The following is a 48,565-nucleotide window of genomic DNA, read 5'->3' as shown; positions in this document are numbered from 1 at the left end:
AGACATACAATGCATCAGAATCAACACAAAGGTTGGTCAACAAAGTATCTAAACTTGGTTCATCACGCTATTGAGTTCTCAAACAACCTACGCACACAACAAACACACCACACAGTGGCAGTCACGTTGCGACGGATTACGAGTGTAAAGCAACCGTGAAGATAAAGCAAATTCCCGGTAAACAACCCGCTGCACTCGCACACAAACGAACTGTTTTTACAGCTTCAAAATGATTGGCCAGACACTTATGACTTCCAGCGTTCCGAGAGTCTGTAACTCGCGGCGCCGTGTCGCGCTGACTTGGATTAATGTACACACACCCCACACCAAACACAAACCCGCAGGCCACAAGGCATTTCCGCAGAGTGTTCTAGGCATCAGATCCTAGACCCAGATTCTCCTGGATTGATTCATGGGCCGTATCGAAACGCCCGATCCCCCATCGCAGCGCAGCGAATACGAGCACTGTCACCACACCCACTGCTCCAAGGATTGCACCAACAGGCCCCAATAGGTCGATTCCAGCCTCATCAATTTCTTGAACCGAGACGATGATCACCGCCATCGCGGCAGACATCAGCATGATGGCCAGCAGGCTGGCCACCCACCTCATCCATCCGCTGAAGCGGTTGCTCACCCAAAAGCTCACGATTACCACCGAGCCAAAGGCCATTGCCACTGTCGCTGCAACGAGCAGGGTCATCAGCAGACCCTTCCCGCTTACGTGCAGTTCTAGATCGCCGCCCCCCGGGAACAGTGCACTAAATAGCGCGAACTCCGCCGTTCCGATCAGCACCAGCAGCCCCACTCCCGGCATCCACAAAGCAAGCCGCCCCATAGCCGTTGCGTACCAGCTGCGGCGATCGCCGGAGAGCACCAGCCAATTGCGCAAGCTCGAGTTCAGCGTCTCACCGAGGTAGTAGGCAGCCACCAGCAGAATCATCGCGGCCGGGTACAGCCACATCGCCCCACTAGCCGTTAGCCCTGAGGCGAACCAACCGATCACACCGACGACTATCGCGATGAGTCCAGCCAGGTGCATCCAAGCCATGAAGCCGTCGATCCGCCAGGCTGCAAGGTAGTTGAGCGCCGTGGGGTTGTTGCCCTTCTTTTCTTGTTGACGCCACCTCGTCTCCGTATTTAACAATCCAACCAACGCGGCCTTATCCGCTTTGCCAAGCTCGTCTTTTTCAGAATCGCTAGAGTTCCTGTTGGCGGCCTTGATGACCTCGCTATTATCCCCGACACGTGCCAGAGCCCTGATGATGCTGGCCACATGCACGAGGAAGACGAATCCTAAGACAACCCAGAATGCCGGGATGTGCCAACTGAGAATTAGCGCAAGGACGTAGCCCAAAAGCATCGCTCCACAGACGACTGCTGATGCAATTGGCATGACTATCAGGAGGTTTCGGCGCATATCCGCCACGCTCATCCCCAGCGCTCGAAGCTGAGCTTTGTCCCACACTGTGGTGATCGGCTGCAGCCCCAGCGAGAGGCCAAACAGTAGGTATATCCCCAGCTTGAACCCGTTGATTTCCTCCCCACCCACGGCAAAGAAGAGGATCATCAGAACGAACACGGTGCTAAAACCAAGGTTCCCAGCTTTAGGAAGCAGCTGGCGCATGGCCAATTTCCAGTGCGTTCCCCAAGGCAGAGGTCGATAGGTGGTCACCAAGGCTAGAACTCCCTTCCGGTCAGCGCTAGCACCGCCTTCTCCAGGTCCGCGCTGGTTACGCGCACTCCGCTGCCTTCAATACGGGTGGCGAGATCCTGCACGCTATCGGTCCCCAGCCCGTGAGTATCAAGGACTACCCGGCGTAGGCCGGAGGACGTGGCGTCATTAAGAACAGAACCCACAGCCCCAACCTCCCCGAGCGCGGCGTCGACTCCCGCGGCGGAACCAGAGAGGATCGCGATGCGTTCGGTAATCGCGTCGAGGGTGCCGACTCCCGTAATGCGGCCCTTGTCGAGGAGGACGACGGAGTCGAGGATGCGGGCGGCGTCTTCGACGTGGTGGGTCGAGATGATGAATGTGCGCGGGTTGCGTTCCACGTCCTGCAAGAGATGCTTGTAGAACAGCTCGCGATTCTGCACGTCAAGGCCCAGGTAGGGCTCGTCGAGGAGGGTGACGGGACACTGGGCAGCCAGACCAATAACAATCGAGACCAGGGACTTTTGCCCGCGCGAGAGCTTAGACAGCGGTTTGCGCGTATCGACCTCGAAGTCTTCGCAGAGTTGGCCCGCATAGCGCTGATCCCAAGTCTCCCAGCGGGCGGCGACCACACTGAGTAACTGCTTGACCTTAATATCCGCGGGCCAAGGCACATCAGGGCCAGACAGTATCAAGCTGTTCAGCACTTCCGTGTTGTCGTACACCGGCTGACCGCCAATAAGGACTTCGCCCTGGGCGCGCAGTTGTCCGGAAATTGTGCGCAACAGAGTCGTCTTACCTGCACCGTTGCGGCCGATCAGGCCATAGACGCGGCCACCTGGCAGGTGCGCCGTCGCGCTATCAAGGGCGTGAGTGGCGCCGAGCTTGCGCCTGACGTCGCGCAGTTCAATGTCGGGAGCGGCGCCTGAGGCTACGACGGAAGATTGTGTGACGTTCATTCGTAGAGTCCTCGACTTTCTGCGACTTTGTCCATGAGGGTTTTCAGCTGTTTGCGATTCATGCCCAACTTGGCGGCCTCGTCGACGAGGGGAACCAAATAACTGGCCGCGAAGGCCTCCTTACGCAAGGCCAGGATTCGCTCGCGGGCGCCGTGTTCAACGAACATTCCCACGCCACGTCTCTTGGCCAACACGCCCTGATCGACAAGTAGCGCCAACCCTTTTCTGGCGGTTGCGGGGTTGATGCTGTGAAATTCTGCGAGTTCGTTAGTCGATGGCGCGCGTTCGCCCTCAGTAAGCGATCCATCCACGATCGCGTCCGCGATGAGGTCTGCGACCTGCTGAAAAAGCGGAGTCGACGATTCATTCATGGGGCACCTCCTTCCGCGGGCTGCTTAACAAGTTCCCAGTGCGCTCTGTACCTCAGTGCACTCTCAACACACCTAGTTAGTTGGTTAGTTACTTGTGCAACTAACCATACAACAAAGTTTTCGGGCATGCTAGAGGGAAAGAACCCAAAAGAACTAGTTACGAACGAAACGAAAAGAGCAATGAACAATGTTGGAACGCACACAGGTCTATGTCGACACGTCTTACCTGCTAGCAAGCTTTTATAACTCCTGGGACACCGGGGCTCGCGCCCAGTTAGAGATAGACCTTCCGGAGGTCGTGGCAGTCCTCGGCCAGATGATCCAGGACCAGCTGAAACAGCCCGTTCACCGGCAATTTTGGTACGACGGCATCCCCGATTCCGGCCCCCACCGCTACCAGCGCTCCCTGCGCAGCGAGCCGGGCGTGCAGCTACGCGCCGGTCAACTGATCGAATGGGGCGACCGCCGCACCCAAAAGGCAGTGGATACGCGCCTCGTCGCCGACATCGTTATCGCCGCGATGAAGCGCCAGGTATCCGACATCGTGCTCGTTTCTGGTGACGCCGACATGCTGCCCGGTGTTGAAGAGGCCGTCGCGGCAGGCATCCGCGTGCATCTATACGGTTTCGGCTGGGATTCCATGTCCTCCGCCCTGCGCTTCGCCTGCGATACGACCACGATCTTGGATCCGCGCGAAGACTTCCGCGACACCATGCGCTTGCAAGTGCTGGAAGGCCCCCTGCCGACTGGCGAACAACCCGAACAGCCCGAGGACAAGCCGCTGGGCGATGCGGAAGAGCCCGCGGACTCGAGCCCGTGCGTACTCACCGCCGCCGACGCTCCCGGGGATGGGCCTGCCGATGAAAGCGCTGCCGGGGGCTCTACCCCCGGAGACACCGCCGCCGGGAAAAGCGCTGGCGAGGAGAGTGTCGCCGCCGGCAATGCGGACGCACCCAAACCTGCGGATGCGCCCAAGCCCAAAGCTCCAACCACTCCTCAGATTCCGGAGCCTGTGCGCAGCGGCCCTGCCGCCACCTCCCGGGGCGCCACCCATCCGAGCGTGAACCAAGAAGTCACCCCAACTCCGGCAACCCAACCCGCCACGGAAACTGCAGCTGAGGCGGTCGAGGCAGCCGAAACTGCACAGAATGCAGACAGCGCACAACCCACACCGGCGGAGACCAGCACGTCGGCTGCGGCGGCCGGGCCGGGCACGACGGCGTCACCAAATAAGACAGCAGAAGAACAAGAAACAGAAGCACCCAAGCCGAAGCCGCGCCCGAACCCCGGCATGATGGCGCGCCACCGCAAGCTGCGCAGCCGCTACGTGCCGCTGCCGAACGAGGTGTGGGCGACCGCGGGCGAGCAGAGCCCGTCTGACATTGGCCAGCAGTACGCGGTGTGGTGGTACGACAATGTGGCGAACGAGGAACAGCGCGACAACGCCCACCTGCTGTCGGGCGGCGGGCTGCCTCCGGAGATCGACCGGCCGCTGCTGCAGTTTGCTTGCGAGACTCTGCACGAGTACACGCTCTCCGAAACGCAGCGCGTAGGCCTGCGCGACGGATTCCACTCCGGGATTAGGGCAATCATGCTGCGCTGACTGAGCGGGGCGTGACGGACGCGACCCGCACACGGCTTCGGACGACAGGGGTTGTCCGGGGCGTGTGCAAGAATGAAGCAATGAGCTCAAGTTCCGCCACGCAGGCTGATCGGACGGTCCCCTTCACCAAGGACGCGCTGTCCATCCGCCAGACTTTCGTGCGCCTCGTAGTAACCGCTGCGCTTGCATTCGCCGGAACCACCCTGGGGTGGTACCTGATGGCGCACACGAACTTCCCTGCTTTTACCAATAGCTTCGTGCTGCGCGGACTGACCACAGCGGCAATAGTCATCCTGGTCGTAGTCACCGGACTGGCTTGCTACTGGTGGGTCTACCCGGCGAGCCGGATGCTCAGCGGGCAGGCCACCGGTGCGCAGGGCAAGAGCTTAGGGGCGCGAAGATCGCAGCGACCAGCTCTGCGCGGGTGGGTCTCCATCCTACTGCAGTTGATCATGCACCTAGCGCCGGCCGTGCTGGTGCTGGCAGCGCTGGGCATTCCGCTGGCGGCGACCCAGCTTTACCTCGGCGGAATCAGCGTAGACCAGGCGTTTCGCACGCAATTCCTCACCCGCATGACCGACCACCTGGGGTGGGAGGACATGGCCTACATCGATCAGCCGTCCTTCTACCCCGGCCTGTGGTTCTTCAGCGGCGGACTGTTCGCCCGCACCTTTGGCCTGGACGGCTGGGTGGCGATGCAGCCCTGGGCGCTCATCACGATGGCCATGGCCGCCAGCATGCTGGTGCCGGTATGGCAGCGCATCTCCGGATCCCTGCCGATCGCCAGCGCACTGGCACTAGTGACCGTGACGGTTACCCTGACGGCCGGCGGCGACGAACCCTACGCGGCAATCGTGGCCATGGGCATGGCGCCAGCGTTCGTCCTCGCCCGGCGCGCGCTCCACGGAGGGCGCGCCGCGCTCGTCGGATCCATCATCTACCTGGGGCTTTCGGCAAACCTCTATACGCTGTACACCGCCGTATCCGCCCTGACCGTAGTGGTACTAGCGGTGGCTGGCGCGATTATGGAGCGCGGCATCAAGCCGCTGATCCGGCTGGTGGCAATCGGCGCAGGCTCCATCGCCATTGCCCTGCTGGGCTGGGCGCCGTACCTGTGGAGCCTAGTCACCCAGCCCCATGGCTCCACCAGCACCGCACAGCACTACCTGCCGGAAGTTGCCACACAGGTGCCCACCCCGTTCTTCGAGTCCGCGGCGATAGGCGTCCTCTCCATCATTGCGCTGATCTGGATGGTATTCCGGCGCAAAGACGGCGACGTCCGCGCTCTGACGCTCGGCCTACTTGTCTGCTACGCATGGGTGATCCTGTCGCTACTGATGACGGTCTTCGGCACCACGCTGCTGGGCTTCCGCATGGCTGTGCCAATCAGCATTATCCTCGCCGTTTCGGGCGTGCTAGCCATCGCCGATTGGCGACTGGTGTATGTTCCGCAGTTCACGGCGGCAGCGGGCCGCAAGCCTGTGAATGGCGTACTAATCAGTCGCGTGATGGCTATCGTGATGGCCGTATGTGGCATTCACTATGCGACGCAGATCCCCCACGAGCACGAAAACCACATCGACACGGCCTACACCGACACTGACGGCGAAGGAAAACGCGCGGACAAGCTTCCGGGCGATTCCGCCGTGTACTATTCACAGGTAGACGAGGTCCTCTCCGAGGAGCTCGGTGGCCGGTCCGGAAAGGTGCTGCTCACGGACGAGAAGAGCTTCTTGGCCTACTACCCGTACCACGCCTACCAGGCCTTTACCTCGCACTATGCCAACCCGTTGGGTGACTTCGCTCGCCGCAACGAGGAGATCGAGGGCTGGAGCAAGATCGCGGAACCCAAGGACCTGCTGGCTGCGATGGACAACGCAGAAAAGGAATATGGGTGGAAGGCACCCGACGCGCTACTCATGCGCGGGCAGTTGGATTCAACCGATAGCAGCAGCGACGGCGCCGACGACGCTGACAGCACATTTACCTACTTGGTAGCAGATGACATCTACCCCAGCCAGCCGAATGTACGGTTCCGCGCGATCCACTTCGATGCCTCTGCGTTCTCCGAAGGCTGGGATCTGCACCAGGTCGGGCCGTTTGTCATCGCGGTGCGCCAGCGCTGAGTCACCCAGCGCTGAGCAATCCAACGCTAGGTAGCGGAGCTGCGCACACCAGCAGGTCCCTGGCGCCGCGCACACTGTAGGTGGCGTCACAAAAGACTCTCTAAGTAACAGGAATTAACAGAAATCCCGGCGAATAGGCTAATTGAGTTCTGTGTTAGCCCGACCGTGGCCTACAATTACCTGTTGTGTCTAAAGTTCAGCAGCCAACAGGGAAACTAAAGTTAGCGTCCATCATCTCCGGCCTCATCGGCATGGTGATGTTCCTTTCTTTGCCTTTCCTGCCTGTAAACCAGGTACAGTCCTCTTTCAACTGGCCTCAGGACGATGACCTCACATCCGTCCAGGCGCCCCTGATCTCCTACGTCCCCCAAGACGTAGACATCACGGTTCCCATCCAGGAAGTTCGCAACCTGGAAAGCGGTGCGACAAACATTCTGTCCACCCTCCCGCCAGAATCCACAGAGGCCACCCTGCGCGGCATGTTCGTCCGCTCCACCGACGACAGCCTCGACGTGGTCGTGCGCAACGTCGTCCCGCTGTCCATTAATAAGGACGCTCTGCGGAAGCTGCCGGACGACGCGCAGCTGCGCATCACCTCCGACTACGAATCCACCCGCGCCTGGGTTCCGGACGCAGACAAGCACCTGGACTACGCGTTGGATTCCACCATCGATGCCGACGTTCGCCCCGCTCTCACCGGCATCTACACGGATATCAAGAACACGGAGAAGAACTCCAACAGCACGATCGACGCGGGCTTCCAGGCACACGTCACCGTCGATTCGCGCTTCACCTCTTCCCCGTCGGCCATCAAGTACCTGGCCATCTTCGTGGGCATCATCGCCACCGCGATTGCCCTGTACTGTCTGTACCGCATCGATATCCTCGACAAGCGAACTACGTCCCGCCGCCTGTTCCACCGCGACTGGTGGAAGCCCCGACCTCTCGACGGCGTAGTCGGCTTCATCCTGCTGGCCTGGTACTTTGTCGGTGCCAACACCTCGGATGACGGCTACTTGCTGACCATGGCCAAGGTCTCCCACGAGTCCGGCTACATGGCCAACTACTACCGCTGGTTCGGCGTACCGGAATCCCCCTTCGGATCGCCGTTCTACGACCTGCTGGCACTGATGACGCAGGTCACCTCCGCATCCATCTGGATGCGCCTGCCCTCTCTGATCGCGGGCATTGTCACGTGGCTGTTCCTTTCCCGTGAGGTCATGCCACGCCTCGGCGCCAAGATCAACCAGCGCCAAGTCGCCCACTGGACCATGGCGGCAACGTTCCTGCTGTTCTGGATGACCTTCAACAACGGCACGCGCCCGGAGCCGATCATCGCCGTGCTCTCCCTGCTGGCTTGGGTCTCCTTCGAACGCGCCATCGCCACCCACCGCCTGCTGCCCGCCGCGGTCGGCACGATCATCGCCACCCTGGCGCTGGGAGCGGGCCCGACTGGCCTGATGGCCGTCTCCGCCCTGCTGGCCTCCCTGGGCGCGCTGATCCGCATTCTCACCCGCCGCCTGCCTCTGTTGGGCGCGCCGAAGGGTGCCCCGAAGAAGACGGTCATTGCGGCCATCCTGGCGCAGATCGCGCCGTTCCTGGCCGCCGGCACCGCGATCCTCACGGCTGTGTTCGCAGACCAGACGCTGCGCACCGTCGCCGAGGCCATCAAGCTGCGTGGAGAAATCGGCCCGTCTATGCAGTGGTTCGAGGAGTTCCGTCGCTACGAAGCCCTCATGGAGCAGACCGTCGACGGCAGCTTCCCGCGCCGCTTCACCATGGTCATGCTGTTCTTCTGCATTGGCATCGTCGTGGCTGCCATGCTGCGCAACGGGCGCATCACCGGTACTGCTAAGGCTCCGTCCACTCGCCTGTTGCTGATCATTCTGGGCACGCTGTTCTTCATGACGTTCACGCCCACCAAGTGGACCCACCACTTCGGCGTGTTCGCGGGTATCGGTGCTGCGCTGACGGCCCTAGCATCCGTTGCCGCCTCGCGCTTCGCACTGCAGACCAGGCGCAACCAACTGCTGTTCCTGGGCTCTACCCTGATGCTGTTCGCCTTCACCCTCGCCGGCCCGAACGGTTGGTGGTACCTGTCCTCCTACGGTGTGCCGTGGTGGGATAAGCCGGTGCAGCTCTCTGGTATCACCGCTAGCACCGTGATGCTTGCTGTATCTGTCGTGGTTCTTTTCTGGGGTGTGATCGTCGGCTTTCTTGCGGACGCCAAACGCGCCCGTGCCACCACCGAATCGGAAGTGGCAGATCTTGAGCGGGCCGAGACTAAGAAGCTCCATCAGTTCCGCGGCCTGACGGCCGCGCCAATCGCCGTGCTGACGGCCTTCACGGTCGTGTTCACCCTGGCCTCCCTGACGAAGGGCATGGTCAGCCAGTGGCCCGCCTACTCCGTGGGCAAGGGCAACGTGATGGCTCTCACGGGCCAGACCTGTAACCAGGCTGCGGATGTTCTGGTGGAGACCAACACCAACGACTCCTTCCTCCAGCCTGCCGACGGCAGCTCCCTGAAGGAATCCCTGACCAGCGGCGGGGGGCGCGGCTTCGAGCCGAACAACATCCCCGCCAAGATCGACTCCAAGTCCACCGGCAACTCCCAGGCCACGGTGGGCTCTTCCGACCAGTTCCGTAGCGAGGATTCCGGCTCCGACGACACGAACGCTTCCTCTGACCAGGGAGACACGCAGAATGCGGCGTCACAGGATAGGACAACGAACAAGTCCGAGGGAGAGACGAGCAGCAATGACGGCAACGACGGCGGCGACGCATCCGGCACCACCGGCGGCCTGAAGGCCACCAAGGGCGTGAACGGATCCTATGCCGTGCTGCCGTTCGGAATCGACGCGAACAAGGTGCCAGTGGTCGGCTCGTACACCGAGGGCCTGCAGACACCCGCGAACACCACGACCAGCTGGTACAGCCTGCCGGAGGACCGCGAGGGTCTGCCGCTGCTAGTGTTCAGCGTGGCCGGGCAGGTCGGACACTTCGACATGGACGGCGTCTTCAAGTACGGCCAGGAGATCAAGGTTCAGTTCGGCAAGTCCGGTGGTTCCAAGAAGGCTGAGGACTTTGAGGTGCTCGGCGAGCAGATTCCGCTGGATCCGGGCTACGCGCCCGAGTGGCGTAACCTGCGCATCCCGATGGACGAAGTTCCGGAGGACGCGGACTCGGTACGCATTGTGGCGAACGATCCGAACCTGACGCCCACACAGTGGATTGCCATTACACCGCCGCGCGTGCCAGAGATGGAGTCACTGAACGACTACGTGGGCTCCGAAGCGCCGACGCTGCTGGACTGGACCATCGCTTTCCAGTTCCCGTGCCAGAAGCCGTACGACCACTGGGCGGGCGTGGCCGAGGCAGCAGAGTTCCGCATTTCGCCGGACCACGACGTCCGCAGCAACCACACGCCGGTGATGGACTACTCCGGTGGTGGCTCCTACGGGCTGGTGCAGATGACCTCGCAGGCCGAGGAGATACCGACCTACCTGCAGGACGACTGGCAGCGAGACTGGGGTGTGCTGGATAAGCTGACCCCGTTCCCGAATGCGAACGGCGATAAGCCGAAGCCGGTGAAGCTGGATACGGAGACGGATAAGCGCTCTGGGCTCTGGTACAACGGGCCGATGAAGTTCTCGGACTAGGTTCGGGGCGGCTGGCCCCTGGACAAGGCTGAGCGGGGTGGTGAAAATCCACTCCGCCTTTTTCATGCCTTGGTCCCCCTTCATGCTCTGGCACTTATGCATGCCCCCCTAGGAACCCTGCGCTAGAGGGACGATGTCCCAAATCTTCCACCTTCGAGGAGTAGCTCCTTTGCAGCAAAAAACTGCGAAGCCCTGACCTGCGGAAATAGATAGCTATAAAAACAGAGTGGAAGATTTGGGACATTCCCCAGCTCTAGCTCGCCAAGACAGGGATGGATGACCGTGGAGCATGCACGACCGAGACAGGGATGCAAAAGCAGGGTAGGAACGCAAGTGCGGGATAGGGATGCAAAAAGCGCCGCCCGGTTAGGGCGACGCTTCATTGCTTGTAGCTGTTTGCTCGCTAGCTCGCTAACGCGCAGATTGAATGCGCTCAGTTAGCTGCAAGGCTGCGGTGCCAGCAGCGGCACCATGTGCTTAGTTAGTAGCGGGAGCCGGGGCTGCCGGCGGAACCGGAGCGGCCGGAGCCTGGTCAGCGGCCGGCGCGGCGGCAGCGTCCGCCGGAGCGGTGCCATCCGGGTTCGCGGACTTGGCGGCATCCGCCAGCTCAGCAAAGGCATTAGCGTCAGGCTGGACCTCGCCGTTCTCCAGCTTAGCGTTCCAGTTGGAGATGCCACCGAACTGCTGCAGCAGGCTCAGGATCTGGCCGATGTTCACCGTGCCGCCCTGGGCGCCAGCGCCCGGCGTGTAGCCCTGAACCAGCCTCAGGATGGCCTCGACCGGCAGCTTGTTTCCACCGGAGTTGAACTCCTTCAGCGCTCCGGACAGTGCGGTGTAGGCGGTCAGAACCTCCTGGGCCGCCTTCACGGAACCAGTTGCCTGGGCGCCCTGATCCGGTCCGCCAGCAGATCCTGCGACCTGTGCCGGATCCATGCCCTGCAGCTGCTTCTGCCCCTGGGTTAGCAGAACCTCCGGGGATACACGGCCGCCGATAACGCCCAGCAACTGCATCATAAAGTCAGAGGCCAACGGGACGTTCACGCCGGTGGCGTGCTCAATCTTGTTGGCGATCTCAGCTTCGCCTTCAACGGCGGGACGCATCGGGTCCATCGCCTCGGAAGCCTGGCCTGCGGCGGTATCCGCAGGCATGCCGGATGCCAGGGCGTTCAGGGCAGCGTCGTCACCGTAGTACTTGTTCAGGTCCACCTGGGTCTGCACACCATTAACGCGGCCGGAGCCGGAGTACTGCCAGAAGGTGACGTGGTCCCAACCGCCCGGGATCTTATCCGGCAAAGTGTCGCGGTAGTAGGCCAGCCACAGCGGGTACTCGGAGAACTCAGTGGTATTGGCCATCCGCTGGATCCAGAAGCTGTAGTAGGTGTAGATGATCGGATCGCGGCCAGTCTGGACCTTAATCTCGTCGATCCACTCGCGGACCCAATTCTGCAGCTGGGTCGGGTTCAGGCCCTCGTGCTCCTCCAGGTCCAGAACCGGGGGCAGCGAGGGCTGCACGCCGGTGGCCAGAACGCTGGCGTAATGGCGAGCCTCGGCGCGCGGGTTGCCGCTGCCCGGGCGGGCGTAGTGGTAGCTACCCGGAACCAGGCCGGCTTGCTGAGCCTTTGCGGAGTCCGTGGTGAACGCCGGGTTGGTGTAGGACGTGCCCTCGGTCGCCTTGACGAAGACGAAGGACTGGCCGGACTGCTTCACGGCAGTCCAGTCGATTGCTGCACCACCGGGGTGCTGGTGGGAGGCAACGTCGATGCCATTCAGCGCCCACGAGGGGACGGGAATGACATCGGTGGCGACGAGCGCTGCAACCGTCAAAGCGGAGCCAGCGAGTGCCGTTGCGGTGAGGCGTTTCGGTACGGACGTGCGCGTGGAGCGGCGCCATAGCAGTGAAATCATGAATCACACCATACCCAAAAACCACTGATTTCACATTATTCACATCAACCCCATGGGGAACATCTTTCACCCCATGAAACCATCGACCGAGAAATCCCTGCTCAAGCCCTCATGTGATTTTCGTCACACTCGCTGATATATCGTCACAGCTGGGCAAACACCGCGCTTTTTCCACCGCAGAAACTCCACACTCGTCCACACAATCGCCCAGACTGCGAGCGCCGCCAGCGCCACCCAGACGAAGCCCATCCACAGCAGCTGAAACACTGGCGACACATCTAGCCAGCGAATATTCCACGCAAAGTGCGTCAAGAAGCCCAGGCCACCCCACAACACGACGGCCCCCAGGCGCCAGGCGACACCGCGCGGCTGCCCCGCTTTCGCTCCCACGAACATCGCCAGGCCGATCCCATAGCCGACCAGCGCGCTGAACATCATGTGCTTCGCAGGTCCGGCGATCACTCGCACGAGGTACGTCGACAAGGCTCCTTGCATGTCAGACACCGGATCCATCACCGCCAGCATCATCGCGTACATCATGTTCTCGAAGACCTCGAAACCCAGCCCCACCAGCAATCCGGCGATAATGCCGTGCCACGGGCGGTTCCACCAAACGCGCCCCATCCACAGCAGGAGCCAGATGCCCAGACCCTTAGCGATCTCCTCCGGGTAGGCGCCTCCAAAGCTGGCCGTCAGCCCGTGCCAACCCAGCTTGTCTACGGTGCTCACCACCGGCGGCTGAATCACCACCGCCGCCAGCACCACGGAGGCCGCCCCACCCCACAGCACCGCCAGCGCGGCCAGCCGCTTAGGTGTGCCCCTATATATCGGCAGCGCCCACACGCACAGCAACGCCCCCGCCAGGTGCAACGCACCGATCAGCAGCACCAGCGTCAGCGTTGGGCTAACCGTTGAAGGATTATTGCCAATTAGCAGAAACCCGGACATCACGAGGCTCGGAACCACCAGCAGCCAGTACGCCGCCAGCCAGCCGTCGCGGAAAAGTCCCAGTTTCGGCCGTTGCTGGGGCGGATGCTTCAAGTGAAACTCGAGTGGCACCTCGAACACGCGGTAGTTGCGCACCTTAAACATCGGATTCACCTGCGCTTTCTGCGTTGTCCTCCAAGCTGACGCCGCGCACGAACTCGTCGATCTCTTCTAACTGCCTTCTGATTGACGCCGACTTCACCGGCATCTGCACCACCACTATCGGGGCCGTGCCATCGGGTTCGAGACTGTGCTCCAGTTCGCTATTGGGCTCCCCGCCGGTGCCATCGTTCGCAGCGGCGCCGGCTTCCCCGCTGCCGTCCGATGAACCCGCATCCGGGGCCCGCACAAACGCGACTGCCATGAATCGTTTCTCCCCCAGCTTGTAGGTATCCGTCACGCGCAATTGCTTGACCTGCGACTTTTTTAGCAGCTCTCGGTTTTCCTCCGAGATCTTGCCCAGCACGTCGATCGACTGCAGGTTCACACCGTCCTGGAAAACTATCGCACGCACGGCGCGGTTCACGGCCTGCGAGATGGGTTCCTCGCCGCCTTTCACGTCCACGCCCGATAGGCCGGTCACTCCGTAGCTTTCTCCATCGCAATCCAATTCCATCACTCCGGGGCGACCCAGGCCGGGTGAATCGTGGCATTCCTCCAGGGAGGCAAACCGCAGCGGCCACTCGGAATAGGTGAGAACCGAGTCCGCCATCCCTTCCGCGACGGTCAGGGATTGGGGCTCGTCTTCCAGGGTGGCGTTCACAATAAAAACGCCCCCAACCAGCAACAACAGTGTCCCTAAAAGATAGGCAGAGTAGGCACCGCTCCGCTGCGGACTGGTCGGCGCGGGGCGATATGTGGTCGGTGGGGCGGGCTTGGCAGGCTTTGCGGGTGGCGCGGGGCGGGCTGGCACAGGCGGGACCGGGGCCATCGGTCGCTGTGCTGGGCGGACTGGCGGACCCTGTGATGGGCGAGCCGGCCGCCCATGTTGCGGCCCCTGTGGCGCGGGATGATGGAACATACGCCATAGCCTAACCACTGTGCCGGACACCCTGTCTGCGGCGGTGTCTAAGGTGGTGGGCATGGTAGAAAACAACGCTGCAAAAACAAAGGCTGTAGATATCCCGGACGACATCTCCGAGGCCGCGCCGCAGAATCAAGCTGGCGAGGCCACCCAGCCCTCGCCTGCACAGGACCTGTACCGGCACGTCAACGGCACCTGGCTGGCGACCCACACGATCCCCAGCGATCGCCCCGTCGACGGCACCTTTCACCAGCTGCGTGACCTCGCCGAGCAGGAGGTCCGCGAGATTGTAGAGGCCGCCGCCACCGACGAGCCGAACGGCCGCGTGGGCGCCCTGTACTCCTCTTTTATGGACGTGCAGGGCATCGCCGCCGCGGGTCTGGCCGGCCTGCGGGAGCCCTTGGGGCTTGTTAGTGACGCCACCTCGATCAGCGACCTGGCCAAGGTACTCGGCAGGCTCGATATGGAGGGCACCGGTGGTGTTGCGGGGTATTGGATCGAGAAGGATTCCAGCCAGGACATTCAGCGTGCCTACCTGGTGCAGACCGGGCTCGGTCTGCCGGACGAGGCGTACTACCGGGAGGAGCAGCACGCGCCGACCCGCGAGGCCTACCGCGAGTTCGTAAAGGACATGCTGGGGCTGGTCAGCGAGCTGGAGCTGCCCGGGAAGTATGCGGATGCGGGCGCTACTGCCGCGGCGGATGCGATCTGCGCTTTCGAGACCGAGCTGGCGCGCGGGCACTGGGACAACGTGGCCAGCCGCGATGCGGAGAAGACATATAACCCGACGAAGGTGGAGGATCTGCCGACGGGCTTCCCCTTCCGCGAGTGGCTGGCGGCCACGGGCGTGGATACCCAGAGCGCGGGCGGGGGCACGATCGTGGTGTGCCAGCCCAGCTACCTGGAGCACGTCGCGGCCATGGCCACCGGAGAGGGCGATAGCCCGCAGGTCAGTGGCCTGGACGAGTGGAAGCTCTGGGCCTACTGGCGGGTGATCTTGAGCAGCGCGGCATACCTGCCGACGGAGGTGAACCTGCGGAACTGGGAGTTCTACGGGCGCACCCTGTCCGGCGCTACGGAGCAGCGGGCGCGGTGGAAGCGCGGCGTCGCTCTGGTCGAAGGTGCTGTGGGCGAGGAAGTCGGCAAGAATTTCGTCGCCGAGCACTTCCCGCCGGAGCACAAGCAGAAGATGCTGGAGCTGGTGGATTACCTGATCGCCGCCTACCGCGAGCGCATTAGCGAGCTAGCCTGGATGACCCCCGCTACGCGCGAGAAGGCGCTGGCGAAGCTGGAGAAGTTCGAGGCGAAGATCGGCTACCCGGATAAGTGGCGCGACTTCGACGGCCTGGAGTTCGGCGCCACCGGCGCGGACCTGCTGGCGAACGTGCGGGCGGCCAGCCGCTTCAACCACAACTACGAGGTTTCCAAGTTGGGCAAGCCCAGCGACAACGAGACCTGGTTCACCACCCCGCAGACGGTGAATGCGTTCTACAACCCGGTGAAGAACGACATCACCTTCCCGGCGGCGATCCTGCGCACGCCGTTCTTCGACCCGGCGGCGGACATGGCCGGCAACTTCGGCGCCATCGGCGCTGTGATTGGCCACGAGATTGGCCACGGCTTTGACGACCAGGGGTCGAAGTACGACGGCGACGGAAACCTGAACTCCTGGTGGACCGAGGAGGACCGCGAGGCCTTCACCGCGCTGACCGACAAGCTGGTGGCCCAGTACGACGGCCTGGTGCCGACGGGCCTGCGCCAGCGCGGGATCACCGAGCACACTGTTAACGGCAGCTTCACCCTGGGTGAAAACATCGGTGACCTGGGCGGATTGGGCATCGCCATCGTGGCTCTGCGCCGCTACCTGGCGGACCAGGGGCAGACCTTCGAGACAGCCGAGAAGCTGCCGGTCGAGGGGCTGGTGGATGCCGAGGGCAACCCGGACACAACCGAGTACACCGCCCTGCAGCGCGTGTTCCTGCGCTGGGCACGGATCTGGCAGACCGCGATCCGCCCGCAGATGGCGGCTCAGTACGCCTCCATCGACCCGCACTCGCCGGCGGAGTTCCGCTGCAACGTGGTCTCCAGCAACATCGCGGAGTTCTACGAAGCCTTCGACGTCTCGGAGGGCGACGGAATGTGGCTGGCCGAGGACGAGCGCGTCTGCATCTGGTAGCGGCGCCCGCTGGGCTTGCCCGGCGCGGCGGAGCCAACCCGGCGCGCTAGAACGCCTGGAAGTTCTCCGGAGCCAGCAGGTCCGGCTCGTGCACGTCCTCGTCGGGGACGAACTCCTCGATCCCGCAGAGGTTCACCAGCGCGCCCGTCGGATCCTCGATGGTGGCCATGCGGCCGAACTCGGATTCCCAGGCCGGGCGAATCACCTTTCCGCCCAGCTCCGGCGTGCTGGCAATGGCGGCGTCCACGTCCGCCACGCCCAGGTAAACGGTCCACATCCCGGGCACCTCCAGCTTGGAGGTATCCCACAGGCCAACCACTGCCGCGCCGTCGAACTCGCCGGTGGCATAGCGGAACTCATCATCCCCTGCGCCATCCCCTGTGGCCTTAATATCCCAGCCCGCCAGCTCGTGGTAAAACTCCAGCGTCGTATCCCAGTTCTGCACCACCATCAGCTCGAACCACACCGGAGTTCCGGGCTCGCCTGCGGCGATCAACGCATGCTCATCCGCGGGATTGCGCAGGCCGACCGTGGCCCCCGACGGGTCGACGATGACGGCCATGTCGCCACGGTCCCCCAGATCCTGCGGCTCCAGCACGGACTTCGCCCCCGCCTGCACGGCCTTGTCGTGCGCCTGCTGCACGTCCGGGGTGTACAGCAGCACTCCCCACACAGACCGGTTGCCCTCTGGGATCTGCGCGATGCCCGCCACCGGCATGCCCTGCTTTTTCGCCACGGTGTAGCCGTCGGAGACCTGCTCGAACTCCCAGCCCAGTAACTCGCTGTAGAATTTTTCCGCTCCGGCCGCGTCGGTGCTGGCCAGGTCCAGCCATACGGGCATTCCGGGCTGGGCGATCATTGCGGGCATGGTTCCTCCACTGCTCTTTCTTGTGTTCTTGGGGTGTATCTGTTGTTTCTTATTGACGCCACCTGGCCTCCACCGGCCAGGCATTCAGCTGACGCTAGATCGCGTTATCCTCGCGGACATCTTCCAGGCTGACGTTGCGCCACTTTTGCGGATCGAAGTCATCGTCCGCAGTAGACTCGTCGAAAAACTCGCCGAGGTCATCGTCGGATTCCGCTCCATTCGCAACACCTTCAGCGCCCGCCGCGCCGCTCGCGCCAGCCACCGTGGCTCCTGCCAGCACGTCGCCGGTGTCCGCATCCACCAGGGCCACCTCGTCACCCGGGCGCAACGCCTTGCCGCGGCGGGTATCCACCGCGCCGTTGACCTGCACAACCCCGGCGGCGATGGCCTCCTTGGCCTCCCCGCCGGTCTCCACCAGGTTCGCCAGTTTGATGAACTGCCCCAGCTTGATTTCGGAATCACGAATGCTGACCTCTGGAAACTCCATGCGCCTCAGTCTAGCGGGCTTTAGCTACCCACCAGCATCTGCACGCCCTCGAAGGCCAGGAACGCGCCGAGCACGACAAAGATCACCCCGGCCACCATTTCGATGAAGGGGTTGAGCCGCTGGATTTTCTCCGCTCCCGCGGCCACCGCCAGGGCGAATCCGCAGAACCACGCCACACCCACGACAGTCATCAAAAGCAGTACCAGCAGCCGGTCCAGCAAGGACACGTCCACCGGGATGAACTGTGCGAACACCGAACCGAAGAACAGCAACGCCTTGGGGTTAGAGAGGTTCGTCACCAGCCCCAGGCGCCAGGAGGCGAAGTCCCCCAGCGGTGCACGCGCCGCTGCCTGTGCTCCACCGTCACCCGCTGGAGCGCTGGTGGCGTCATTAAAAGAAACAGCGGGCAAGACCGCCCGGGCGCGCCAATCCGCGTACCCGGAGCGAAACGCGCCTTGGCCCATGTAGATCAGGAAACAGCCGCCGAACAGGTACAACACCGTCAGGATCCACGGGAAGGCCGCGATCAACGCGGCCAGGCCCAGCATCGTGACCACCGGCCACAACACATTGCCCGTGCTAATTCCCAGCGCGGCGAACACCGCCGAGCGGCGCGAACGGGCACCCAAACGAATGAGCTGCACGGTGTCCGGGCCTGGCATCGTAATGGCCAGCACCCAGGCACCGAGCAGCCCTAGGTAAGCGGCTAGGCTCATGCCTGCATCGCCACGTCAGTCGGGTTAATCGGGCGCGGCAGAGCGGTCTCGCCCATCAGCTCGCGGTCCAGCTCCGCGGCGGCGGAACGGCCCTCGGAGATGCCCCACACGATCAGGGACTGGCCACGACCCGCGTCGCCGGCGACGAACACTGGAATGTCCGCGAACTCAGCGTTGGTGGGCTGGGCGCGGAAGGTATCGTCGCGCTCCAGGCGGCCACGCTCGCCGATCTGCAGGCCCAGGTCCCACACCACCGGGGTCTCCTCGACGGAGACGAAGCCCATCGCCAGCAGCACCAGGTCGGCATCCATCTCGAAGTCGGACTCCGGGATGTTCTCCAGGCCGTTCTCGCCGAAGCGGCACTCGGCGCCCTTCAGGCCCGTGACCTTCTCGCCGTCGCCGGTGATCTCCACCGTGTTGATGGAGTAGCGGCGGATGCCCAGCTCGTCGCCCGGCTGGCGCTCGGCCAGGCCCAGGGCGGCGATCTCGTCGGCGGACTCGTTGCCGGTCACGCGGTACTCGCCCTCCTCGTGGGCGGACGCCACGCGCCAGATGCGCGGGTAGGTCGGCCACGGGGTGGATGCGCCGCGGGTCTTCGGCGGCTTCGGGGTGATGTCGAACTGGGACACGGAGATGGCGCCCTGGCGCAGCGCGGTGCCGAAGCAGTCGGTACCGGTATCGCCACCGCCGATGATCACCACGCGCTTGCCCTTGGCGTTGATGGTAGAAACCTCGCGGTCACCTTCACAGACCTTGTTGGCCTCCGGCAGGTACTCCATCGCCTGGTAGACACCCTTCAGGTCACGGCCCACGACGGGCAGGTCGCGGCCCACGGTGGAGCCGATGGCGACGATCACGCCGTCGAACTCCTTCAGCTGCTCACCGGTCGGCGAGGTGTTGACGACGAACTTCGTGCCCTCGGCCTCCATCTGCTCCAGACGGCGGTCGATCCACTTCTTTTCCATCTTGTACTCGGGCACGCCGTAGCGCATCAGGCCACCGATGCGGTCTGCGCGCTCGAAGACGGTGACGTCGTGGCCCGCGCGGGTCAGCTGCTGCGCGGCTGCCAGGCCGGCCGGGCCGGAGCCCACGACAGCCACGCGCTGGCCGGTCTTGAAGCTCGGCTTGATCGGCTTGACCCAGCCTTCCTTCCAGGCGTGCTCAACGATGGTGTACTCGACGGTCTTGATGTTCACCGGGTCGTCGCCGATGCCCAGCACGCATGCGCCTTCGCAGGGTGCGGGGCACAGGCGGCCGGTGAACTCCGGGAAGTTGTTGGTGGCGTGCAGGCGGTCGTAGGCCTCGCGCCAGTTGCCCTTGCGCACCAGGTCGTTCCACTCGGGGATGATGTTGCCCAGCGGGCAGCCATCGTGGCAGAACGGGATGCCACAGTCCATGCAACGGCTGGCCTGGGTCTGCACCTTGTCGTCGGAGAAGTCCTCGTAGACCTCGTTCCAATCCAGCAGGCGCAGCGGGACGGGTCGGTGTGCCGCCGACTCGCGGCGGTGCTTCAGAAATCCGCGTGGATCAGCCATTTACTTCACTTCCTCCATGATTGCGGCGGCGATGCCGTCGTTGTCCAAGCCTTCGGCTTCGGCCCGTGCGATCGTCTTGAGCACGCGCGCGTAGTCGCGGGGCATGACCTTGATCAGATCCGCGGCGTTTACCTCCACGGTAGATCCGGTCAGGTCGCGGTGGGTCTGGATCGTCTGCTCGACCCAGCGCAGTTCTTCCTCGTCAGTGATCTTTTCGATGTCGACGAGCTCGGTGTTGATTCGATCGGTGACGCCACTACCGTCATCCACCAGGTAAGCAATGCCGCCGGACATGCCGGCTGCGAAGTTGTTGCCGATCTTGCCCAGGACAATAACGCGACCACCCGTCATGTACTCACAGCCGTGGTTGCCCACGCCTTCGACGACGGCGGTGAGGCCGGAGTTACGCACGCAGAAGCGCTCGCCCACGGTGCCGCGGATGAACATTTCGCCGTGTGCGCCACCGAAGCCCAGCACGTTGCCGGCGATGACGTCGCTGGTCGTGTCCTCCGCCCCGTGGTTATCGGCCGGGCGGATGACAATGCGGCCGCCAGACAGGCCCTTGCCCACGTAGTCGTTGGCATCACCGTTCAGGGTGAGCGTCATGCCGTGGGCGGCAAAGGCACCGAAGGAGTTACCTGCGGAGCCCGTGAACTGCAGGTTCACAGTGTCCTGCGGCAGGCCATCGCGGCCGGCAACGCGGGAGATCAGCGAACCGGTCATCGTGCCGACGGTGCGGTTGACGTTGGTGATCGGGTAGCTGAGGTCGATCGAGACGTCCTCGCCCGCAGCGGCGCGGCGGATCGTGTCTTGCGCATCAGAACGGATCTGGTTGTCCAGCGCCTTGTCCAGCGAGTGGTCCTGCTCCTTGGTGCGGTGCAGGTCCTGGTGCATGAAGGGGCTGTCCGGCTGGGCGAAGATGGGCGCCAGGTCCAGCTTGCCCGCGGTCTTGTGCTCGACTTCCATCTCGCCGCCGGTCAGGCACTCGGAGTGGCCCACGGCCTCTTCCAGGGTGCGGAAGCCCAGTTCGGCGAGGTATTCGCGGACCTCTTCGGCGATGAACTTGAAGAAGTTCACCACGTGCTCCGCCTGGCCCGTGTAGCGCTTGCGCAGCTCCGGGTTCTGGGTTGCCACGCCCACCGGGCAGGTATCCAGGTGGCAGACGCGCATCATGATGCAGCCGGAGACCACCAGCGGGGCGGTGGCGAAGCCGAATTCCTCAGCACCCAGGAGGGCCGCCACCATCACGTCGCGGCCGGTCTTCAGCTGGCCGTCACACTGCACGGTGATGCGGTCGCGCAGGCCGTTCATCAGCAGGGTCTGCTGGGTCTCGGCCAGGCCGAGCTCCCACGGGCCACCCGCGTGCTTCAGCGAGGTCAGCGGGGAGGCGCCGGTGCCGCCATCGTGACCGGAGATCAGCACCACATCCGCGTGTGCCTTGGACACACCGGCGGCGACCGTGCCCACGCCCTGCTCGGCGACGAGCTTGACGTGGATGCGGGCATCCGGGTTGGCGTTCTTCAGGTCGTGGATCAGCTGCGCCAGGTCCTCGATGGAGTAGATGTCGTGGTGCGGCGGCGGGGAGATCAGGCCCACGCCCGGGGTGGTCACGCGCACCTCGGCGATCCAGGGGTACACCTTGCTCGGTGGCAGCTGGCCGCCCTCGCCCGGCTTCGCACCCTGGGCCATCTTGATCTGGATGTCCGTGCAGTTGTTCAGGTAGTGGCTGGTCACGCCGAAGCGGCCGGAGGCTACCTGCTTGATGGCGGAGCGCTTCCAGTCGCCGTTCGGCTCCGGCTCGAAGCGGGCCGGATCCTCGCCGCCCTCACCGGAGTTGGACATGCCCTTCAGGCGGTTCATGGCGATCGCCAGGGTCTCGTGCGCCTCGGCGGAGATCGAGCCGTAAGACATCGCACCGGTGGCGAAGCGCTTCACGATCTCGCTGACCGGCTCGACCTCCTCGATCGGGATCGACGGGCGATTGGACTTGAACTTAAACAGGCCACGCAGCGTAGCCAGGCGCTCGGACTGCTTGTCGACCTTCTCGGTGTACTCCTTGAAGATGCGGTACTGGCCGGTGCGGGTCGCGTGCTGCAGCTTGAAGACAGTCTCGGGGTTGAACAGGTGGTATTCGCCCTCGCGGCGCCACTTGTACTCGCCGCCGATCTCGAGCTCGCGGTGTGCCTGCTCCTCGGGGCGGGGCAGGAATGCCGCGCGGTGGCGCTTGGCCACGTCGTCGGCGATCTCGTCCAGGCCGATGCCGGAGATGGGGCTGAAGGCGCCGACGAAGTACTCATCGAGCAGGCTCTGGTGTAGGCCCACCACGTCGGCCAGCTGGGAGCCGCGGTAGCTCGCCACCGTCGCGATGCCCATCTTGGACATGACCTTCTGGATGCCGGCGGTCGCGGCCTTGATGTAGTTTTCCTCGGCCTCTTCTGCGGTGACGCCCACTCGTCCGTCGTTGGCCATCTCATTAACGGTCTCGAGGGCCATGTACGGGTTGATGGCATCCGCACCGAAGTTGATGAGCATGGCCAGGTGGTGCACCTCGCGGGCTCCGCCGGACTCGATCACCAGCGATGCGCGGGTGCGCGTCTTCTCCTGCACCATGTGGTGATGCACGGCACTGGTCAGCAGCAGCGACGGGATCGGGGCGTAGCGCTCGTCGGACTCGCGGTCGGAGAGGATCAGGATGGTCGCACCGTCCTCGATTGCCTCGGTGACCTGGCGGCGGATGCGGTTGATGGCCTCGCGCAGGCCCTTGCCGCCGTGGGCGACGGAGTACAGGCCCGGGATGCGCACGGCCTTGAAGGCGCTCAAGTCCACGTCGGAGCCGGCGGCCGCGGCGTTCTCCGCCGCATTCGCCAGGTTGGCCAGCGTCTGGTTACCCAGAATCGGGCTGTCCAGGTGGATACGGTGGGCGGCGTCCGGACCGGGGTTCAGAACATCCGCCTGCGCACCCAGCTGGGTGAACATGCTGGTGACCATCTTCTCGCGGTAGCTATCCAGCGGCGGGTTGGTCACCTGCGCGAAACGCTGCGCGAAGAAGTCGTACAGCAGGCGCGGGCGGTCGGACAGGGCGGCGATCGGGGTATCCGTACCCATCGAGCCGATGCCCTCAGCGCCCTTGTCGGCCATGGGGCGCAGCAGGGTCTCGAGGTCTTCCTCGGTGTAGCCGAAGACCCGCTGGCGCAGGACGATGCGCTCGTGGTTCATGGCGATCGGCTCGGCGGTCGGCAGGTCGGACTCGCGGACCAGGTTCTCCTCTACCCACTGCTCGTAGGGCTGGTCGGCCAGCGCCTGCTTGATTTCCTCGTCCTCGATTACGCAGCCGCGGGAGGTGTCGACCAGAAACATCTTGCCCGGCTCCACGCGGGTGCGCTTAACGATTTCGCTGTCCGGGATGTCCAGCACGCCGGCCTCGGAAGCCATGACGACGAGGCCGTCCTTGGTGATCCAGATGCGGCCGGGGCGCAGGCCGTTGCGGTCCAGGGTCGCGCCGATGAGGGTGCCGTCGGTGAAGGTGATGGCGGCCGGGCCGTCCCAGGCCTCCATGAAGCTGGAGTGGTACTCGTAGAACGCACGGACCTGCGGGTCGATGTGCGGGTTGCGTTCCCACGCCTGCGGAACCATCATCAGCACGGCGTGCGGCAGGCTGCGACCGGCCAGGTGCAGCAGCTCCAGAGCCTCGTCGAAGCGGCCGGTATCCGAACCCTCCGGGTCACAGATCGGGAGCACGCGGCCCAGGTCGCCCAGCACCTCGGAGCGCAGCTGGGATTCGCGAGCGCGCATCCAGTTCTCGTTGCCGCGGACGGTGTTGATCTCACCGTTGTGTGCAACCAAGCGGTAGGGGTGAGCCAAAGGCCAGGACGGGAAGGTGTTCGTGGAGAAGCGCGAGTGCACAATGGCCAGCGCGGACTCCATGCGCTCGTCCTGCAGATCCAGGTAGAACTCCCGCAGCTGCGGGGTGGTCAGCATGCCCTTGTAGACGACCGTGCGGGAGGACAGGGAGGGGAAGTACACGGTGTCTCCACCGGAGCCCTCGCCTGCACCCTTGGTGCCGAGTTCACGCTCTGCACGCTTGCGGACGAAGAAGGCGCGACGGTCGAGCTCGAGACCCTCGAGGGGGGAGCCGTTGGCGTCAACACCAGAGATAAAGAGCTGGTGGAACAGCGGCTCGGCGTCGCGCGCGATGGCGCCCAGGCTCGAGTCGTCGACGGGGACGTCGCGCCAGCCGATGAGGTTAAGGCCCTCTTCCTTCACGATGGCCTCGACGGCACGCACCGCGTCGAGCGCGGCCATGCGGGAGTTCGGCAGGAAGGCGATGCCGGTGGCGTACTGGCCGGCCGGCGGCAGGGTGATGTCCTGCTTGGCCATCTCCTCCCGGTAGAAGCGGTCGGGGACCTGGATAAGGATGCCGGCGCCATCGCCGGTGTTCTTTTCCGCTCCAGCTGCGCCACGGTGATCCAGGTTCACCAGGGCCTGGATGCCCTTGTCCACAATGTCGCGTGTCGCGCGGCCGTGCATGTCAGCCACGAAGGCGACACCACACGCATCATGCTCAAACTGGGGGTCGTAAAGACCCTGGCGTGCAGGGTAGTTTTTCATGATTTACGGCCTAACTTTCGTCACAAGTACTGCATTTGCATATGCGAATAAAGTTGCAATCGGACCGCCGGTCTGGTGGTGACGTGAGTCTCCGCCAAGAAACAGCTGTAGTTCCGGTCACACCATTTCGTCTTGGGTTATCTAGAGTGCACCCGTCGGTACGAGCAGACAAAATTAGGCTTGCCTTACTCTTTCTAGCCTCACCTTAATGTGTGATCGAAGTCACGCTGAACTGCAACGATCGTCATACATTACTCACATTTTGATACATACTTTAACGCGCAGCAGTGTGAATGCTCTCGGTTTCTTCAAAAGCCCCACAAGTTTTTGCGCAGTTAGAGATAATTGCGCCCATGACCAACCAGCCTTCCAACAACTCCTCCGACGCTTCCGTCCGCACCCTCCTGCCGCTGACTACGGCACCGGGCGCCACCGCTCTCACCGCCACCCCGGTGGAAGATCCCGCCACCGCCTACAAGACCCTCCTCTCCCCTATCCAGGTAGGAAAGACCACCTTCCGCAACCGCGTGATCATGGGCTCCATGCACACCGGCCTGGAGGATTCCATCGAGGACGTGCCGAAGCTCGCCGCCTTCTACGCCGCCCGCGCCGAAGGTGGCGTGGCCGCGATGGTCACCGGCGGCTACCCGCCGGTCCTAGAAGGCAACCTGACCCCCTACGGCACTCCGTTTAACACCCCGGAGATCGCCGAGGCTCACCGCGAAATCACCGACGCAGTACACGCCGGCGGTGCGAAGATCCTGCTGCAGCTGCTGCACGCCGGCCGCTATGGCTACCACCCGATGGCGGAGTCCGCCTCCGCCTCGCAGTCGCCAATCAGCCCCTTCCCCGCCCGCGAGATCGCCACCGAGGACGTTGAAAAGCTTGTTGACGCCTACGCCACCTCCGCCGCACTCGCCGCTGACGCAGGCTACGACGGCGTGCAGGTGATGGGCTCCGAGGGTTACCTGATTAACCAGTTCCTCGCGGAGCGCACGAACCAGCGCACTGACAAGTGGGGCGGCTCGGTGGAAAACCGCCAGCGCTTCCCCGTAGAGATCGTTAAGGCCATCCGCGCAAAGGTGCCGGAAGACTTCGTCATCGACTACCGCATCTCCGTGCTGGAGCTGGTCGAGGGTGGCCAGAGCCAGGAGGAGATCCTGCAGCTGGCCAAGAAGATCGAGGAGGCCGGCGCGGACCTGCTGAGCTCCGGCGTGGGCTGGCACGAGGCACAGATCCCGACCATCGTGACCTCCGTCCCCCGTGGCGCCTTCGCCTGGGCGACCCAGAAGGTGCGCGAGCACGTGAACATCCCCGTGGTGGCTTCTAACCGCATCAACACCCCGGAGGTTGCCGAGGCCATCCTCGACGGAAGCTGGGACGGTGGCAACGGCGAGCCCGCCGGCACCCCGCAGGCCGACCTGGTCTCCATGGCTCGCCCGCTGCTGGCCGACCCGGAGTTCGTCAACCGTGCCGCACGCGGCCTGAACACCGAGATCAACCACTGCATCGCCTGCAACCAGGCCTGCCTGGACCACACCTTCGAGAACAAGCGGGCGACCTGCCTGGTTAACCCGCGCGCCGCCTACGAGACCGAGCTGGAGCTGCTGCCCGCACAGGGCACCAAGAAGGTCGGCGTGATCGGCGGTGGCGTGGCCGGGCTCTTCGCTGCTGAGGCGCTGGCGCTGCGCGGCCACGATGTCACCGTCTTCGAAGCGGCTGACACCCTGGGTGGCCAGTTCAACCTGGCGATGCGCGTGCCGGGCAAGGAAGAGTTCGTACAGGCGCTGTACGCGGTGGTCAACCGCCTGGAGGGCTTGAAGGTGAACATCTCCACCGGCAAGGCCGTTACCCCGGAGGAGCTTAAGGCCGACGGCTTCGAGGAAGTTGTTGTGGCCACGGGCGTGCGCCCGCGCATCCCGGAGTTCCCGGGCGTGAACGAGGGCCTGGAGGGCAAGATCGACGGCGTGACCGTCGCCACCTACGCCGAGCTAATCTCCGGAAAGAAGGCGCCGGGCGAGTACGTCGCCGTCATCGGCGCTGGAGGCATCGGCTACGACGTGGCGGAGTTCTTGCTGGCGGATCGCCAGGGCGCCCCGCAGTCCCTGACCTCCTGGAACAGCCAGTGGGGCGTGGTCGAAGACTCGGATGTGCACGGCAACCTCTCCTCCCCGCAGCCGGAGCGCCCGCAGCGCCGCGTGGTGATGCTGCAGCGTAAGCCGACCCGCATGGGCCGCACGCTGGGCAAGACGACCGGCTGGGTACACCGCGCGGCGGTGGCCATGGGCGGCACGGAGCAGATCGTGGGCGTGACCTACGAGAAGATCGATTCCGACGGCCTGCACATCACCGTCCCGGTGGAGGATCCGCAGGTCACGCTGAAGAAGATCAAGCAGATCAAGTCCGGCACCTTCGAGGGCCGCACGCTGGATCGCGCCGAAAAGCAGGAGCTGCTGGAGCAGATCGAGCGTGAGACCAAGGAGAACCGCGAAGAGCGCGTGATCAACGTGGACACGGTCGTGCTGTGCACGGGCCAGGAATCCGTGCGCCCGGAAGGCGCCGAGAAGAGCGACGCCGAGCAGGACGGCACCTCTGACGTCCACATCATCGGCGGTGCGGATGTCGCCGCGGAGCTGGACGCCAAGCGCGCGATCCGCCAGGCCGTGGAGCTGGCCGCGCGACTCTAGGCCCCCTCGGCTGGCTCCACCACCCGGTCGTCGACCATGCCGATGGCCTGCATCAGCGCGTAGCAGGTGGTGGGGCCGACGAACTGAAATCCCCGGCGCTTTAGCTCCTTCGCCAGCGCCTTGGACTCCGGCGAAGTCGAGGGCACCCCATCCAGCGATGTCGGACGGGAGTGCTCCGCCGGGGTGAACGACCACACGAGTACCGGCAGACCCGGCGCCAGCCGGTTGGCCGCCCCGCCCAGAACGTCGCGGGCGGGCGAATCCTCCGGCAACTCCTGATATTCCTCCGCTCGCCGCAGCTCCAGCGTCGCCTTGGCGTTTTCGTAGAGCGCTTCGTGCTTGCGGGCATTACGAATCAAGCGTTCGTCCTGCAGAGCAGCGCGCCTTTGGGGCTCGCTCATTTCGGTGATGCGCTGGGCGTCAAAAAGAAAGAACACAGAGCGAAAATCCCTCCGCTTGCGCAGGATGGTGGCCCACGACAAGCCGGATTGGAAGCCTTCGAGGGCGATGCGCTCCAGCAGGCCGTGTTCGGTGATGACAGGGCGACCCCACTCGTTGTCGTAGTAGTCCAGCTCAATCTCGCTGCGATAGGCCCACGGCGGACGGGCGACTCCCGATTCATCGACGAGCTGCCCGGTGCTGGTGGTGAGAAGTTGGCCTTCCATCGGACTCCTTTCAACTACGGCCAGGCACATGCGACAAACATGTGACATGGACTTGGTGTGCGGGATTTGGTGTGCGCTCGCGAGCGCTGGTAGACATTCAACAGCGTAACGAAAAGGTTGGACGGGTTGGCGTGTAAACGGGCCGCCAACCCATCCAGATAACAGGGTTATCCACAGACAACCCTGCCTGTGAATAGCCCTATTTGGGGGTGGGAACAGGTGGAGGTCATCTGGCATCACACCCCTGGAATTGGGATAACCCCACAACGAAGGGACCGACGATACTAGGCTTAAAGAAACCCAACAGTTTCGACTGTTCGTTCCTCTTGCTCTTTAAGTTTTTGTAAGGCTACACGCAGCCCTGCAGAAGCCATGCAGGGTTTCGTCGCCCCTGCGCATGCAGCTGAAACAGAAAGCCCCACTAAGATCTACGAACCGGAGAAGACCGATGCAGAGCCAGCAACGCGATACGGGCACGTTCCGGGCGGTATCCGTCCAACGTGGCGGCTTCGTCGATGAGACGGGCACACCGGCCGTAGACCCACAGAAAAAAGGCCCCCAACCGATGGTTGAGGTGCCTCTGAAGGAAGAGTCCAAAAGTGGCCCCTTCCGGTCTTATTTCTTTATCGGCGCACTGATCTTTATCATCTGCGCGCTGGTTATCCTGCTTCTCGTAATGTGGCTTGGCCTAGGCCTAGAAAACGAAAGCGCACGTTTGGGCGAAAGTGCGCTTGCTATGTTGCTGGTCGACTAAACCCCAGCTCCAGCCTGTAGCGGCAGTTGCCGATTACGGTTGCTTACTTCTTGCGCTTTCCGGTGACCAGACCGACGATGAAGATCAGGATGCAGGCGCCCAACAGGCAGGTCAGGAAGCTCCAGATCCAGCCGCCGCTGCCGACTCCCAGCAGGCCGAGGACCCAGCCGCCCAAGAAGCCGCCGATAATGCCGACGATGATGTTGAGGAAGAAGCCCATCTGCTCGTCGGTACCCATGATCTTGGAACCGATCCAACCAGCCAGGCCACCGATGACAACCCAGCCGATCATGCCCAATGGCGGAACTGCAGAGCCCTCAGCGAGTAGGAAAGTATTTGCCGCAAAAATTTCAGTAATCATGCTACTCAGCATACAGACCATGATCAGGAACTTCTACAGCGCGAACTCCAATGCAAACTCCAGCCAGCCAGATTTCCTCAATCAAATTGGCAGAGTATTCACATATATGTATGTATTCACATATATGTATAGTCACATTCGTGAATCGATCTCTTAGCTCCTTCTTGCCTTCCTTTCAGCGCATTGTCGTAGCGCTGTCGCTGGTGCTGGCCACCGCATTCGGTACCGCGGGCGTGGCTACCTAGAACGCCCCGGAGGCAAATGCTGCCCCGCAGGGCTCTGTCCCCCAGCTCCCCCAGCTGCCTCCCATGCCACAGCCGCTGCCGTCGGCGGTGCTTACTACGATCCGGTGAACATGGGCTGCAAGAACCGCGCAATCCCGTTCCTGATCATGCATGGCCGTGGCGACACGATGATGAAGATCAACGGTGGCTACCGCCACAACGGCGCCCACTACCTGGCTGTTCGCGACCTGGTGGGTAGCTACGCGAAGCGTAACGGCTGTGGCTACCCGCCGCGCGTCACCCACATCCGGGGCGGCGAGCGCCACGTGTACCCCAGCGCCCGCAAGGAGCTGCAGCTGATCCTGAACCCGCAGAACCACACCTGGAACCGCGTTCCGGATGCTTCCCAGGAGGTTTGGAACTTCCTGTCGCGCCAGCGCCTCTAGCGCGATTGGCTAGTTAGCCGGCGCCTTAGCTTTCCAGCTGGGGTGCCAGCCAATCTCGGAGCACAACCGCATGGTTGTGCTCTTTTTCTTTCGCGGCATACAGCAGCAGGAGCTCCGGAGCGCCTTCCTCGGTCACCCGCTCCTGGTAGTCGCGCAATGCAGTCAGCGCATCGTCCAGCTCCCCTGCGGCTTTCCGTTCCTCCAGCTCCGCCACGTACTTCTCACGGAACTCGGCAAAGCCCAAGCCATTGTGGAACTCTCGGCGCAGGTCGCTGCTGGGCGTTAGTTCTTTCGGCCAACCGGCCAAATCTAGGCTTTCTTTCTTGACGCCCCTAGGCCACAACCGGTCCACTAGATACAGACCTTGGCGCTGTCGGTCGCGCCAGTTGTACACGCGGTCGATGTCCATGCGGTTTCCTCTTTAGGCGAAACGCCCGAGGCAGTGCAGCGCTTCGTCGTACATACCCTGCACGACCTCACCGGCGGGCACCTCTGCCCGCAGCAGCTCCACGCCCTGACCCGCGTGCAGCTTCAGCTCGTCGGCAAAGTCCCCGCCCTCGGCCCGGGCCGCGATCAGTTCCTCGTCGGTAACCTCCCCCGCTTCGGACAGCGGGCGGTACACGTCCACGAATGCATTGCGCACGGTGCGGGTGGGCCACTGCTCCGTATCCCACTTTTGCTTTTCGGCGCGGTCGTAGATGTCGGTCAGCACGGTCCGGCTGGCCGTGGCCTTGATCGCGGCCTGTCGCAGCTCGGGCGCACCGGCGGCTTCCGGGGAGGCCAGCAGTGCGGTGCCAACCCATGCTGCGTCGGCGCCTGCCACCAACACGGAGGCCACACCCCTGCCTGTGGCGATGCCACCCGCGGCAGCGATCGGCACGCCCGGCGCGTTGACCTGCATGTATTCCATCACGATCTGCAGCAGTGGCAGCGTGCCGATGCGCCCGGTGTGCCCGCCGGCGTCCGTTCCCTGCACGCAAACAGCGTCCACGCCTGCGGCCAGTGCCTGACGCAGCTGTGCCATGGTGTTGATTGGGGCAACGACGGAGATTCCGGCCTGGTGGGCACGGTCCACATAGGGCTTGGGGTCGCCGAAGCCCAGGCTCACTACCTTTGGCTTCGCCTCCAGCACTGCGTCGAATTGGGCCGGGTTGTCTTCCAGCGCCCACACCATCAGGCCGATTCCGTAGGGACCTGCCTCTGCTGCGATGCGCGCGTTCTCCAGAATCCATTCGGGCTTGGTTCCGGCACCGGCGCCGAACATTCCCAATCCACCGGCGCGGCTGACGGCGGCTGCCAGGTGGCCGTCGGAGCGCCCCGCCATTGGTGCACCGATGATGGGCTTATCGATTCCCCAGAGTCTGGTCAACCGGGTATCGATGCGTTCAACCATGGAACACATGCCTCCTCGTGGTTTTGGATCGGCAAAAAGGTTAGGTCTGGTTGCCACCCTAGTCCTACTTCTGATTCATTTGCGAAACTAGTCCCCCTACACCGGCGTAGAGTTGTTGGCATGTCGAAGAAGAATCAGCTCAATAAGCTCAAGCCCACCGCCACCCTGAAGCCAGCGAAGGAAGTCAACACCGCATCCGTCGTCATCGCTGGCCTGGTCGGCGGCTGGCTGACCGCCCGCGAGACCGGTATTCGCCCGCTCGGTGGCGTGATTCTGGCCGCTGCAGGTGGCTACGCTGCCCGCTCTTGGAACGCCAAGGCTGGCGCGGGTGTTGCCACGGGCCTGACCGCCGGTTACCTGGCCGCGTTTGGTCTTTCCCACCCGCTGGCTAAGAAGATCGGCGCCTGGCCTGCTGTTCTGACCGTCACCACCGCCGCCGCAGGCGCTGCGTGCGTCCTGTCCGACCTGCGCTAACGAGCTCTATTCTTAGATCCCTTTAGATTATTGACGCCACAGCTTGGCCCACCACAGCCTGAGCCATCGCCTCTAGCTCCGCCAAGTGGGGCTCAATATCTCCAGTGAACTCGACGGGTTCGGCCACCGTTTCCCACTCCAGCCCCGTAAGGATGGAGCGCATGGCTTTTTCCGCACCCGTCGTATCGTAGCCACCCCGGATCCACCAGCTGGTGGGAGTGGCCTTCTTCTCTTCCAGGACGGGCACGTAGACCGTGTCGAAATAGTGCTTCAGGGCGCCGGAGATATAGCCAAAGTTGGCAGTAGTGCCCAGGATGATGGCATCTGCTCCGCGGAGTTCCTCCACGTCCGGCTCCAGAGCCTGGCGTTCCAGCACCTGAACGGAGGGCTGGCCAGCTCCCTCGCTTGTGGCCGGACTCAGCTCAGCATTCACTTCCTCTGCAGCGGCGCGTGCTGCCGCGAGTACCGTGTCCGCGAGTTTCTGCGCCTTCTCGGTCGGGCTGTGGTGGACGACGAGGATCGTTACCGGGTGGTCGTCGTTCGTGGTGTTCTTACTCATGACGCCAACGCTACCGATCCTGCAGGGTTAGGTGGGGTATTCCAGGCAAAGGGAAGCGTGGGCGTCCAAAAATAGTTAGGGTGGGAAACATGAATGCAGCACCGATTATCCTTCCGTATCAGGGCAAGACGCCCAGGATCCACCGCAGCGCGATGATCTCCCCGGGCGTGACGATCATTGGGGATGTGGAAATCGGGGCGGATTCCTCCGTGTTCTACGGGTGCGTACTGCGCGGCGACGTAGGCGCGATCCGCATCGGCGAGCGGACGAACGTGCAGGATAACTCCGTGATGCACGTGGAGCGCGGCCAGGAATGTGTGTTGGAAGACGATGTAACGATCGGCCACCAGGCGCTGGTTCACTCCTCGCATGTGGGGGCGGGAACGCTGATTGGCATGCAATCGGCACTGCTATCAGGTTCCACTATCGGCGGCGGCAGCCTCGTCGCCGCGGGCGCGGTAGTGCTGGAAGGGCAGCAAATTCCGGCGGGATTCTTGGCCGCCGGCCTTCCCGCGAAGGTGCGCCGCGAACTAACGGAGGAGGAGCGCCAGGGCTTCATCGCCCACGCGGCGCGCTATGTAGAAACTGCCCGTAACCAGGCCAGCGCTGCAAAGGCGCTGTCTTTGGAGGACGTGTACTTCGAGTAGCCTCTCCCGGGCCTAGAGTGACCGCCGTCGCAGCTTGAGGCCTTCTCGGGTGAGTCGTTTCGATATTTTTCCCGCTGCTCAATAGACTTATTCAAGTTATGGCACAGGGAAACTCTTCGGCGGACGATAGCGCAGCCACGAAGGCAGAGCAGTCCAACGCCACAAAGGTAAAGCAAAAGGCAACGGCAGAGGCCGGCGCCACGACCAAGGGCACCTCCGGTAAGCCCGGCGCATCGTCCAGCATGATGCGCTACGACATCGAAGGTCTGCGCGGCCTAGCCATCGGCCTGGTCGTGATCTTCCACGTTTTCGTCGGCAAGGTTAGTTCCGGCGTGGACGTGTTCTTGCTACTCGGCGGCATCTTCTTCTTCGGCAGCCAGCTGCGCAACGCGCAGAACCCGAAGGGGCTCACCTTCATTCAGTCTCTGATTCGCATCATCCGGCGACTATTCCCACTACTCGCAGTGGTGGTCGCCAGCGTATTGGCGGCGTCGCTACTTCTCATGAATCGCCTGGTGCACGTACAGATGGCAAAGGATGCGGTGGCTTCCCTGGGCTACTACATCAACTGGCAGCTGGCGTACTCCGGCCGCGAATACACCTCTGTGCGCACCACCGTCAGCCCCTTCCAACACCTGTGGTCCATGTCGGCGCAGCTGCAGATTTACGTAGCATCCCTGGTGGTCGTTACCCTGCTTGCCCTCATCTTCCGGAAGTACGCACGCCCGGCCCTGCTGGTTGTGCTCACCGCCGCGACGGTGCTTTCTTTCACCTACGCCACGTACTTCCACTTTGAAGACCAGACCATCAACTACTACTCCACGCTGAGCCGCTTCTGGGAGATCGGCCTGGGTGGCCTGCTGGGCATGCTGTTGCTGCGCCGCGACGCGAATGGCAACCCCGTGCTGCGTCCGTTGGGTCGATGGACCCGCACCGTGATGGGCATTGTCGGCCTGGGCATGATCATCAGCACCGGCCTCTTCCTGGACGGCGCGGACCAGTTCCCCGGCCCGTGGACGCTAATTCCCCTGGGTGGTGCTCTGCTGGTGGTCCTTTCTGGTCACTCCGGCGAGCCCGTCGGCGTGACCCGACTGCTGTTGACGCGCCCATTCCAATTCCTGGGCCGCATCAGCTACGCCCTGTACGTATGGCACTGGCCGATTCTGGTGCTGTGCGTCTACTACTTCAACGTTCCCAAGGTCAGCCCGGGCCTGGGTGCAGTCGTGATCGCGGCCAGCGTGGTGCTGGCCTGGCTCTCCAACAAGCTGATCGAGCGCCCCCTGCGCCAGGGCAAGAAGCCCGAGCGCAACTGGGTGCTGCTCAGCCCGAAGTACTGGGCAAAGTCCCTGTCCGCCTGGCCGAAGGCCGTCTATGCCGTGCTGATTCTGGTGCTCGCTGGGTCTGTGGTGGCGTCACCAAAGTATCTACAGCACCGCGAGGATGTGAACAGCGAACAGTTGTGGGAGTTGGCCGCAGATAGGTCGATCTACCCCGGCGCGGCGAGCTTCCTGGTGAACGCCCCCGTGCCGGAGAACATGCCGATCGTGCCGCCGCTGGAGGACTTCCACGCCCTGCTGCCGCAGACGCAGCCCGATGGTTGCCAGATCGGTTTCGATAGCGATGCTCTGATCCTGACGAAGAATTTCAACCGTTCCGACGAGGAATGCGCGTATGGCGACGTCAACTCCGACAAGACCATCTATGTGATCGGCGGCTCGCATTCCGAGCACTACATTCCGGCGCTGGACATCGTGGGCCGCAACCGGCACGTGAAGATGATCCCGCTGCTGAAGATGGGCTGCCCGGTAAACGCCAAGATCACGCGTGTCAATGGCGAGGAGTACCCCTCCTGCCTCAGCTGGTCGGAGAAGGTCGTGGATTACATCAAGGAGAACCCGCCGACAGAAGGCATCTTCATGACCGGTACGCGCCCAACCTCGATCGGTGGCGCTGGCCCGGAGCAGGTGCCGCAAGAGTACAAGGATCTGGTGCAGAGCTTCACGGACCAGGGGATTCACAGTTGGCTGATGCGCGATAACCCGTGGCAGACCACCGATGAGGGCGCTCCCCGTGACATGCGCGCCTGCGTGGCCGAGATGATGGAAGGCAAGCAGGGCGAGGTTGCGGAAAACGCGGACTTCCCCGGCCTTGCGAACCCCGGCCGCCCGAACTTCGACGAAGTGCTGGCCATCAACGCCGAGTGCGGCCAGAGCGTTTGGGATTCCCTGCTTCCTGTGGATCCTTCCATCGAAGCGTACAAGGGCATGGATGTAACCCTCATGGATCTGACTGCTGCGGTGTGCCGCGAGGATTGGTGCCCTTCCATCATCGGCAACATGGCGGTCTACCGCGATGCGCACCACTTCAACAACATCTTCGCGGAAACGCTGGCTCCGGAGATCGAGGCGCAGATGTTCGACCCGAACCACAAGATCCCGCCGATGAACGCCGGCCTGATGCCGAAGAATAGCCAGCCGGCTCCTCCGAATCCGCAGAACTAGCGGGGCTGACTCAGCGCCACGCTAGGCGCCCTCCGCCGCCTCCACCACCAGCGGTGCCCCGTTCGCTGCGGTCGTGCGCAGCGACCATGTGCACATATCGGTCAGGTCGGTGCGCGCGGGCGAGATCTCCACGATAAGCGTGCCGCGCCGGGCCGCGATCGCGGGCAGGCCTGCGGCGGGCCACACCACTCCCGACGTGCCAATGATCACCACCAGATCCGCCGCCCGCATTGCCTCCTCGGCTGCCTCCCACTCCCGGTGCGGCAGCGGCTCGCCGAACCACACCACTCCCGGCCGCACCGGATTCCCGCACAGTGAGCACGTCGGAGGCGTGACGCGCTCCACCTGCTTCTCGGGCAGCTCGGGCATGCGCGCGGGCTTGCTACAAATGCTGCAGCGATAGCGAAACAGGCTCCCATGTAGGTGCGCCACGTTCTTACTGCCGCCACGCTCGTGCAGGTCGTCGATGTTTTGGGTTGTTACGTGTACGGTGACGCCCCCTCGTTCCGCCCACTCACCTATCGCCCGGTGCCCCGCGTTTGCCTCTGCGCGGCGGCATAGCACCGCCCGCCACAGATACCAGGCAAGCATGGGCTCGGGATCCTTCGCCCAAGAATCCAAAGTGGCCATCGCCTGGGGATCTACATGCGACCAGATGCCGGTCTGCGCGTCGCGGAAGGTATCCAAACCGGAATCGGCGGACATGCCAGCCCCGGTGAACATTTCCACGTGCTTGGCGCCACCCACTGCGGCGACGAGGTCTTCCGGCAGGTCCTCCAACTTCAGCGGCTGGAGATCGTCGGAGGTGGACTGCGGGCTGGCGATCACGGTGACCATGCCCCCACCCTAGCCGGAAGGCCAACTGAGGTTTTCACGCGCGCGCAACCCACGCAGTCCTCTATAGTCAGTTGCATAAGCGCGCCCGCGGCAGACGTGGGCGTCATTAAGAAAGACTCGCAGAAAGGCTAACAACGCCATGATCGTCACTACCACCAACACCGTCGAGGGCCACACCATTGGGCAGTACCTGCGCATCGTCTCGGGCGAGACGGTGGCCGGTATCAACATGTTCAAGGACATCGGCGCGGGCTTCCGCAACATCACCGGTGGCCGCTCCTCCGCATACGAGGGCGAGATCCTGCAGGCTCGCGAGAGCGCACTGAAGGAGATGGTGGATCGCGCGCTGGAGATGGGCGCGCACGGCATCGTCGGCGTGGACGTGGACTACGAGTCCCTGGGCCAGGGCGGCATGGTGATGGTCAGCGCGACCGGCACTGCCGTCACCTTCCAGTAGACCCTGGTTGCCGGGGATAACCCGGCGCGACTGACCCGCCGAGCACCTCGTGCGCCAAACTTTAGACCTGGTCGAGCGGGCGGATCATGATGGACTCCACATCCATGTGGCGGGGGCGGTCCGCGATCCAGCGAATGGCCTCGCCGATGTCCTCTGCCTGCAGGTTTAGCTTGTCCGCGTAAACCTCCTCGGCCCGCTCTGCGTCGCCCTTGAAGCGGTTTAAGCTGAAGTCGGTAGCCACCCGGCCCGGATCCACCTGGCAGACGCGCACGCCCGCCTCGGCGAACTCCATGCGCATCACGTCGGTCAGGGCAGTCTGCCCGAATTTCGCCGCGTTGTAGCCCGCACCCCCGCGGTAGGCGCCGCGACCAGCAACGGAAACCACATTAATAACCTGCGGCGCGTCCGCCACCTGCAGCTGATCGAACAGCGCGCGCGTGACCTCCAGGGTGCCCATCACGTTCGCCTCGAACATCCAGCGCCAATCCTCCGGATCGGCTTCCAGCACGGGGTCAAGCCCCCGCGCGCCGCCTGCATTGTTGACCAGTAGGTCTAGCTTGGAGCCCGTCAGCTCGGCGAGCGCTGCGGTGAAATTATCTATTGACGCCCTATCCGTCACATCCAGCACAAGGGGCGTAGCCTTGCCGCCCTCCTGGGCAATCGTTTTCGCTACCTGCTCTAGCTTTTCTGCACGGCGCGCGGCCAGAACCATATGCCAGCCGTCCGCAGCCAGCAGCTTCGCGGTCGCCTCGCCGATGCCGGCACTCGCGCCAGTGACGACGGCGACGCGGGAGTTGGTTGGTGGGGTGGGCGTGGATCCTTCATTCATGGACTCTGCATTCGTGGAACTCATGGATTCCAATGTAGCGACCAACCATAGGCCGCGAGGGCCATTTAGCTGTGGTTTGAGACAATACCTGCAGAACACTGCAATAGAGAAAGCCATGCATTAACCTTTCCCTTTAGCAAAGGTTATGGCATCCCCTTAAGGAATTCTTATGACTAATAATTACGGAGGCGGTTACCCCGGCCCCGGAGATGGTTCCCAGAACAACCCGGGACAGAACCCAAATCAGCCCCAGAATCCGTTTGGCCAGCAGAGCTACGGTAATCAACAGTTCCCGAGCAACCAGAACCAAGGACAACAGGGTCAGCCGAGCCAGTCAGGTTATGGTCAACAGCCGTACGGCCAGCAGGGGCAACCGAGCCAACCGGGATACGGCCCGCAGGGGTATGGCCAGCAAGGCTTCGGTCAGCAGGGGTACGGCCAACCGGGCCAGCCGGGTCAGAATCCGTTCAACTCGCAGCCTTATGGCGCGTACGGCCAGCCAGGCAATGTCGGAGGTAACGGCGGTGGCAACGGCGGCAAGATCATCGGCATCATCGTCGCCGCAGTGGTCGTAATCGGCCTGATCGTTGGTGGTTTCTTCCTACTGAACAAGGATGACGAAGAGAGCACGGACGCCTCCAGTTCCTCGTCGAGCTCTGAAGAGTCTGGCTCGTCGGAGGAGACCAGCGAGAGCTCCTCCGAATCCAGCTCGGATTCCAGCACCTCGGAGACTTCATCTTCCTCTAAGGAGCCTGCGAAGGCTGGCGATATCGGCGGCCCGGATCATTCGATGGACAGGACTTATGCCGACGCGATGCCCAAGCAGATGCAGGATCTGGTGTACGACTGCCGTAACGGCACCTTCGAACTGGCACGCGATAACAACCGCAGGGTCAAGGGCGTGCAGTGCACCGGTGTATGGGACTCCGCTTGGGAGTTCAAGAAAGTGGACTTCGTCCGTGATGCGAAATTCGTACCTGAGGAAATCGACTACGTGAAGAAACAGGGCGCTAAAATTTGGTCCGATGACCCAGACAACTTCGCGGGCTACCTACTTCAGGGTTCCAAGCCATTCCTATTCGTCATTAACAAGTCCAAGGGCATCGCCATGGAAACCAAGATGCACTTCGAAGACGAATCCGCCCTGCAAGAGGCTCTCACCCAGTTGGGCTACAAGAGGCCTTAGCTTCAGCACAGAGGAATCCCCCCCCCCGCTATTCACCCCTATTCCAATAAAAGAATAACGAGTAGGAACATCCCGCGGATCTCGTAACATTTGACCTACTGAGCGCCGCGGGAAGGCGCCCTTCACACGAGACCGGGCGCCATTTGCTTCCCAGGCACCAAAAGCCGAAAACGACGTTTCCAGAGATTTAAGGACCTGCCCCCTCATGACGAACAATAATCCCTTCGACAACCAGCCCAACCAGGGCGGCAACAACGGGGAGAACAACCCCTTTAACAACGGCTCCAACCCAAGTGACGAGACCACCCAGTGGGGCGCAAACCAGAACCAGCCGCAAGGCGGTCAGCCGTACGGCGCACAGCAGCCGCAGCCCGGGGGCTACGGTCAGCCCGGCCCGCAAGGCGGCTACGGCCAGCCGGGTGCGCCTGGACAGCCCGGCCAGAATCCTTTTAACCAGGGTGGCTACAGCCAACCCGGTCAGCCCGGTCAGCCCAGCCAGCCCGGTCAGCCCGGCCAGAACCCCTTCGCTGGCGGTGCTGCCAGCTCCTACGGTCAAAACCTAAACTCCGGCGGAGGCACAGGCAAGGTTATCGGCATCATCATCGCCCTTGCTGTCGTCATTGCCCTGGCAGTAGGCGGCTTCTTCCTGCTGGCCAAGGATGATGAAGGTACCGACTCCGACGAAACTTCGACCTCCCAGTCCGAGGGCGCCGACGAGTCCACTGAAGAAAGCACTGAGGAAGGATCCGAAGAGAGCTCCGAGGAGTCCACCTCTTCCGAGACTTCGAGCGCGCCCAGCTCCACCGCAGCACAGAGGGGCGACGTCGGCGGACCCGATGATTCCCTCCCCGCCACCTACAAGGATGCAATGCCGGAGAAGGTTAACGACCTGATCAATAAGTGCAAAGATGGAACCTTCACCCTGAACTACTACGACTCCTCCAAGAAGCCCCGTGACATGACCGGTGCGAACTGTAAGGGCGTGCGAGGCTCGGGCTGGGCCTACTGGGACGTGGACTTCATCAAAGACAAGGAGTACGTCGACGTCAAGGAAAAGGAATTCAAGGACGGCGGCGCAGAGATTGTAAACGACAAGCCAAACGAGTACGCCGGCTACGTTAAAGACCGGGGCAACACGATCGTGTTCATCTTCAACAAGGACAAGGACATGGTTCTAGAGTCCAAGCTCATCGCCCCGAAGCCCGGCGAGGTCAAGCAGGTATTCGACGAGCTTGGTTACTCCGGTGTTGCCGATGACGCCTAACCCACGACCGGCTAGCTAAATACCGTTCCTGGCTAGCGCCCAACCGCTACAGCGGTTGGATCCAGCCCTGCTGCACGGCGTGTTGGTACCCACCGACGAGTGCCGCGCCCAGGGCAAAAGCACCTACGACACCGCCGACCCAGGCCAAGATGCCTGCGATCGGCGGTGCATCTTTACCCAGGGAACCTGCGGGGTCGGTGCTGCCCAGCGGGAAGGTCTTCAACAGCCATTCGGCACCCGGGTTCGCAGCCTCAATGCTGCCGGCCAACGAGCCTTCATTAGTGGCTTCTGGGTTGTTCGGATTGGAGTCCGGGTCGACGGGCTGGGTGATCGGGGCGGTGCTCGAGCCGTTGCCTTCGGACGGGGCAATGGCCTGCGCCGGGGTGGCTGCGATGGCGCTGACGGCTAGGGCGCTTGCGGTGGCTAGGGCGGTGAGGGACTTGGAAGAAGAAAAGGACTTCATAAGCCCCGTATTTTAAAGCTGTTCCAGAGCCTGCGCGACATCTGCGAGCAGATCCTCCAGATCCTCAATACCAATGGAAATGCGCACCAGGTCGCGCGGAACCTCCAGCTGGGATCCCGCAACCGACTGGTGAGTCATCGTCGCCGGGTGCTCCAGCAGCGATTCCACGCCGCCCAGCGACTCCGCCAGACAGATCAGCTTGGTGGATTGGCAGAACTTCAGTGCCGCTTCCTCGGAGTGGAAGCGCACGGAGATCATGCCACCAAACCCCTTGCCGGTGGACTGGCGCTTGGCCACCTCGTGTCCAGGGTGCTGCGGCAGACCCGGGTACAGGACGGTGGCGACTTCCTCCCGCTCATCCAAGTATTCCGCGATGGCCTGCGCGTTCGAACAGTGGCGATCCATCCGCACGCCCAGGGTCTTCAGGCCACGGGCATTCAGGTAGGCATCGAAAGGCGAAGCAATCGGGCCCGCACCGCCGAGCAGGAAGTCCAGATCCTCGTCCAGCTGTGCATCGTTGCTGACGATCGCGCCGCCGACCACATCGGAGTGCCCGCCGATGTACTTCGTGGTGGAGTGCAGCACCACATCCGCTCCGTGGTCCAGGGGGCGCTGCAGGTAGGGGCTGCAGAAGGTGTTATCCACGATCAGCTTCGGGCGCGTGGGGGCGTCATTACCAAACTCGTCGGAGAGCACCTCGGCGATAGCGGCGATGTCGGTCACGGCGAGCAGCGGGTTCGTCGGGGTCTCCAGCCACACCAGCTTCGTCTGCGGGGTCAGCGCCGCACGGACGGCCTCGGGGTCGGTGGTGTCAACCACGGTGAAGTCCACGTTCCAGTCCTTGAAAACGGTGGCGATCAGGCGATACGTGCCGCCGTAAGCGTCGTGCCCCATGATCACGTGGTCGCCGGGGCGCAGCAGCACGCGCAGCAGGTGATCGGTGGCGGCCATGCCGGAAGCGTAGACGCGACCGTGCTTGCCACCCTCCAAGGCGGCGACCGTGCGGGCCAGCGAATCGACGGTGGGGTTCGCCACGCGGCCGTACTCGTAGCCTCCGCGCAGATCGTTCGGTGCATCCTGGGCGAACGTGGTGGAGGCGTAGATCGGCACGTTGATGGAGCCCATGAACTCGTCGGGCTCGTAGCCTGCGTGGATGGCATCTGTGTTGTGGGCCATGGAAACTCCTCTTCGAACTAGTGCTTGGTCGCGCGTAGTCGCGCTTGTCGGCGCCGGGTGAACCGATCCGGCGCGTATCGTTTCAACGATTATAGACTAAGCAGTCTAGTTTTCGGCAACAATGGACCAACCTTGGCGGGTTTAGGGCAATAGCACCACAATGGCTACATGGATCGAAGCGCAAAGAGAATCGACTTCACCCAACCCGCCGACGTCGTCGCCCCTCTTTTGTTGGGCGCGGTCTTGCGCCACGGCGGAGTGGCTATCGAGTTGACCGAGGTCGAGGCCTACCTAGGGACTGCAGACGAAGCCTCCCATGCCTTCAACGGCCCGACCCCTCGTTGCGAGGTTATGTTTGGCCCTCCCCAGCACCTCTACGTGTATGCCAGTTACGGCATCCACCGTGCCGGCAACCTGGTGTGCAGCCCCGATGGCGAGGCTGGAGGAGTACTGCTGCGCGCAGGAAAACTCATCGAGGGGCTCGATATTGCCCGTGCCCGGCGCGGATCAAAGCCCGCGGATGAAGCGCTTGCGCGTGGGCCGGGAAACCTGGGCGCAGCACTTGGTTTGAACCTGGACCTTAATGGCTCGGCGGTTGATCAAGTGATTTCTGGCGCAGGCGATACCTCATCCCCTGCTGCCCCGTTTACCCTGACCCCACGCACAGCTATCCCAGAGATCACCCGTGGCAAACGCATAGGGATCACCAAGAACGCGGATGCCTTACTCCGCTTCTGGGTGCCCGGCGACCGCAGCGTTTCCAGCCCTCGCGGCCGGCAGCTGGGAAGCCCACTGCGCACACCCTCGTAGTGGGCTTCTAGCAGCGGCCGAGTTCGCGCTGAATCGCCGCCTTTTCCGCCTGCGTAACCCACAGCTGGTACTCCGCCTTCACACGCACCTGAATGGAGACATAAGTGCAGCGGAAACCCTTATTCGCCGGCAGCCACGTCGCGGCATCGCCCGCACCCTTTTGCATGTTCGCCGGCCCATCCACAGCCAGCAGGTTCATCGGATCGTTGGCAAACTGCTCGCGCCGCTCCGGGGAAAGCTGCTGCGCACCCTTCTGCCAGGCATCGGCCAGCGCCACCACGTGGTCGATCTGCACTGCCCGGCTGGTGTTCTGCCCACGGACAAAGTGGATGCGCTGGTCGGTATAGGGATCCTGCAGATCACCACTGAGCACCTTGCAACCTTTCGGCGCCTCCACGTTGGTGAGGTCGCGCGCGAGGATGTCATTGCGCTGGTCGCAACCGTTGCGGTCGATATCCTTCCACCGCTGGCCGAACTCGTCGCGGCTGTAGCCCGTCTTCGGCGCGCGCCCCTTGACCGCCAACGTCTCCAGCAGATCCAGCATGTTTTGCTGGTGCAGCGACCGTTCCGGCGCTGCGGGTTGCTCTGGCTCTGGTTCGGGGTGCTCTGGGGGCTCGGATTGTTCTGGCTGCTCCGGCACCGTTTCTGTGGTCGGTTCTACCGGTGCTTCCGAGCTTTGTGACGCCGAACCTCCGCCCTCTAGGAACTCCGCACCCTCGGCGCACCCACCGAGCAGCAAACTCACGCCCACTAGCAGCGCCGCTGCACGAGCGGATACACGCCCACTTACCCTCTTGCTCATAGTCCAACACGCTAGCAATCGCCCTGGACAGTCCCGGCGAGCATCCACCTTAAGTTTCGAACAAGCGTGCGGGGCGGCGCGGGCGTAGGGGCGTCAACAAAAAGAGAATACTTTTATACCTGCTTACCGCTAGCGGTCTCGCGGTAGCATAAACGCATCATGAAACCTCTGAAGAAGATTTACCGCGCACAAATGAAGGCAGTACCGGCCTTCGCAGACAAGATGATCGAGAAGCCGAACCGCATGCGGCGCATGATGAACCTCTGGCCACCGCTGCTGTGCTCCGGCATTAAGATGACCCGCGTTTCCGAAGACTGGGCACACGCGCGCATCGTGCTGAACCTGCGTTGGTGGAACGCCAACATGCACGGCGCCGCCTTCGGCGGAACGCTGTTTGCCATGACGGATGTGCTGTTCGGCACCCTGATCGCCCGCCGTCTTGGCACTGAATACGAAGCCTGGACCCGTACCGGCACCTTCCAATTCCTCAAGCCCGGTCGCAGTGGGGCATACATGGACGTGGATCTCACGCCCGAGCTGATCAACTGGATCACCGAAACCGTCGAAGAGGACGGCTACTGCAACGTGCCGTACACCTCCATCATTTACAACAAGGACGGCTCCATCGTGGGCATCGGCCAGCAGGATCTGCACGTCCGCCCGCGCGGTGGAGGCAAGCGCGCCGACCGGCCGAAGCAGGCCCTGCAGCCGCGCGGCCTAGTGTTGGAATCGCTGGCAAACGCCGTGGTCTGGCACTGCTTCAAGGATCAGCCGGAGATCCTGACCGTGCTCATGTCCGAACAGCGCCGCATCCCCGATCCCGAGGATCAGATGCGCCACGTGGTGAAGGTAGCACTAGAAAAATCCACCAAGTCCCGGGAGGACCTGGTGGCTCTAGATATTCCGGAAAAGTACCTGGACGCTTAAGTTAGCCCGGTACTAAATTAGTCCGGTACCTAGCTCAAGCGATTAGCCGAGCACCTTGCCGCAGTTCGGCCAAGCGCCTGCACCCTGCTTGGCCAGGACCTTCTCGGCGATCTCAATCTGCTGCGCCTTCGTGGCCTGGTTAGCGGTTGGGGCGTACTTCGTGCCACCGAAGCCAGACCAGGTCTGAGCACTGAACTGCAGCCCGCCGTAGTAGCCGTTGCCCGTGTTGATGCTCCAGTTGCCACCGGACTCGCATTGCGCAACCTGATCCCAGGCGCTTACTGGTGCGGCCTGTGCGGCCGGGGCTGCCACAGCTGCGGCGGCTGCCGGAGCAGCAACCAGGCCTGCGGCCATACCGATGCGGGCGAAAGCGGTCTTTACGGACTTATTCATGTAGACGAAAACTCCTTCTGCGAAGCCGACCGGGTGGCTGGCCTCATATCGATTGTTTGATGTCTACGCGGCCGCGCTTTGCGACTGCACGCTGGCAGTTACGCGAAGTATCGCGCCCCGGGTGTTTGCCGGGCGGCTGCCACTAAGTACGCAAACTTACGCACTCTCCCCCGGGGTGCGTCAACCGAAAAAGCACTAAATCCCGAAAGAATCTCGGATTGATAACGAAATTTAAGGGGCTTCTTATCCCCCGCCCCCTTTTTTTTTGAACTATCGGCGCGGGCCGTAGACCGCAGCCGATTCGATGCGGGTAGGCACCACGTACGCGATTGCGGCGGTGCAAACAATGCCCGTGAGCGTGACCAACGTCCCCCAGTCGCCACTTAGCAGTCCGCCCGCGAGCACCCATGCGATCGCGGCGACTGATGCCAGCGCGATCACGGCCATGCCAAAGAGGTGCTCGTTGCCCGTACCGGAAACCGGTATGTACAGGAGCCCGGCGAGTACGCCGATGACGCCCGCAATCACTCCAGTCAGTACGGCAGGTCCTACGCCCGCGGAAGCCTCACCAGGGATAAAGCCCACCAAGAGATCCACGATGAACACCGCAGCGAAAGTAACAGCCGCGGCCAGAACAGCGAGGACTATGAGGTTCATCGCAACCTTCTTGCCGTCGTAACGGCCGGCCAGCAGGCCTTCGCGCGGGTCCCGCGGGGGCTGGTTGTAGCCAGAGTTATAGCCCTGCGGGTACTGCTGCTGATTGTTGTAGCCAGAATTGTAGCCGCCATAACCGCTATTGCCCTGCGTGTTGAACATGCGGGTCTGATCGTCGTTTCCTTGCGGGTAAGTCACCCAACGCTCCTTTCACTGGCGTTTCAGGTGGCCTATGTTACCGGAGTGACTATTGAGTAGTCACCCCTCTCCGCAGCTTTAGTGATCGAGCTTTAGTGATCGTCCCAGTGGTCACCGTGCTTGGCGTGACGGTGGCCGTCGTGAATGTAGTCCACGTGGTCGTCGTGCGGAACGGCGACGTGGCCGCAGTTCGGGCCATGCTCGTGGTCGTGATCCTCGTGGACCTGATGCTCCGTGGTCTCGCACTCGTCCCAGTGCCCCTCGTGCTCGCGGTGCAGGTGGCCATCGTGGACGTAATCGACGTGGTCGCCGTGCGGGATGGCGACGTGACCACAGTTCGGGCCGTGCTTGTGATCATGATCGGCGTGGGTAGTGCAGCTCATGATGAACTCCTTTATTACAGGCAACCATGGAGCCACTTCCCTAGGATTAGGCGGGCCAGTAGGTTGCTTCGACGCTTTCTATACTGCCCTCTCACCTGCTACGTTGTCAATACGTTTTCAATAAATACTGGTGAGATACGCCTCGGCGCTGCACATGTACGTACCGATGCTGCCGTAGTTAACCTGTGCGGACTTCGCGACGAGGTATGCCCGCTGGGGCGCATTGGGGACCGCCCAGCTGACAAACACCTGGCTCCCCCAAATCCGCTCCCAGAACGTGTGGCGGAATATTGATGCGCGCAGCGGCACCCTTAGAGCAGTTGATAAAGCTCTTCCGAATCGCCTTTTCAGAGTAGGTTTGCACGATACTCCACCTTTCCGTCGCGCGAATCGCACCAAACATGCAGGTACAGTGGCCGAGTGTAACGATCCTCGAAGGGAGTAGATCATGGCATGCAATGCGACTGAACCACTCGACGTACTCATCATCGGCGGAGGGTTTGCGGGCACTGCGGCGGGTGTTACCCTCGCCCGGGCTCAGCGGACCGTAGGAATCATCGACAGCGGAAAACCGCGTAACCGCTTCAGCGCCCATTCCCATGGCATTTTGGGCCGTGACGGGGCTAACCCAATGGAGCTGCTGGACCAAGGCCGCAAAGAATTCATGACTTTCGGCGGTGAAGTGACCCAGGGTGAGGTCACCTCCCTCGAGCAAACAGACAACGCATGGACGGCCACTACGGCCGACGGACAGCAGTTTCCGGCCCGACAGGTACTCATTGCGACGGGCATCACCGACGAACTGCCAGACGTACCGGGCTTAGCCGAGCTTTGGGGATCGCGAGTTTTCCACTGCCCTTATTGCCACGGCTACGAGGTCCGGGGGCGCGACCTTGCCGTCATCGGCGGAAAGAACCCCAGGTTTACGACGCATATGGTGCACTTGATGCGGAAGTGGACCGATCGCGTCACGTTCTTCACCAATGGGCTCTCCCTTGACGAAGCCGACCGTGCACTGTTCGAGAAGCGCGGTGTTGCTCTTATGGACGCCCACGTCACCGAGGTGCAACCCGACCCTGAGTCAGAAGCGGGAGTTCTGGTGAGCATCGCCGATCCCAACGAAAGTGGCGACTCTGCCTTTACTACCCGCGCCTTTGAAGCGTGCTTCACCGGCCCGGAATTCCACCCCAATGATCAACTGCTGCTAGCAGCTGGTTGTGAATCCGAAAACGGCTGGGTAGTTAGGCAACCCAGTGGCCGGACCTCCAAAGCCGGACTGTGGACAGCCGGCAATGTCACCAGCTCCCCCGACCAGGTTTCTCAGGCGATGGGCACCGGCGTGGCCACTGCGATCGCGATCGATCAGTTCTTACTGCACGAAGAAATGCAGCAGGTTCGAGGGCAGACCCATGAATAACGGACGACCACAGCGCGTAGCGTTTATTCTTTTCGACGGGTTTGAGCTGCTGGATGTCTTTGGGCCTGCCGAAATTTTCTCCAAGGTGCCTGGCCTACAGGTGGAATTCGCCTCCGCGGATAGGGAACCTGTAGCCAGCTCCCAAGGTGTAAAGATTCTCCCCGATACGGCCTTCGATTCCCTAGATTGCGACACCATTGTGGTCCCCGGTGGCCAAGGAACGCGAGCTCTCGTCAAAGATGCAGATTTCCTGGCCCGCATCGATAGGGTCGCGAGCTGCGCCTCACTTGTCTGCTCGGTATGCACGGGTTCAGCGGTTTTGGCTGCAGCTGGTCTGCTGGAGGGATACGCCGCCACCAGCAATAAGCTTGCGTTTGATTGGGCCACGTCTTTCGGCAAGGACATCGACTGGAAAAGCTCTTCCCGGTGGGTGCACGACCGAGATCGTTGGACGTCGTCCGGTGTGGCCGCGGGTATAGATATGGCCGTCGCCTTCGTCTCCCACTTCTTCGGCGCTCCACTTGCGGAGAAGATCGCCCATGACCTAGAGATTCAAGTTAACAGCGACCCGGACCACGACCCGTTCGCGGTATAGCTTCCAGTCCAGCAAATGCAAACAAATATCGCTTTACTCGGTACCTACTGCAATACAATTTAGAAACTAATTCCACTTGGGGCACGGCGCAGCCCAAGAATTGAGCGCGACGAGAAGTTCATCAACGGTGTCGGCGACAATAAGCGTGTCGACATCATCTTGACGAATAAATCCCTCGTCTGCCATATGCTTGAGCATCGATACCGTAGGTGCCCAGAAACTTGAACCAAAAAGGGCAATGGGCTTGCTATGAAGCCCGAGTTGTTGAGCTGTCCACGCATCAAAAAATTCGTCTAACGTTCCAGCGCCGCCAGGCAAACACACGTAGGCATCGACCAGGTCACTCATCCGTTGCTTACGCTGATGCATTGTGTCAACAATCTCGAGGTGTGAAAGACCCCGATGTGAAGTGTCCCAGGTTTTGTTCCGTTTGAGTAGATGGGAAAATCTGGAACACTTCAGACCCCGATGGCTATCTACTCACAATCCATGACAAAAAGTAGGCAAGCTAGCTAATAAGAAACACTTCCTACCGCCTATCCGGGAGGAATAGGCGGTCAGAATTCTGTAAACGATGCCTGTTGCTGCTTTTGAGTCTTTAAAGCGCTGGAGTTCAGCCCTTCACACCATGGTGGATATACCCTAAATCGGACCTGACCCCTGTTTGGTAGACACCTCTGATTCCGGCCGTGTTGGGTCGGGGAAAGGTAATCTACCTCCATGCCTAGGAAGGTTTATTCGGATCAGTTCAAGCGTGACGCGGTCGCGATGTACGAGAACGATCC

43 protein-coding genes are annotated in these 48,565 nt (G+C 62.6%); 17 read left to right on the top strand and 26 right to left on the bottom strand.

Annotated features, from left to right (window positions below; genetic code table 11):
• Positions 1-370: 370 nt before the first annotated feature.
• From MHX66_RS09025 to MHX66_RS09015, 3 genes are read right to left on the bottom strand one after another with little or no spacing between them, the layout of a single operon-like run.
• Positions 371-1,675, bottom strand: a complete 1,305-nt coding sequence (locus MHX66_RS09025) for an ABC transporter permease (protein WP_239202419.1) — start codon at positions 1,673-1,675, stop codon at positions 371-373.
• Positions 1,676-1,680: 5 nt separating this feature from the next.
• Entirely contained in the window at positions 1,681-2,613 is a 933-nt protein-coding gene (locus tag MHX66_RS09020; protein ID WP_239202409.1) for an ABC transporter ATP-binding protein, read from the bottom strand.
• Positions 2,610-2,984, bottom strand: coding sequence for a GntR family transcriptional regulator (locus tag MHX66_RS09015; RefSeq protein ID WP_239202407.1), 375 nt, complete (start codon positions 2,982-2,984; stop codon positions 2,610-2,612). The genes MHX66_RS09020 and MHX66_RS09015 overlap by 4 nt, the downstream gene beginning before the upstream one ends.
• A gap of 187 nt (positions 2,985-3,171) precedes the next feature.
• Between MHX66_RS09015 and MHX66_RS09010 the strand changes: the two genes are divergently transcribed.
• From MHX66_RS09010 to MHX66_RS09000, 3 genes are all read left to right on the top strand, one after another.
• Complete coding sequence (locus tag MHX66_RS09010) at positions 3,172-4,587, top strand: NYN domain-containing protein (protein ID WP_239202397.1); 1,416 nt, start codon at positions 3,172-3,174, stop codon at positions 4,585-4,587.
• 80 nt (positions 4,588-4,667) lie between these two features.
• The gene (locus tag MHX66_RS09005) at positions 4,668-6,713 is read left to right on the top strand and encodes a galactan 5-O-arabinofuranosyltransferase (protein WP_239202395.1); all 2,046 of its coding nucleotides are present in this window, start codon (positions 4,668-4,670) and stop codon (positions 6,711-6,713) included.
• 185 nt (positions 6,714-6,898) lie between these two features.
• A complete protein-coding gene (locus MHX66_RS09000) occupies positions 6,899-10,372 on the top strand; it encodes an arabinosyltransferase domain-containing protein (RefSeq protein ID WP_239202393.1) in 3,474 nt (1,157 codons plus the stop codon).
• Positions 10,373-10,849: 477 nt separating this feature from the next.
• Here the strand turns inward: MHX66_RS09000 and MHX66_RS08995 are convergent, their stop codons facing one another.
• The 3 genes from MHX66_RS08995 to MHX66_RS08985 all read right to left on the bottom strand — a co-directional run bounded on the left by MHX66_RS08995 (position 10,850) and on the right by MHX66_RS08985 (position 14,027).
• A complete protein-coding gene (locus tag MHX66_RS08995) occupies positions 10,850-12,277 on the bottom strand; it encodes a glycoside hydrolase family 25 protein (RefSeq protein WP_239202391.1) in 1,428 nt (475 codons plus the stop codon).
• 123 nt (positions 12,278-12,400) lie between these two features.
• Positions 12,401-13,369: a PrsW family intramembrane metalloprotease gene (locus MHX66_RS08990; RefSeq protein ID WP_239202417.1), complete on the bottom strand. Its 969-nt coding sequence runs from the start codon at positions 13,367-13,369 to the stop codon at positions 12,401-12,403.
• Complete coding sequence (locus tag MHX66_RS08985) at positions 13,362-14,027, bottom strand: hypothetical protein (RefSeq protein ID WP_239202415.1); 666 nt, start codon at positions 14,025-14,027, stop codon at positions 13,362-13,364. The genes MHX66_RS08990 and MHX66_RS08985 overlap by 8 nt, the downstream gene beginning before the upstream one ends.
• Before the next feature lie 319 nt (positions 14,028-14,346).
• Between MHX66_RS08985 and MHX66_RS08980 the strand changes: the two genes are divergently transcribed.
• Positions 14,347-16,464, top strand: a complete 2,118-nt coding sequence (locus MHX66_RS08980; RefSeq protein ID WP_239202390.1) for a M13 family metallopeptidase — start codon at positions 14,347-14,349, stop codon at positions 16,462-16,464.
• 46 nt (positions 16,465-16,510) lie between these two features.
• Here the strand turns inward: MHX66_RS08980 and MHX66_RS08975 are convergent, their stop codons facing one another.
• From MHX66_RS08975 to gltB, 5 genes are all read right to left on the bottom strand, one after another.
• The gene (locus MHX66_RS08975; protein WP_239202389.1) at positions 16,511-17,332 is read right to left on the bottom strand and encodes a VOC family protein; all 822 of its coding nucleotides are present in this window, start codon (positions 17,330-17,332) and stop codon (positions 16,511-16,513) included.
• 94 nt (positions 17,333-17,426) lie between these two features.
• The gene (locus MHX66_RS08970; protein ID WP_239202388.1) at positions 17,427-17,819 is read right to left on the bottom strand and encodes an RNA-binding S4 domain-containing protein; all 393 of its coding nucleotides are present in this window, start codon (positions 17,817-17,819) and stop codon (positions 17,427-17,429) included.
• Between the two features lie 20 nt (positions 17,820-17,839).
• The gene (locus MHX66_RS08965) at positions 17,840-18,535 is read right to left on the bottom strand and encodes a LysE family translocator (RefSeq protein ID WP_239202386.1); all 696 of its coding nucleotides are present in this window, start codon (positions 18,533-18,535) and stop codon (positions 17,840-17,842) included.
• Positions 18,532-20,070: a glutamate synthase subunit beta gene (locus MHX66_RS08960; protein WP_239202384.1), complete on the bottom strand. Its 1,539-nt coding sequence runs from the start codon at positions 20,068-20,070 to the stop codon at positions 18,532-18,534. The genes MHX66_RS08965 and MHX66_RS08960 overlap by 4 nt, the downstream gene beginning before the upstream one ends.
• Entirely contained in the window at positions 20,071-24,678 is a 4,608-nt protein-coding gene (gene gltB, locus MHX66_RS08955; protein ID WP_239202382.1) for a glutamate synthase large subunit, read from the bottom strand.
• A gap of 353 nt (positions 24,679-25,031) precedes the next feature.
• On the opposite strand from gltB, the gene MHX66_RS08950 reads away from it, so the two are divergent.
• On the top strand, positions 25,032-27,365 hold the full coding sequence (locus MHX66_RS08950) for an NADPH-dependent 2,4-dienoyl-CoA reductase (RefSeq protein WP_239202380.1): 2,334 nt from the start codon (positions 25,032-25,034) through the stop codon (positions 27,363-27,365).
• Here MHX66_RS08950 and MHX66_RS08945 read toward each other — a convergent pair.
• Positions 27,362-28,030, bottom strand: a complete 669-nt coding sequence (locus MHX66_RS08945) for a DNA-3-methyladenine glycosylase I (protein WP_239202378.1) — start codon at positions 28,028-28,030, stop codon at positions 27,362-27,364. The two genes, MHX66_RS08950 and MHX66_RS08945, sit on opposite strands and share 4 nt — an antisense overlap.
• Before the next feature lie 448 nt (positions 28,031-28,478).
• On the opposite strand from MHX66_RS08945, the gene MHX66_RS08940 reads away from it, so the two are divergent.
• Complete coding sequence (locus MHX66_RS08940; protein ID WP_239202375.1) at positions 28,479-28,784, top strand: hypothetical protein; 306 nt, start codon at positions 28,479-28,481, stop codon at positions 28,782-28,784.
• 43 nt (positions 28,785-28,827) lie between these two features.
• Here the strand turns inward: MHX66_RS08940 and MHX66_RS08935 are convergent, their stop codons facing one another.
• Positions 28,828-29,145: a GlsB/YeaQ/YmgE family stress response membrane protein gene (locus MHX66_RS08935; protein WP_239202373.1), complete on the bottom strand. Its 318-nt coding sequence runs from the start codon at positions 29,143-29,145 to the stop codon at positions 28,828-28,830.
• Positions 29,146-29,500: 355 nt separating this feature from the next.
• Between MHX66_RS08935 and MHX66_RS08930 the strand changes: the two genes are divergently transcribed.
• Complete coding sequence (locus MHX66_RS08930) at positions 29,501-29,815, top strand: hypothetical protein (RefSeq protein ID WP_239202371.1); 315 nt, start codon at positions 29,501-29,503, stop codon at positions 29,813-29,815.
• Positions 29,816-29,840: 25 nt separating this feature from the next.
• Here MHX66_RS08930 and MHX66_RS08925 read toward each other — a convergent pair whose 3' ends face one another.
• Together MHX66_RS08925 and MHX66_RS08920 are read right to left on the bottom strand one after the other, a co-directional pair.
• Positions 29,841-30,224, bottom strand: coding sequence for a DUF488 domain-containing protein (locus tag MHX66_RS08925; RefSeq protein ID WP_239202368.1), 384 nt, complete (start codon positions 30,222-30,224; stop codon positions 29,841-29,843).
• 12 nt (positions 30,225-30,236) lie between these two features.
• Complete coding sequence (locus MHX66_RS08920; protein WP_239202366.1) at positions 30,237-31,208, bottom strand: nitronate monooxygenase family protein; 972 nt, start codon at positions 31,206-31,208, stop codon at positions 30,237-30,239.
• A gap of 120 nt (positions 31,209-31,328) precedes the next feature.
• Here MHX66_RS08920 and MHX66_RS08915 point away from each other — a divergent pair, with 120 nt between their 5' ends.
• Positions 31,329-31,682, top strand: a complete 354-nt coding sequence (locus MHX66_RS08915; protein WP_239202364.1) for a hypothetical protein — start codon at positions 31,329-31,331, stop codon at positions 31,680-31,682.
• Between the two features lie 22 nt (positions 31,683-31,704).
• On the opposite strand, the gene MHX66_RS08910 is transcribed toward MHX66_RS08915, so the two are convergent.
• Complete coding sequence (locus tag MHX66_RS08910) at positions 31,705-32,241, bottom strand: NAD(P)H-dependent oxidoreductase (protein ID WP_239202362.1); 537 nt, start codon at positions 32,239-32,241, stop codon at positions 31,705-31,707.
• Positions 32,242-32,330: 89 nt separating this feature from the next.
• On the opposite strand from MHX66_RS08910, the gene MHX66_RS08905 reads away from it, so the two are divergent.
• On the top strand, positions 32,331-32,888 hold the full coding sequence (locus MHX66_RS08905) for a gamma carbonic anhydrase family protein (protein ID WP_239202360.1): 558 nt from the start codon (positions 32,331-32,333) through the stop codon (positions 32,886-32,888).
• A 98-nt stretch (positions 32,889-32,986) separates the two neighbouring features.
• A complete protein-coding gene (locus MHX66_RS08900; RefSeq protein WP_239202358.1) occupies positions 32,987-35,389 on the top strand; it encodes an acyltransferase family protein in 2,403 nt (800 codons plus the stop codon).
• Between the two features lie 21 nt (positions 35,390-35,410).
• Here MHX66_RS08900 and MHX66_RS08895 read toward each other — a convergent pair whose 3' ends face one another.
• A complete protein-coding gene (locus tag MHX66_RS08895; protein ID WP_304504321.1) occupies positions 35,411-36,226 on the bottom strand; it encodes an NAD-dependent deacylase in 816 nt (271 codons plus the stop codon).
• A 139-nt stretch (positions 36,227-36,365) separates the two neighbouring features.
• On the opposite strand from MHX66_RS08895, the gene MHX66_RS08890 reads away from it, so the two are divergent.
• Complete coding sequence (locus tag MHX66_RS08890; protein ID WP_035003371.1) at positions 36,366-36,683, top strand: YbjQ family protein; 318 nt, start codon at positions 36,366-36,368, stop codon at positions 36,681-36,683.
• A gap of 61 nt (positions 36,684-36,744) precedes the next feature.
• On the opposite strand, the gene MHX66_RS08885 is transcribed toward MHX66_RS08890, so the two are convergent.
• A complete protein-coding gene (locus MHX66_RS08885; RefSeq protein WP_239202356.1) occupies positions 36,745-37,536 on the bottom strand; it encodes an SDR family oxidoreductase in 792 nt (263 codons plus the stop codon).
• 145 nt (positions 37,537-37,681) lie between these two features.
• On the opposite strand from MHX66_RS08885, the gene MHX66_RS08880 reads away from it, so the two are divergent.
• Together MHX66_RS08880 and MHX66_RS08875 are read left to right on the top strand one after the other, a co-directional pair.
• The gene (locus MHX66_RS08880; protein ID WP_239202354.1) at positions 37,682-38,698 is read left to right on the top strand and encodes a hypothetical protein; all 1,017 of its coding nucleotides are present in this window, start codon (positions 37,682-37,684) and stop codon (positions 38,696-38,698) included.
• Between the two features lie 205 nt (positions 38,699-38,903).
• A complete protein-coding gene (locus tag MHX66_RS08875) occupies positions 38,904-39,962 on the top strand; it encodes a hypothetical protein (RefSeq protein WP_239202352.1) in 1,059 nt (352 codons plus the stop codon).
• A gap of 46 nt (positions 39,963-40,008) precedes the next feature.
• On the opposite strand, the gene MHX66_RS08870 is transcribed toward MHX66_RS08875, so the two are convergent.
• Together MHX66_RS08870 and MHX66_RS08865 are read right to left on the bottom strand one after the other, a co-directional pair.
• Positions 40,009-40,425 carry a hypothetical protein gene (locus tag MHX66_RS08870; RefSeq protein WP_239202350.1) on the bottom strand — a complete coding sequence of 139 codons (417 nt, stop codon included), beginning with the start codon at positions 40,423-40,425 and terminating at the stop codon, positions 40,009-40,011.
• A 12-nt stretch (positions 40,426-40,437) separates the two neighbouring features.
• Positions 40,438-41,601 (bottom strand): cystathionine gamma-synthase, encoded by a 1,164-nt coding sequence (locus MHX66_RS08865; protein ID WP_239202348.1) that lies wholly within the window; start codon positions 41,599-41,601, stop codon positions 40,438-40,440.
• Positions 41,602-41,769: 168 nt separating this feature from the next.
• On the opposite strand from MHX66_RS08865, the gene MHX66_RS08860 reads away from it, so the two are divergent.
• Positions 41,770-42,411: a DNA-3-methyladenine glycosylase gene (locus MHX66_RS08860; RefSeq protein ID WP_239202346.1), complete on the top strand. Its 642-nt coding sequence runs from the start codon at positions 41,770-41,772 to the stop codon at positions 42,409-42,411.
• A gap of 7 nt (positions 42,412-42,418) precedes the next feature.
• Here MHX66_RS08860 and MHX66_RS08855 read toward each other — a convergent pair whose 3' ends face one another.
• The gene (locus MHX66_RS08855; protein WP_255717347.1) at positions 42,419-43,213 is read right to left on the bottom strand and encodes an HNH endonuclease family protein; all 795 of its coding nucleotides are present in this window, start codon (positions 43,211-43,213) and stop codon (positions 42,419-42,421) included.
• 159 nt (positions 43,214-43,372) lie between these two features.
• Between MHX66_RS08855 and MHX66_RS08850 the strand changes: the two genes are divergently transcribed.
• On the top strand, positions 43,373-44,140 hold the full coding sequence (locus MHX66_RS08850) for a PaaI family thioesterase (protein WP_239202345.1): 768 nt from the start codon (positions 43,373-43,375) through the stop codon (positions 44,138-44,140).
• A gap of 42 nt (positions 44,141-44,182) precedes the next feature.
• Here MHX66_RS08850 and MHX66_RS08845 read toward each other — a convergent pair whose 3' ends face one another.
• The 3 genes from MHX66_RS08845 to MHX66_RS08835 all read right to left on the bottom strand — a co-directional run bounded on the left by MHX66_RS08845 (position 44,183) and on the right by MHX66_RS08835 (position 45,768).
• Positions 44,183-44,533 (bottom strand): transglycosylase family protein, encoded by a 351-nt coding sequence (locus MHX66_RS08845; protein ID WP_239202344.1) that lies wholly within the window; start codon positions 44,531-44,533, stop codon positions 44,183-44,185.
• Between the two features lie 270 nt (positions 44,534-44,803).
• Entirely contained in the window at positions 44,804-45,385 is a 582-nt protein-coding gene (locus MHX66_RS08840) for a hypothetical protein (protein WP_239202339.1), read from the bottom strand.
• Positions 45,386-45,477: 92 nt separating this feature from the next.
• Positions 45,478-45,768, bottom strand: coding sequence for a hypothetical protein (locus tag MHX66_RS08835; protein WP_239202337.1), 291 nt, complete (start codon positions 45,766-45,768; stop codon positions 45,478-45,480).
• Positions 45,769-46,216: 448 nt separating this feature from the next.
• Here MHX66_RS08835 and MHX66_RS08830 point away from each other — a divergent pair, with 448 nt between their 5' ends.
• Together MHX66_RS08830 and MHX66_RS08825 are read left to right on the top strand one after the other, a co-directional pair.
• A complete protein-coding gene (locus MHX66_RS08830) occupies positions 46,217-47,185 on the top strand; it encodes an NAD(P)/FAD-dependent oxidoreductase (RefSeq protein WP_239202335.1) in 969 nt (322 codons plus the stop codon).
• Entirely contained in the window at positions 47,178-47,780 is a 603-nt protein-coding gene (locus MHX66_RS08825) for a DJ-1/PfpI family protein (protein ID WP_239202333.1), read from the top strand. The genes MHX66_RS08830 and MHX66_RS08825 overlap by 8 nt, the downstream gene beginning before the upstream one ends.
• A 66-nt stretch (positions 47,781-47,846) precedes the next feature.
• Here the strand turns inward: MHX66_RS08825 and MHX66_RS08820 are convergent, their stop codons facing one another.
• Together MHX66_RS08820 and MHX66_RS10640 are read right to left on the bottom strand one after the other, a co-directional pair.
• Entirely contained in the window at positions 47,847-48,149 is a 303-nt protein-coding gene (locus tag MHX66_RS08820; RefSeq protein ID WP_239202331.1) for an LOG family protein, read from the bottom strand.
• 188 nt (positions 48,150-48,337) lie between these two features.
• Positions 48,338-48,502: a MepB family protein gene (locus MHX66_RS10640; RefSeq protein WP_370646298.1), complete on the bottom strand. Its 165-nt coding sequence runs from the start codon at positions 48,500-48,502 to the stop codon at positions 48,338-48,340.
• Positions 48,503-48,565 lie beyond the last annotated feature (63 nt).

The sequence above is a fragment of the Corynebacterium sp. ACRPH genome, from assembly GCF_022347285.1.
In the GTDB taxonomy this organism is placed as follows: Bacteria; Actinomycetota; Actinomycetes; order Mycobacteriales; family Mycobacteriaceae; genus Corynebacterium.
The sequence above is the reverse complement of the archived record's forward strand: the minus strand, read 5'-3'. Positions and strand labels throughout refer to the sequence as shown.

Bases quoted from the DNA above. Each gene is read 5' to 3' on its own strand.
- MHX66_RS09020 (WP_239202409.1), bottom strand. From the start codon at position 2,613: ATGAACGTCACACAATCTTCCGTCGTAGCCTCAGGCGCCGCTCCCGAC.
- MHX66_RS09015 (WP_239202407.1), bottom strand. From the start codon at position 2,984: ATGAATGAATCGTCGACTCCGCTTTTTCAGCAGGTCGCAGACCTCATC.
- MHX66_RS09010 (WP_239202397.1), top strand. From the start codon at position 3,172: ATGTTGGAACGCACACAGGTCTATGTCGACACGTCTTACCTGCTAGCA.
- MHX66_RS09005 (WP_239202395.1), top strand. From the start codon at position 4,668: ATGAGCTCAAGTTCCGCCACGCAGGCTGATCGGACGGTCCCCTTCACC.
- MHX66_RS08995 (WP_239202391.1), bottom strand. From the start codon at position 12,277: ATGATTTCACTGCTATGGCGCCGCTCCACGCGCACGTCCGTACCGAAA.
- MHX66_RS08990 (WP_239202417.1), bottom strand. From the start codon at position 13,369: ATGTTTAAGGTGCGCAACTACCGCGTGTTCGAGGTGCCACTCGAGTTT.
- MHX66_RS08980 (WP_239202390.1), top strand. From the start codon at position 14,347: ATGGTAGAAAACAACGCTGCAAAAACAAAGGCTGTAGATATCCCGGAC.
- MHX66_RS08975 (WP_239202389.1), bottom strand. From the start codon at position 17,332: ATGCCCGCAATGATCGCCCAGCCCGGAATGCCCGTATGGCTGGACCTG.
- MHX66_RS08970 (WP_239202388.1), bottom strand. From the start codon at position 17,819: ATGGAGTTTCCAGAGGTCAGCATTCGTGATTCCGAAATCAAGCTGGGG.
- MHX66_RS08965 (WP_239202386.1), bottom strand. From the start codon at position 18,535: ATGAGCCTAGCCGCTTACCTAGGGCTGCTCGGTGCCTGGGTGCTGGCC.
- MHX66_RS08960 (WP_239202384.1), bottom strand. From the start codon at position 20,070: ATGGCTGATCCACGCGGATTTCTGAAGCACCGCCGCGAGTCGGCGGCA.
- gltB (WP_239202382.1), bottom strand. From the start codon at position 24,678: ATGAAAAACTACCCTGCACGCCAGGGTCTTTACGACCCCCAGTTTGAG.
- MHX66_RS08950 (WP_239202380.1), top strand. From the start codon at position 25,032: ATGACCAACCAGCCTTCCAACAACTCCTCCGACGCTTCCGTCCGCACC.
- MHX66_RS08945 (WP_239202378.1), bottom strand. From the start codon at position 28,030: ATGGAAGGCCAACTTCTCACCACCAGCACCGGGCAGCTCGTCGATGAA.
- MHX66_RS08940 (WP_239202375.1), top strand. From the start codon at position 28,479: ATGCAGAGCCAGCAACGCGATACGGGCACGTTCCGGGCGGTATCCGTC.
- MHX66_RS08935 (WP_239202373.1), bottom strand. From the start codon at position 29,145: ATGATTACTGAAATTTTTGCGGCAAATACTTTCCTACTCGCTGAGGGC.
- MHX66_RS08930 (WP_239202371.1), top strand. From the start codon at position 29,501: ATGGGCTGCAAGAACCGCGCAATCCCGTTCCTGATCATGCATGGCCGT.
- MHX66_RS08925 (WP_239202368.1), bottom strand. From the start codon at position 30,224: ATGGACATCGACCGCGTGTACAACTGGCGCGACCGACAGCGCCAAGGT.
- MHX66_RS08920 (WP_239202366.1), bottom strand. From the start codon at position 31,208: ATGGTTGAACGCATCGATACCCGGTTGACCAGACTCTGGGGAATCGAT.
- MHX66_RS08915 (WP_239202364.1), top strand. From the start codon at position 31,329: ATGTCGAAGAAGAATCAGCTCAATAAGCTCAAGCCCACCGCCACCCTG.
- MHX66_RS08910 (WP_239202362.1), bottom strand. From the start codon at position 32,241: ATGAGTAAGAACACCACGAACGACGACCACCCGGTAACGATCCTCGTC.
- MHX66_RS08905 (WP_239202360.1), top strand. From the start codon at position 32,331: ATGAATGCAGCACCGATTATCCTTCCGTATCAGGGCAAGACGCCCAGG.
- MHX66_RS08900 (WP_239202358.1), top strand. From the start codon at position 32,987: ATGGCACAGGGAAACTCTTCGGCGGACGATAGCGCAGCCACGAAGGCA.
- MHX66_RS08895 (WP_304504321.1), bottom strand. From the start codon at position 36,226: ATGGTCACCGTGATCGCCAGCCCGCAGTCCACCTCCGACGATCTCCAG.
- MHX66_RS08890 (WP_035003371.1), top strand. From the start codon at position 36,366: ATGATCGTCACTACCACCAACACCGTCGAGGGCCACACCATTGGGCAG.
- MHX66_RS08885 (WP_239202356.1), bottom strand. From the start codon at position 37,536: ATGAGTTCCACGAATGCAGAGTCCATGAATGAAGGATCCACGCCCACC.
- MHX66_RS08880 (WP_239202354.1), top strand. From the start codon at position 37,682: ATGACTAATAATTACGGAGGCGGTTACCCCGGCCCCGGAGATGGTTCC.
- MHX66_RS08875 (WP_239202352.1), top strand. From the start codon at position 38,904: ATGACGAACAATAATCCCTTCGACAACCAGCCCAACCAGGGCGGCAAC.
- MHX66_RS08870 (WP_239202350.1), bottom strand. From the start codon at position 40,425: ATGAAGTCCTTTTCTTCTTCCAAGTCCCTCACCGCCCTAGCCACCGCA.
- MHX66_RS08865 (WP_239202348.1), bottom strand. From the start codon at position 41,601: ATGGCCCACAACACAGATGCCATCCACGCAGGCTACGAGCCCGACGAG.
- MHX66_RS08860 (WP_239202346.1), top strand. From the start codon at position 41,770: ATGGATCGAAGCGCAAAGAGAATCGACTTCACCCAACCCGCCGACGTC.
- MHX66_RS08855 (WP_255717347.1), bottom strand. From the start codon at position 43,213: ATGAGCAAGAGGGTAAGTGGGCGTGTATCCGCTCGTGCAGCGGCGCTG.
- MHX66_RS08850 (WP_239202345.1), top strand. From the start codon at position 43,373: ATGAAACCTCTGAAGAAGATTTACCGCGCACAAATGAAGGCAGTACCG.
- MHX66_RS08845 (WP_239202344.1), bottom strand. From the start codon at position 44,533: ATGAATAAGTCCGTAAAGACCGCTTTCGCCCGCATCGGTATGGCCGCA.
- MHX66_RS08835 (WP_239202337.1), bottom strand. From the start codon at position 45,768: ATGAGCTGCACTACCCACGCCGATCATGATCACAAGCACGGCCCGAAC.
- MHX66_RS08830 (WP_239202335.1), top strand. From the start codon at position 46,217: ATGGCATGCAATGCGACTGAACCACTCGACGTACTCATCATCGGCGGA.
- MHX66_RS08825 (WP_239202333.1), top strand. From the start codon at position 47,178: ATGAATAACGGACGACCACAGCGCGTAGCGTTTATTCTTTTCGACGGG.
- MHX66_RS08820 (WP_239202331.1), bottom strand. From the start codon at position 48,149: ATGCATCAGCGTAAGCAACGGATGAGTGACCTGGTCGATGCCTACGTG.
- MHX66_RS10640 (WP_370646298.1), bottom strand. From the start codon at position 48,502: ATGGAGGTAGATTACCTTTCCCCGACCCAACACGGCCGGAATCAGAGG.